Source organism: Candidatus Kurthia intestinigallinarum (assembly GCF_003991225.1).
Classification (GTDB): Bacteria; Bacillota; Bacilli; order Bacillales_A; family Planococcaceae; genus Kurthia; species Kurthia populi.
On record NZ_JTFC01000003.1, the window covers coordinates 1 to 57,671 of the forward strand.

54 protein-coding genes, 1 riboswitch and 1 other annotated feature (1 of these 56 running past the window's edge) are annotated in these 57,671 nt (G+C 37.6%); of the genes, 19 read left to right on the forward strand and 35 right to left on the reverse strand.

Annotation, left to right across the window (positions count from 1 at the left end; genetic code table 11):
- Positions 1 to 142, forward strand: a 142-nt coding sequence (locus tag QI30_RS00375) for a transposase (protein ID WP_148113842.1), incomplete at its 5' end; no start/stop codon positions are given.
- A gap of 111 nt (positions 143 to 253) precedes the next feature.
- Here the strand turns inward: QI30_RS00375 and ccpA are convergent.
- A complete protein-coding gene (gene ccpA, locus QI30_RS00380; protein ID WP_126988987.1) occupies positions 254 to 1,252 on the reverse strand; it encodes a catabolite control protein A in 999 nt (332 codons plus the stop codon).
- 119 nt (positions 1,253 to 1,371) lie between these two features.
- A complete protein-coding gene (locus QI30_RS00385) occupies positions 1,372 to 2,457 on the reverse strand; it encodes a bifunctional 3-deoxy-7-phosphoheptulonate synthase/chorismate mutase (RefSeq protein WP_126988988.1) in 1,086 nt (361 codons plus the stop codon).
- A gap of 200 nt (positions 2,458 to 2,657) precedes the next feature.
- On the opposite strand from QI30_RS00385, the gene QI30_RS00390 reads away from it, so the two are divergent.
- On the forward strand, positions 2,658 to 4,805 hold the full coding sequence (locus QI30_RS00390) for a cell division protein FtsA (protein ID WP_126988989.1): 2,148 nt from the start codon (positions 2,658 to 2,660) through the stop codon (positions 4,803 to 4,805).
- 56 nt (positions 4,806 to 4,861) lie between these two features.
- On the opposite strand, the gene QI30_RS00395 is transcribed toward QI30_RS00390, so the two are convergent.
- The 9 genes from QI30_RS00395 to QI30_RS00435 all read right to left on the reverse strand — a co-directional run bounded on the left by QI30_RS00395 (position 4,862) and on the right by QI30_RS00435 (position 14,361).
- Positions 4,862 to 5,362 (reverse strand): YtxH domain-containing protein, encoded by a 501-nt coding sequence (locus tag QI30_RS00395; protein ID WP_126988990.1) that lies wholly within the window; start codon positions 5,360 to 5,362, stop codon positions 4,862 to 4,864.
- Between the two features lie 20 nt (positions 5,363 to 5,382).
- Entirely contained in the window at positions 5,383 to 5,862 is a 480-nt protein-coding gene (locus QI30_RS00400; protein ID WP_126988991.1) for a DUF948 domain-containing protein, read from the reverse strand.
- A 222-nt stretch (positions 5,863 to 6,084) separates the two neighbouring features.
- Entirely contained in the window at positions 6,085 to 7,386 is a 1,302-nt protein-coding gene (murC, locus tag QI30_RS00405; protein ID WP_126988992.1) for a UDP-N-acetylmuramate--L-alanine ligase, read from the reverse strand.
- Between the two features lie 245 nt (positions 7,387 to 7,631).
- Positions 7,632 to 10,664 carry a DNA translocase FtsK gene (locus tag QI30_RS00410; protein ID WP_233600489.1) on the reverse strand — a complete coding sequence of 1,011 codons (3,033 nt, stop codon included), beginning with the start codon at positions 10,662 to 10,664 and terminating at the stop codon, positions 7,632 to 7,634.
- A gap of 215 nt (positions 10,665 to 10,879) precedes the next feature.
- Entirely contained in the window at positions 10,880 to 11,491 is a 612-nt protein-coding gene (gene ytpR / locus QI30_RS00415; protein ID WP_126988993.1) for a YtpR family tRNA-binding protein, read from the reverse strand.
- Positions 11,488 to 12,297: a DUF1444 family protein gene (locus QI30_RS00420; protein WP_126988994.1), complete on the reverse strand. Its 810-nt coding sequence runs from the start codon at positions 12,295 to 12,297 to the stop codon at positions 11,488 to 11,490. The genes ytpR and QI30_RS00420 overlap by 4 nt, the downstream gene beginning before the upstream one ends.
- A gap of 15 nt (positions 12,298 to 12,312) precedes the next feature.
- Entirely contained in the window at positions 12,313 to 12,624 is a 312-nt protein-coding gene (locus QI30_RS00425) for a thioredoxin family protein (RefSeq protein ID WP_126988995.1), read from the reverse strand.
- A gap of 80 nt (positions 12,625 to 12,704) precedes the next feature.
- The gene (locus QI30_RS00430; protein WP_126988996.1) at positions 12,705 to 13,226 is read right to left on the reverse strand and encodes a DUF84 family protein; all 522 of its coding nucleotides are present in this window, start codon (positions 13,224 to 13,226) and stop codon (positions 12,705 to 12,707) included.
- A gap of 64 nt (positions 13,227 to 13,290) precedes the next feature.
- Positions 13,291 to 14,361 (reverse strand): M42 family metallopeptidase, encoded by a 1,071-nt coding sequence (locus QI30_RS00435; protein ID WP_126988997.1) that lies wholly within the window; start codon positions 14,359 to 14,361, stop codon positions 13,291 to 13,293.
- A 216-nt stretch (positions 14,362 to 14,577) separates the two neighbouring features.
- Here QI30_RS00435 and QI30_RS00440 point away from each other — a divergent pair, with 216 nt between their 5' ends.
- The gene (locus QI30_RS00440) at positions 14,578 to 14,892 is read left to right on the forward strand and encodes a hypothetical protein (protein WP_126988998.1); all 315 of its coding nucleotides are present in this window, start codon (positions 14,578 to 14,580) and stop codon (positions 14,890 to 14,892) included.
- Between the two features lie 51 nt (positions 14,893 to 14,943).
- Here QI30_RS00440 and QI30_RS00445 read toward each other — a convergent pair whose 3' ends face one another.
- The 6 genes from QI30_RS00445 to pepV all read right to left on the reverse strand — a co-directional run bounded on the left by QI30_RS00445 (position 14,944) and on the right by pepV (position 21,072).
- Positions 14,944 to 15,804, reverse strand: coding sequence for a YtnP family quorum-quenching lactonase (locus QI30_RS00445; RefSeq protein WP_126988999.1), 861 nt, complete (start codon positions 15,802 to 15,804; stop codon positions 14,944 to 14,946).
- Between the two features lie 178 nt (positions 15,805 to 15,982).
- The gene (gene trmB, locus QI30_RS00450; RefSeq protein WP_126989000.1) at positions 15,983 to 16,633 is read right to left on the reverse strand and encodes a tRNA (guanosine(46)-N7)-methyltransferase TrmB; all 651 of its coding nucleotides are present in this window, start codon (positions 16,631 to 16,633) and stop codon (positions 15,983 to 15,985) included.
- A gap of 61 nt (positions 16,634 to 16,694) precedes the next feature.
- The gene (locus QI30_RS00455) at positions 16,695 to 17,612 is read right to left on the reverse strand and encodes a diacylglycerol/lipid kinase family protein (RefSeq protein ID WP_126989001.1); all 918 of its coding nucleotides are present in this window, start codon (positions 17,610 to 17,612) and stop codon (positions 16,695 to 16,697) included.
- The gene (locus QI30_RS00460; RefSeq protein WP_126989002.1) at positions 17,609 to 18,616 is read right to left on the reverse strand and encodes a nuclease-related domain-containing protein; all 1,008 of its coding nucleotides are present in this window, start codon (positions 18,614 to 18,616) and stop codon (positions 17,609 to 17,611) included. Before QI30_RS00460 ends, QI30_RS00455 begins: the two co-directional genes overlap by 4 nt.
- A 99-nt stretch (positions 18,617 to 18,715) precedes the next feature.
- On the reverse strand, positions 18,716 to 19,564 hold the full coding sequence (gene dat, locus QI30_RS00465; RefSeq protein WP_126989003.1) for a D-amino-acid transaminase: 849 nt from the start codon (positions 19,562 to 19,564) through the stop codon (positions 18,716 to 18,718).
- A gap of 107 nt (positions 19,565 to 19,671) precedes the next feature.
- On the reverse strand, positions 19,672 to 21,072 hold the full coding sequence (pepV, locus tag QI30_RS00470; RefSeq protein WP_126989004.1) for a dipeptidase PepV: 1,401 nt from the start codon (positions 21,070 to 21,072) through the stop codon (positions 19,672 to 19,674).
- A gap of 316 nt (positions 21,073 to 21,388) precedes the next feature.
- Between pepV and QI30_RS00475 the strand changes: the two genes are divergently transcribed.
- Positions 21,389 to 21,610, forward strand: a complete 222-nt coding sequence (locus tag QI30_RS00475) for a DeoR family transcriptional regulator (RefSeq protein ID WP_010303855.1) — start codon at positions 21,389 to 21,391, stop codon at positions 21,608 to 21,610.
- Positions 21,611 to 21,868: 258 nt separating this feature from the next.
- Here QI30_RS00475 and QI30_RS00480 read toward each other — a convergent pair whose 3' ends face one another.
- A complete protein-coding gene (locus QI30_RS00480; protein WP_126989005.1) occupies positions 21,869 to 22,579 on the reverse strand; it encodes a pseudouridine synthase in 711 nt (236 codons plus the stop codon).
- Positions 22,580 to 22,588: 9 nt separating this feature from the next.
- Positions 22,589 to 24,202: a putative polysaccharide biosynthesis protein gene (locus QI30_RS00485; RefSeq protein ID WP_126989006.1), complete on the reverse strand. Its 1,614-nt coding sequence runs from the start codon at positions 24,200 to 24,202 to the stop codon at positions 22,589 to 22,591.
- A 141-nt stretch (positions 24,203 to 24,343) separates the two neighbouring features.
- Here QI30_RS00485 and QI30_RS00490 point away from each other — a divergent pair, with 141 nt between their 5' ends.
- Both QI30_RS00490 and QI30_RS00495 read left to right on the forward strand, forming a co-directional pair.
- Positions 24,344 to 25,603 (forward strand): NAD(P)/FAD-dependent oxidoreductase, encoded by a 1,260-nt coding sequence (locus QI30_RS00490; RefSeq protein ID WP_126989007.1) that lies wholly within the window; start codon positions 24,344 to 24,346, stop codon positions 25,601 to 25,603.
- Positions 25,604 to 25,646: 43 nt separating this feature from the next.
- A complete protein-coding gene (locus tag QI30_RS00495; RefSeq protein ID WP_126989008.1) occupies positions 25,647 to 26,417 on the forward strand; it encodes a glucosaminidase domain-containing protein in 771 nt (256 codons plus the stop codon).
- 152 nt (positions 26,418 to 26,569) lie between these two features.
- Here the strand turns inward: QI30_RS00495 and QI30_RS00500 are convergent, their stop codons facing one another.
- From QI30_RS00500 to QI30_RS00510, 3 genes are all read right to left on the reverse strand, one after another.
- Entirely contained in the window at positions 26,570 to 27,196 is a 627-nt protein-coding gene (locus tag QI30_RS00500; protein WP_126989009.1) for a Bax inhibitor-1/YccA family protein, read from the reverse strand.
- A gap of 112 nt (positions 27,197 to 27,308) precedes the next feature.
- Entirely contained in the window at positions 27,309 to 29,726 is a 2,418-nt protein-coding gene (gene leuS / locus QI30_RS00505) for a leucine--tRNA ligase (protein ID WP_126989010.1), read from the reverse strand.
- A gap of 53 nt (positions 29,727 to 29,779) precedes the next feature.
- Positions 29,780 to 29,990 (reverse strand) — a binding site (T-box leader).
- Between the two features lie 64 nt (positions 29,991 to 30,054).
- Positions 30,055 to 31,221: an MDR family MFS transporter gene (locus QI30_RS00510; protein WP_126989011.1), complete on the reverse strand. Its 1,167-nt coding sequence runs from the start codon at positions 31,219 to 31,221 to the stop codon at positions 30,055 to 30,057.
- Positions 31,222 to 31,383: 162 nt separating this feature from the next.
- Between QI30_RS00510 and QI30_RS00515 the strand changes: the two genes are divergently transcribed.
- Together QI30_RS00515 and QI30_RS00520 are read left to right on the forward strand one after the other, a co-directional pair.
- On the forward strand, positions 31,384 to 32,355 hold the full coding sequence (locus QI30_RS00515) for a TIGR01212 family radical SAM protein (protein WP_126989012.1): 972 nt from the start codon (positions 31,384 to 31,386) through the stop codon (positions 32,353 to 32,355).
- Positions 32,352 to 32,960 carry a tRNA (mnm(5)s(2)U34)-methyltransferase gene (locus QI30_RS00520; RefSeq protein WP_126989013.1) on the forward strand — a complete coding sequence of 203 codons (609 nt, stop codon included), beginning with the start codon at positions 32,352 to 32,354 and terminating at the stop codon, positions 32,958 to 32,960. Before QI30_RS00515 ends, QI30_RS00520 begins: the two co-directional genes overlap by 4 nt.
- Before the next feature lie 51 nt (positions 32,961 to 33,011).
- On the opposite strand, the gene QI30_RS00525 is transcribed toward QI30_RS00520, so the two are convergent.
- Both QI30_RS00525 and QI30_RS00530 read right to left on the reverse strand, forming a co-directional pair.
- Positions 33,012 to 34,451 carry an alanine/glycine:cation symporter family protein gene (locus QI30_RS00525; RefSeq protein WP_126989014.1) on the reverse strand — a complete coding sequence of 480 codons (1,440 nt, stop codon included), beginning with the start codon at positions 34,449 to 34,451 and terminating at the stop codon, positions 33,012 to 33,014.
- Between the two features lie 348 nt (positions 34,452 to 34,799).
- Positions 34,800 to 35,603 carry an alpha/beta hydrolase gene (locus QI30_RS00530; protein WP_126989015.1) on the reverse strand — a complete coding sequence of 268 codons (804 nt, stop codon included), beginning with the start codon at positions 35,601 to 35,603 and terminating at the stop codon, positions 34,800 to 34,802.
- 123 nt (positions 35,604 to 35,726) lie between these two features.
- Here QI30_RS00530 and QI30_RS00535 point away from each other — a divergent pair, with 123 nt between their 5' ends.
- A complete protein-coding gene (locus tag QI30_RS00535; protein ID WP_126989016.1) occupies positions 35,727 to 36,254 on the forward strand; it encodes a gamma carbonic anhydrase family protein in 528 nt (175 codons plus the stop codon).
- A 118-nt stretch (positions 36,255 to 36,372) separates the two neighbouring features.
- On the opposite strand, the gene qoxD is transcribed toward QI30_RS00535, so the two are convergent.
- The 4 genes from qoxD to qoxA all read right to left on the reverse strand — a co-directional run bounded on the left by qoxD (position 36,373) and on the right by qoxA (position 40,206).
- On the reverse strand, positions 36,373 to 36,654 hold the full coding sequence (qoxD, locus tag QI30_RS00540; protein WP_126989017.1) for a cytochrome aa3 quinol oxidase subunit IV: 282 nt from the start codon (positions 36,652 to 36,654) through the stop codon (positions 36,373 to 36,375).
- A 1-nt stretch (position 36,655) separates the two neighbouring features.
- Complete coding sequence (locus QI30_RS00545; RefSeq protein ID WP_126989018.1) at positions 36,656 to 37,258, reverse strand: cytochrome c oxidase subunit 3; 603 nt, start codon at positions 37,256 to 37,258, stop codon at positions 36,656 to 36,658.
- The gene (gene qoxB / locus QI30_RS00550) at positions 37,258 to 39,216 is read right to left on the reverse strand and encodes a cytochrome aa3 quinol oxidase subunit I (RefSeq protein ID WP_126989048.1); all 1,959 of its coding nucleotides are present in this window, start codon (positions 39,214 to 39,216) and stop codon (positions 37,258 to 37,260) included. The genes QI30_RS00545 and qoxB overlap by 1 nt, the downstream gene beginning before the upstream one ends.
- A 63-nt stretch (positions 39,217 to 39,279) precedes the next feature.
- Positions 39,280 to 40,206 carry a cytochrome aa3 quinol oxidase subunit II gene (qoxA, locus tag QI30_RS00555; RefSeq protein WP_126989019.1) on the reverse strand — a complete coding sequence of 309 codons (927 nt, stop codon included), beginning with the start codon at positions 40,204 to 40,206 and terminating at the stop codon, positions 39,280 to 39,282.
- Between the two features lie 728 nt (positions 40,207 to 40,934).
- Between qoxA and QI30_RS00560 the strand changes: the two genes are divergently transcribed.
- Complete coding sequence (locus QI30_RS00560; protein WP_126989020.1) at positions 40,935 to 41,207, forward strand: phosphocarrier protein HPr; 273 nt, start codon at positions 40,935 to 40,937, stop codon at positions 41,205 to 41,207.
- A 38-nt stretch (positions 41,208 to 41,245) separates the two neighbouring features.
- On the opposite strand, the gene QI30_RS00565 is transcribed toward QI30_RS00560, so the two are convergent.
- Entirely contained in the window at positions 41,246 to 41,635 is a 390-nt protein-coding gene (locus QI30_RS00565) for a GGDEF domain-containing protein (RefSeq protein WP_126989021.1), read from the reverse strand.
- A 444-nt stretch (positions 41,636 to 42,079) separates the two neighbouring features.
- Complete coding sequence (gene metK / locus QI30_RS00570) at positions 42,080 to 43,273, reverse strand: methionine adenosyltransferase (protein WP_126989022.1); 1,194 nt, start codon at positions 43,271 to 43,273, stop codon at positions 42,080 to 42,082.
- Positions 43,274 to 43,511: 238 nt separating this feature from the next.
- A riboswitch (SAM riboswitch) is annotated at positions 43,512 to 43,625 on the reverse strand.
- A gap of 423 nt (positions 43,626 to 44,048) precedes the next feature.
- On the opposite strand from metK, the gene pckA reads away from it, so the two are divergent.
- Complete coding sequence (gene pckA, locus QI30_RS00575; RefSeq protein ID WP_126989023.1) at positions 44,049 to 45,635, forward strand: phosphoenolpyruvate carboxykinase (ATP); 1,587 nt, start codon at positions 44,049 to 44,051, stop codon at positions 45,633 to 45,635.
- Positions 45,636 to 45,722: 87 nt separating this feature from the next.
- Here pckA and QI30_RS00580 read toward each other — a convergent pair whose 3' ends face one another.
- The 4 genes from QI30_RS00580 to QI30_RS00595 all read right to left on the reverse strand — a co-directional run bounded on the left by QI30_RS00580 (position 45,723) and on the right by QI30_RS00595 (position 47,693).
- Positions 45,723 to 46,169 carry a hypothetical protein gene (locus tag QI30_RS00580; RefSeq protein WP_126989024.1) on the reverse strand — a complete coding sequence of 149 codons (447 nt, stop codon included), beginning with the start codon at positions 46,167 to 46,169 and terminating at the stop codon, positions 45,723 to 45,725.
- A gap of 3 nt (positions 46,170 to 46,172) precedes the next feature.
- Positions 46,173 to 46,955, reverse strand: a complete 783-nt coding sequence (locus QI30_RS00585; protein WP_126989025.1) for an alpha/beta hydrolase family protein — start codon at positions 46,953 to 46,955, stop codon at positions 46,173 to 46,175.
- The gene (gene ytkD, locus QI30_RS00590) at positions 46,933 to 47,406 is read right to left on the reverse strand and encodes an RNA deprotection pyrophosphohydrolase (protein ID WP_126989026.1); all 474 of its coding nucleotides are present in this window, start codon (positions 47,404 to 47,406) and stop codon (positions 46,933 to 46,935) included. The genes QI30_RS00585 and ytkD overlap by 23 nt, the downstream gene beginning before the upstream one ends.
- A 101-nt stretch (positions 47,407 to 47,507) precedes the next feature.
- Complete coding sequence (locus tag QI30_RS00595) at positions 47,508 to 47,693, reverse strand: YjfB family protein (protein ID WP_126989027.1); 186 nt, start codon at positions 47,691 to 47,693, stop codon at positions 47,508 to 47,510.
- A 118-nt stretch (positions 47,694 to 47,811) separates the two neighbouring features.
- Here QI30_RS00595 and yidD point away from each other — a divergent pair, with 118 nt between their 5' ends.
- The 6 genes from yidD to glpK all read left to right on the forward strand — a co-directional run bounded on the left by yidD (position 47,812) and on the right by glpK (position 54,062).
- Positions 47,812 to 48,045 (forward strand): membrane protein insertion efficiency factor YidD, encoded by a 234-nt coding sequence (yidD, locus tag QI30_RS00600; RefSeq protein WP_126989028.1) that lies wholly within the window; start codon positions 47,812 to 47,814, stop codon positions 48,043 to 48,045.
- A gap of 126 nt (positions 48,046 to 48,171) precedes the next feature.
- Entirely contained in the window at positions 48,172 to 49,122 is a 951-nt protein-coding gene (locus tag QI30_RS00605; protein ID WP_126989029.1) for a metal ABC transporter solute-binding protein, Zn/Mn family, read from the forward strand.
- A gap of 186 nt (positions 49,123 to 49,308) precedes the next feature.
- The gene (locus QI30_RS00610; RefSeq protein ID WP_126989030.1) at positions 49,309 to 50,952 is read left to right on the forward strand and encodes a glycerol-3-phosphate dehydrogenase/oxidase; all 1,644 of its coding nucleotides are present in this window, start codon (positions 49,309 to 49,311) and stop codon (positions 50,950 to 50,952) included.
- A 75-nt stretch (positions 50,953 to 51,027) separates the two neighbouring features.
- Positions 51,028 to 51,585 (forward strand): glycerol-3-phosphate responsive antiterminator, encoded by a 558-nt coding sequence (locus tag QI30_RS00615; RefSeq protein ID WP_126989031.1) that lies wholly within the window; start codon positions 51,028 to 51,030, stop codon positions 51,583 to 51,585.
- Between the two features lie 154 nt (positions 51,586 to 51,739).
- Positions 51,740 to 52,543, forward strand: a complete 804-nt coding sequence (locus QI30_RS00620; protein WP_126989032.1) for an MIP/aquaporin family protein — start codon at positions 51,740 to 51,742, stop codon at positions 52,541 to 52,543.
- Between the two features lie 22 nt (positions 52,544 to 52,565).
- The gene (gene glpK / locus QI30_RS00625; protein WP_126989033.1) at positions 52,566 to 54,062 is read left to right on the forward strand and encodes a glycerol kinase GlpK; all 1,497 of its coding nucleotides are present in this window, start codon (positions 52,566 to 52,568) and stop codon (positions 54,060 to 54,062) included.
- Between the two features lie 33 nt (positions 54,063 to 54,095).
- Here the strand turns inward: glpK and QI30_RS00630 are convergent, their stop codons facing one another.
- The gene (locus QI30_RS00630; RefSeq protein ID WP_126989034.1) at positions 54,096 to 55,169 is read right to left on the reverse strand and encodes a CdaR family transcriptional regulator; all 1,074 of its coding nucleotides are present in this window, start codon (positions 55,167 to 55,169) and stop codon (positions 54,096 to 54,098) included.
- Positions 55,170 to 55,292: 123 nt separating this feature from the next.
- On the opposite strand from QI30_RS00630, the gene QI30_RS00635 reads away from it, so the two are divergent.
- Both QI30_RS00635 and QI30_RS00640 read left to right on the forward strand, forming a co-directional pair.
- On the forward strand, positions 55,293 to 56,417 hold the full coding sequence (locus QI30_RS00635) for a glycerate kinase (RefSeq protein WP_233600490.1): 1,125 nt from the start codon (positions 55,293 to 55,295) through the stop codon (positions 56,415 to 56,417).
- Between the two features lie 3 nt (positions 56,418 to 56,420).
- Positions 56,421 to 57,671: the 5' portion of a GntP family permease gene (locus QI30_RS00640; RefSeq protein WP_126989036.1), read on the forward strand. 93 nt of this gene lie beyond the right edge of the window; the window shows 1,251 of its 1,344 coding nt (coding positions 1-1,251); it begins with the start codon at positions 56,421 to 56,423; its stop codon lies beyond the right edge, outside the window.

Sequence of the window (57,671 nt, forward strand, 5' to 3'; positions counted from 1 at the left end):
CGTAGAACCAGTTTTTGGATTTCTGAAGGCTAATTTAGGTTTCACTCGATTCTCCGTCCGAGGAAAATCGAAAGTAAAAAATGAAATTGGCCTCGCATTAATGGCGACAAACTTAAGAAAATACGCAATAAGGGAATGGTAATTCCCAATTTGCGCATAAAAATAGAGAAGGTGATGTCAAATTCGACATCACCTTCTCTATTAAAGACTGGAATTTTTACTTATGTCCCAGCCTCTTTTTTTATGCATTTTATTAGCGTGTGGAATTACGAGATTCCATACGATATGGCAACATAACTTGCTTATCTTCAATATCTTCTTTGTTCATAATTTTTGTTAGTAAACGCATTGATACTGCACCAATATCATATAAAGGTAATACAACACTTGAAAGTTGTGGGCGTACCATACGAGCTAATTTAGAATTTTCAAAGCTACATACTTCGATATCTATTGGCACTATTTTTTCATCATCCTGTGCCGCATGAATCACACCAATAGCTGGTTCGTCACTTCCTACAAAATAAGCGGTTGCAGGCTGTGCTAGTTTCGATACATGATTATACACTTTCATACCTTGATCGTATGTTAAAACATCGTCAAAAATCAGCGCCTCATCAATTGGAATTCCCGCTTCTTCTAAAGCTTTCACATAGCCTTGGTATTTATATTTCTTATTAATTGTCGCATTAAACGAACCTGAAATAAATGCAATACGCTCATTGCCATTTTCAATCAATTGTTTTACAGCCTCATAAGTAGCTTCTGTATAATCAATATTAACCGATGGTAAATGATTTGATTCATCAATTGAACCAGCTAATACGATTGGTACTGGCGAATGCCCCATTTTATCAGCTAATGGGTCCGTTACACGTTCTGTCATCATCACAATACCATCAACTTGCTTACCATACATATTATCAAGTAATGTTAATTCTTTCTCTTCATTTAAATCCGAATTCGATAAAATGATATTATAACGATACATTGTTGCAACATCTTCAATCCCACGCGCTAATTCAGCATAGAAAATATTTGAGATGTCTGGAATAATGACCCCAACAGTAGTTGTTTTCTTACTTGCTAATCCTCGCGCTACAGCATTTGGACGATATTCTAAGCGTTCAATGACTTCCAATACTTTTTTACGCGTAGATGGTTTGACGTTTGGATTGCCGTTGACAACTCGAGATACGGTTGCCATTGATACGTTTGCCTCACGTGCTACATCATAAATAGTTACGGTCACAATCATGACCCTCCTTTTAACTTATATACCTTAATAATAAACTATTATGAAAGCGGTTTTCAATAAAAGAAAAGTGACGATTCATCGAAATGAATCGCCACCCCATAAATAGTAGTCTATTATGCTTTTAATTCGTATTGTTTCATGAATACTTGTAATGAATCGTAGAACTTATCAAATGTTGGAATATCCATTTGTTGTTGTGAATCAGAAAGTGCTACTGCTGGATCTGGATGTACTTCTGCCATCACACCATCTGCTCCAATTGCGATTGCTGCTTTTGCACATGGCAACAATAAGTCACGACGACCTGTAGAGTGAACAACGTCTACAAATACAGGTAGATGTGTTTCTTGTTTAAGAATTGGAACAGCTGAAATATCAAGTGTATTACGCGTCGCTTTTTCATACGTACGAATACCACGTTCACAAAGAATGATTTGGTCATTACCTTTAGACATAATGTATTCAGCTGCATGAATGAATTCATCAATTGTTGCTGCAAGACCACGTTTTAATAATACTGGTTTATTTGTTTCACCAGCTGCTTTTAATAATTCGAAGTTTTGCATATTACGTGCACCAATTTGGATAACATCCACGTATTCTAAGGCTTCATCTAAATGAGATGGCGTTACAATTTCAGAGATGATACCTAAACCATGTTTTTGACCAACATCTTTTAAGATTTTTAAGCCTTCAAGACCTAAACCTTGGAAGTCGTATGGTGATGTACGCGGTTTGTAAGCACCGCCTCGCATTAATTTTAAGCCTTTTCCTGCTACAGCTGCTGCTACAGCTTCTGTTTGCTCATAAGACTCTACTGCACAAGGTCCAAATACAAATGATGGAAGACCTTCACCAATTGGTTCACCGTTAACTGTAACAATTGTATCTTCTGGCTTACTTTTACGTGATACCAATAATTTTTTCTTTTGATTGTTTTCTTGTAATTTTAAAGCTGTTTTGAAGATTTCTTTGAACAGGTGGTTCACTGTTCCTTGTGAAAGTGGGCCTTTGTTATTTTCTTTAATAAGATCTAACATGTGGCGTTCGCGTAAAGGATCAAATCGGTTGACACCTTGCTTCTCTTTTACTTGACCAATTTCTTCTACTACCTCTGCACGTTCATTAATTAAACGTAAAATTTCAAGGTTTAGTTCGTCTACACGGTTGCGTAGGCTTTCTAAATTCTGATGACTCATAACCGTTTTTCCCCCTTCTTCCACATATCAGATACTTTCAGCAAACTGAAATGTGTGTTACATTTTTAGATATTATAGTCAGTATAATCAATTCATTTGAAAATGTCACGTATTTTTTCTTTAACGCTTCAACGCAAAAAAGCATTGTAGTTGAAAAATAAGAAATTTTCTGAATATTAGAGAGGATGTTTGCGTAAACGATGAAAAAAATTTTCGCATTAGACATCGGCACTCGTTCTGTTGTTGGTGTTATTTTAGAAAAAAGGGATGATTCTCATTACTCTATTGCCGATTTATTAATTGAAGAACATAAAGAACGTGCAATGGTCGATGGTCAAATACATAATGTATTGCATGTAGCTGAAGTTATTCAACATATTAAAATAAAATTGGAAGAAAGTCATGGACCATTAACTCATGTTAATGTTGCCGCTGCCGGGCGTTCATTAAAAACCGAATCTGGTAGCGCATTATTAAACATTAAAAAACATGCAGCTTTAACGGAAGATGATATTCATCGCCTTGAGCTTGCAGCCGTACAAAATGCGCAAGAACAGTTGATTTATCATCAAGACGGAAAGATAGCATCACATTATTATTGTGTAGGGTATTCGGTACTTCATTATTATATTGACGATCAAGAAATCGGCAGTCTCATTGATCAACAAGGTGAAGAAATCAAAATTGAAGTTATCGCTACATTTTTACCTCGCGTCGTTGTTGAATCACTAATTGCATCATTAAAACGAGCTGACTTAACAATTAATGGTTTAACACTTGAACCAATTGCAGCAATCAATGCCCTTATCCCCGCTACAATGCGTCGTCTTAATGTTGCCCTTGTTGATATTGGCGCAGGAACGTCTGATATCGCCATTACAGACGACAATACGGTTGTAGCCTATGGAATGGTGCCTACCGCTGGTGATGAAATTACAGAGGCATTATGCGATCATTATTTGCTCGATTTTCCTGTCGCTGAAAAAATCAAACGTGAGCTACTAACAAAGGATACTGTAAAAATCGCAGATATTTTAGGGTTTGAGCAAATCATTGCAAGCGCGGAAGCTATCGAACATATTAAACCAGCAATTGAAAACCTTGCAGGAAGCATCACAAATGAAATTTTGCACCTAAATAGCAATAGAGCACCTAAAGCGGTGTTATTAGTTGGGGGAGGCTCTCTTACACCACTTTTAGAAAAAGAACTCGCAGAACGCCTGGAGTTGCCCTTAAATCGTGTTGCTGTACGTGGCATCGATGCAATTCCTTTACTAAATACAGATAACACGACGCGTTCACCTGAACTTGTCACACCAATTGGCATTGCGATTGCAGCAGAACATTCACCAATTAAATATGTAACTGTAATGGTCAATGGACAAACGGTCCGACTATTTGAAGTGAAAGAGATGACTGTAGCAGATGCGCTATTAGCTGCAAATGTACAAGCTAAGAAATTATATGGTAAACCCGGTCTTGGCTTAGCTGTAACAGTTAATGGCCAACAAATTCTTATTCCTGGTGAGCTAGGTAGTCCAACGACGATTTTAGTTAATGGTAAGATTGCTTCGATGAAGCATCCAATTCAAAATGGTGACATATTAGAACTTCGTGAAGGAGAAAACGGTGCAGTGGGCCATGCTTCACTAAATGAATTAATTGAGACTACTCCCCCGCTAACAATTACAGCATTTGATGAAATATACGAACTACAGTCAACGATTCGTGTAAATAACAATATAATGACAAACTTGCACTATAGCGTGCAAGATGGCGATGTGATTACGTGTACACCGCTACAAACGATTGAAGATGCACTAAATACGATTGATAAATCATCCGTTCTAGAACAGGTTCAGCCATTCAAACTTATCATAGATCATCAATCAATTGAATTTCCAGCGTTGTCTGATGAACTACTTTTAAATGGCATTCCTGCGAAAAAACAATATCCGATTCAAGATGGCGATGTGCTAACGCTCAAACCACATACGAATCCAACAGTCGATTTTATTTCACAACATGTCCATCTTACGCTATACAATACGATTCATGTACGTTTTCAAGGAGAAGAGCTAATGCTTTCTAAACCGATTATTGATGTGCTTGTAAATCGAGAGCCAGCCAATGCGCAGACCATTTTAACTTCTGGTGATAGTCTACAATTTATTACACTTGACCAAAGCGGTTGGCATTATAATGATATTTTCCGTTTTTCAGATTGGCAATTACCTATTGCCTTTAAAGGAACTTTCAACATTTTACGCAATGGTGAAGCTGTAAACTTCGATGCCCCTATTTTCGGAGGCGATACATTAGCAATTGAATTGATCCCTACCGTTTAATCATAATAAAAAGCAGGAATCCATTTGGGATTCCTGCTTTTTTAGTATCAAAATAATTATTCTTTTGGTGGCAATTGCTTTTCAGGATTTACAAATACGCTATCCTCAAATGCCTTTTCCTCATCTTCAACTTCCGTCACTGTACGATCTAAAATTTCCTCGATTGGCTCTTCGCCTTCTGAAGAAACCGTTCCATCATCAAGTGGCGGTGTTGCTTGAGATTTTAACGATTTCGCTTTATCTACAACTTTAGCTGATTGCTCTTGAACCTTTTGAGAAAGATCTGTTGCTTTTTCTTTTACAGTTGTTGAGTAATTAGCACTTTTTTCTTTTAAGCTACTTGCTTGTGTAGATACATCTTGACGTAATTCTTTTCCGGCTTTTGGTGCTAACAGTAATGCGGCAGCAGCGCCAAGAATACCACCTACTAAGGCGCCAATAACAAAATCTTTCCCGTTCACACTACTAGAATCTTCATAAAGCTCTCCCGCATTTGCATACGGCTGTGGTAAGTACTGATTTTTTACTTCGTTATAATTCGGCTTTTCTGCTGTCATGCTATGCATCCCCCTTAAAATTACTTACGTTTAAATAATGACTTTTTAGGTTTTGTTGCTGCTGGATATTCATCGACAACAACATTTGCTTGTTTATCTTCTTTTAATTTAGAGCGAATACCCATTAATGCGCTGCTCCATTGTACAACTTGACCAATTTGGTCGCTGTTTTTAGCTACATTATTTTCGATAGAAGAAGTGACCGCTTGAACTGTACTATTTAAACCTTGTACTGAATCACCAAAGCCTTTAACCGCACCAACTAAAGAATTTAATTGTTGCGATTTTCCTTGAACATCTTCCGCTAATGTATTCGTTTTTTCTAATAATAATGTTGTTTCTCTTGTGATACCTTGCATTTGACCTTCGATGCCTTCCATTGTTGTAGAAATGCTTTTCAACGTTGGATTAAGTGCTTTCAATGTCATTGCTAATGAAATACAAAGAATAAGCACGGCAATAGCGAAGATTGCTGCTGCGATGTATAAAATAATAATCACAAAAATCCCTCCTCTGTCTTAACATATTTTCCCACAAATAAATGTAGAATAAACCTGTACTCTTTACATTCTACAAACATTTTGGATTTCCTGCCACTAATATTAGTATTTCAGGAAAACGCTTTTTAAAAATCGTTTGCATTACACAGTTAAAAAAGCACTTGTTTAGATTATTGCCGAAAATAAAAAGGAGCAAACATTAAATAGTTGCTCCTTTCAAAATTATTTTTGTAATAGCTCTTCAAATGCTTTTTGATATTTATTAATATCGCCAGCACCCATGAATAAGAATACTGCTTTTTCATGTTTCGCGAGTTCTTCAATATTATCCATATGCAAGATATGATGTTCGTTCACTAAATCAGCAAGGTCATTAATTGTTAAATTCCCTGCTTTTTCACGTGCAGAACCAAAGATATCACATAGGTATACACAATCTGCAAGATTTAATGCATCTGCAAAATCTTTTAAGAATGCTTGTGTACGTGAAAATGTATGTGGTTGGAATACTGCAAGTAATTCACGATCAGGATATTTTTGACGTGCCGATTGAATTGTTGCTTTAATTTCTGTTGGGTGATGTGCATAGTCATCGACTAAAATTTGATCACCAATTTTTGTTTCTGTGAAGCGACGTTTTACACCTTCATATGTGTGTAAACGTGCTTGAACAGTGTCTGTTGGAATTCCTTCGTAATGACATAAAGAAATAACTGCTAATGTATTTAAGACATGGTGGTCACCAAACATTGGAATCGTAAATGTGCTATAAAATTCATTACGAACGAAAACATCAAATGTTGTGCCTTCTGTTGATTTTTGAACATTACGTGCTTCAAAATCATTATCTGCACCAAATCCATAATAGATAACTGGTACATTCGCTTGAATACGCTGAAGATTTTTATCATCGCCCCATGCAATGATAGCTTTTTTGACTTGCAGTGCCATCTGTTGGAATGCTGAGAATACGTCTTCAATATCTGAATAATAATCAGGATGATCAAAGTCAATATTTGTCATGACTGCGTAATCTGGGTGGTATGCAAGGAAGTGACGACGATATTCACATGCTTCCATAACAAAATTTTGTGCATCTGCTGCACCGCCGCCAGTACCATCACCAATTAAATAAGATGTTGGTTGATCTCCAGCAAGTACATGTGCCATTAAACCTGTTGTAGAGGTTTTACCATGTGCACCTGTGATTGCTACAGACGTATATTTTTCTAAGTATTCACCTAAGAATTTATGATAACGTACAACTTCGACACCTATTTCCCGTGCACGCACAAGTTCAGGGTGTTCGTCAGGAAACGCATTTCCTGCGATAACAGTCATACCTTCTTTAATATTAGCTGCATCAAACGGTAAAATTGTAATACCACGTGCACGCAAAGGATCCTCTGTAAAGAAATGTTTGTCGATATCTGAACCTTGTACTTGTTCACCTGAGTCAAATAAAATTTGAGCTAGTGAACTCATGCCAGATCCTTTAATACCTGTAAAGTGATAAAATGTCATATTTGATTGAAACCTCCCGGAAAAGTTCCCTTCCCCTTCAATTAATAAACTGCTGGCCTATAGTTAGGTCGCTTCCTGCAAAAGTGCAAGCAAGCCCTCTCGTTTGAAAAAGTTGTCATGCATAGTTAGGCCTACATTCATTGCCCGATTCTTTGTCATTCAAAACATTAAATATTATAGCACGAATTAATGTTTTTAAGTACAAAACGTTTTTCAATATAAACTATTTTCATTTTTCATAAAGATTAACCAAATAATTCGAATACCTCGCTCTCTGTCAAGAAGACATCTCGCTTCTTATTACCTTTACGTGATTCCGAAATGTAATTCATTTGCTCAAGCGAATCAATCATACGTGCCGCTCGGTTATAACCGATATTAAAATGACTTTGAATAGATGATGTCGATGTTTGCCCTTGCTCCACAATATGACGACATACCGCTTCAAATAAGTCATCCTGTTTTTCTAAACGATCCGCCTTCTTCACTAATTCTTCTGGTTCAAAAAGGAAGCGTGGTTCGCCTAGAGAACGCACATAATCCGTTACATCTTCAATTTCTTCATCTGTTACGAACGTTCCTTGTAAACGAGTTGGATTGTTTGTACCGCTTGCTAAGTACAGCATGTCACCACGTCCTAATAAACGTTCAGCGCCTTGCGAATCCAAAATAGTTCTCGAATCAATATTTGAAGCAACCGCAAAGGCAATTCGTGTTGGAATATTCGATTTGATTAACCCGGTAATTACATCCACAGATGGACGTTGTGTCGCCACAACTAAATGGATACCACAGGCGCGCGCTTTTTGCGTTAAGCGACAAATGGCATCTTCAACATCTTGTGGCGCTTGCATCATTAAATCGGCTAATTCATCAATAACGATGACAATATACGGCATTTTTTGTGCAAACGCTCGTTTATGTTCCATCATTTCATTATAGCGTGAGATATGGCGAACACGGTGTTCATGGAATAGCTCATAACGGCGTTCCATTTCTTCTACAGCCCAACTTAGCGCTGCAGTCGCTGCCTTCACATCCGTAATTACTGGACTCACTAAATGCGGTATATCTTCATAAACCGCTAGTTCTACCATTTTCGGATCGATTAACATCAATTTTACATCTTGTGGACTAGCTTTCAAGAGTAAACTAATAATAATGGAATTAATACATACAGATTTACCAGATCCGGTTGAACCTGCAATTAATCCATGTGGCATATCTGCTAAATCAAAAGTCACAGGTTGACCAGTTAAATCTAAACCTAATGCAACTTCGAGCGGCGCATTTGATTGTAAGAATTGCTCTGTCTCTGTAATTTCTGATAAGCGTACAGGACGCTTCACTTCATTAGGAATTTCAATCCCTACTAAACTTTTTCCTGGAATCGGTGCTTCGATACGAATATCATGTGCTGCTAATTCTAATTTTAAGTTATCTGCTAAATTTGTAATTTTTGTTAACTTTACACCATGACCAACTTTCAACTGAAATTGCGTAACAGTAGGACCCTGTGTTACATTTTCGATTTCTGCTTCAATTTGGAAATCTTTCAGTGCCTGCACTAATTTTTCGGCCTGCATATCCATCCAAACCTTATCTTCACGTTGTTCAACTGGTGGATTTAAAAAACTCATCGCATGCAATGTATCTGGTTTCACATAAACTTCTGGTTTTTCTTCCATCACAAGTTGAACGGCTCCCATTGAAGGAGCTGTCCCCTTCACATTATTCAAATCTTCAATAATTGTTGAGACCGTTTCTTTCTCGTTTGTAAGTGGTTCTTGTACTGGCTGCTCTGTACAAAGGGTGTCTTCTATTTGCGTGACTGTGGAGGGATACACCTCATTAGTAGAAGTATCTACTTCTTTTTTATATGAATTAAGCGTAACAGTCGGGCGCAACGGAGAAGCTGGAATCAACTTTTCAAGTTCCTTTGCCTTTTCTCCTCGGCGCATTTTTTTCTTTTCAGAAGGTAATAATACAACGTTAAATGGACGAGCCTTTTCTACATGGTTTAAAAAGCTTTCTGGAACGGTTTCATCCGCTTCTTCTAACATAAGTGTTGCCTCTGTTTCTTCAATAACTGCTTCGACCTGTTCACTTGGTGCAATTTCTTCAATTGTTTCAGCTAATTCTTTAATAGCCTCAACCACAGGTAGCTCTTCTACTTCACGCTCTGTTACAGTAAGTTCTTCTTCGATTGCTTGTTCTAAAGATGGTATTTGACCACCTGTTACAGGTTGTTCAATGCCTTGCTCCATTAATTCCATTGCCTGTTCTAATGTTTGTTGAGGCGCCTCTAGAATTTCTTCAACGACTTCTTCAGGTTCAACAATAACTGGTGATTGTTGTTCTGTAATCGTAGGCTCCTTTTCTATCATTACTTCATCTACTTTTTTTGGTTCATTATACTCATTTTGTTGCTCTGAAATCGGTGTTGAAACAATCTTGATATTTTCTACATCTTTACTAATCGGCTCTGCAATATCCATAACTGTTTTTTCTTCTGCATGACGAAGTTCTACCTGATTCAAAATATCTTCAGAAGATTTTATTTCAACTGGCTTTTTATCGTTAATCGTACGTACCAATTCACGTTGCGCTTCAATATGCTCAACTGTCACAATTGGACGTTTTGGTGGCTCTTGGAAACCATAAATAGGTGACGGTACATCCATTGGCTCGAATTTTTTCTTCACAGGTTCTTCTTCGCTAAATGTTTGTTTCGGTGCTACATACAATTCACGTGGAGGTGTCTGTTCCTGTTGACGTACTTGTGGTTGTTGCTGCACAGGGTGCGGACGAGATTTTGGTTTTTGTTCTATATGAGCGACATGTTGTACTCTGGGCTTTCTCACTTCCGGCGCTACCCCTGTTTCTGTAAATGGGTTATATCGCTCTCTACTAATACGTTTCACAGTTCTTATTAATCCTTGCGGTTGTTGACCAAATGGTGAAAAATCTGCAGGTGGCTTTTGATAAACAGGCTCCTGAACTGGCATTGCTTGCTCTTGGAAAAATGGGCTTTGTGTTTCCGGCATATCATACACATCTGCATAGACATCCTCTAACGGTGGGTGTTGCTGTGATTTTTTTTCCTTCTGGAAATCTACAGCTGTTTCCGGCATATCATATGTTTGATAAGCTTGTTCTACTTGTGGCTCTTCATAATACTCATAGGGTTGCTCATCTATATAGTCACGACGATCCTCGTAATATTCTTGCTGTTCTTCACTATCATCTTTCTTAAAGAGTTTTTTAAAGAAACTCATGTCAATCACTCACTTCCAATTGAATTCCCTTCATTTTACCAATAATAAATACACAGGTGCAATGAACACCCTAATATTCAGCGTAAAATGGCTATTTTCACAATATGTATTTAGCCCCTAGGACTTATTTATTTTAATCTACTTTGTCAAAATTTAAAAAAACCGTGCACAAGGCACGGTTTCATTACTTTATAAGTCCACTGCATCTTACGTTTTTATGCGTGGAAAGGTGCGCCCACTTCTGCATTATCATCTAAAACAAGAATACCACGTACTTGTGGAGCATTCGGAATGGCTAATTCACGTGCCGAACACATCATACCGTAAGATTCAACTCCACGTAATTTTGATTCAACAATAACTGTACCAGAAGGCATAACAGCACCAATTTTTGCGACAACAACTTTTTGACCTTGTGCAACGTTTGGTGCGCCACAAACAATTTGTAGTGGAGCTTCTTCATCAACTTGCACTTGGCAAATGTGTAATTTGTCTGCATCTGGATGGTCTGCGATTTCTAACACATGGCCCACAATAAATTTTGGTGTTAAATCAACATCTAAATCAAGTGTTGCACCGCATTTTGTAAGTGCTGCTTTTAAAGTGTCAACAAATTCCTCTGATAACTCTACGTTGCCGCTCACACCATCTAAATTCATATATGCTGAAGCATTAAATAAGTTAAATGCTTTTACTTCTCCTGTAGCACCTTCTTTTACAAAAACAACATCTTCGTGACGTTCAAGTTCAACTTGTACGACTGGTTCTGTTGTTAATTGTACTAATAAAGTGTCGCCAACATGTGGCTTATTGTAAGATACGATCATTTTTTATCCTCTTCCTGTTTTCGATTCTTTGCCATAATGAAGATTGGCTCTAATTTTCCGTCCTCATAAATAAATGATAATGACGTAATTGGTACTGTTCCAATCGAGAAGAAATGCATCGTCATTTGAGCGAGCACATCATAACCCGTTGGATTTTGAATATCAGCAATAATTAAAACGTCTTGATGGGGTACTGCTACCGCCATCTCCCCTTTTATTTTACCACGCATTTCACGTAAAAAGGATTCATTTAATAAACGACTTGCATCATAACCATCATTTTCATTCAAAAAATAGAATGTATTGCCAGCTACTTCATCTTTTTTGACCTTTGTAGAAAGTTCACGAGCTTTAAAACGTGCTGCTTCTTTCATCTGTGCCTCATCTAAATGAAGTTTTTTGAGCATATCCGTATCAATTAAACGATAGGTACGGCCTAAATCTAACGCATAATAAACAGTTGTTTCTGCTGTATGCTCCGATGTAATAAAATCAAAACCTTCTTTTGATTTTTTCGGAAATGAGCCAGAACGAATTACTGGATAAATCGCCGCGGTATTTTGAAAACCTTGTTGTTCCTGTGCCATCGCTTTAAATGTTTCATCGATTGTATAAACAACCTCATCAACAGCTTTATTTCCGCGCTCTTCATACTTTGCTAACGTGTCACCAAGCGTCATATCTAGGCCCTTGCCCAATACTTTATGCTCGATGCGTAACTTATTTGTTTTTTCATCTAACGACCAAGTGTACCTCTCTTCACCTAAGCGTTGTTTTAAAATTTGGATGAGTTCGTTTGCTTTCACGTCATCAGTCCTTTTCTATTGTTTCGTTAAAAATGCTTCAATTTCAGATTGCGTTTTGCGGTCTTTTGAGACAAAACGACCTGTCTCTGCACCATGGTCAAATGCTAAAAAGCTTGGAATACCGAAAATATCATTGTCTACACATAAATCAATATAGTCATCGCGGTCAACATAGACGAATTGAATTGTTGAAAATTTTGATTCTACTTCAGGCATAAATGGTTCGATAAAGCGACAGTCTGGACACCAATTTGCCGAAAAGACGAACACAACTTTTTCATTGTTTTTTAATTGTTCAAATTGCTCAATTGACTGTAATTTTTCCATTTCTCATTCTCCTTTAAATGCGTGCAGTTATTTACCTTTTCTAGTTTAATCGTAACATTAATCATTCGCAAAGAAAGTGCTTAGTTCTTTTCAAAATACAGATATTGACCAAGTAATAATGTTAAGATATGTTCAAACATCGCCTGGCGGTCGACATAGCCATTTGTAAATACACCGATGGCACCAGAATGTTCTCTTGTATTTACTTGCTGCGCATAGTCGTCCATAACAGGTCCTAGTTCGCGACCTTTTTGAATTTCTAGTGCAATTTCTTTTGGTAACGGGATTTGTGCGCCAGCAGCAGTGTACACTTGGCCTGTTTTCGTTGCTAGTGCTGCCCAGTTGCATAAATACATTACGCCATCTAACATCTTGACGCCACCCTCTAAGCCAAAACCAAATTGCGCATCTGTTACCGTTAGTGTTGCTTTTGCACGATTCATAGCACCTTGACGTGTTTCCTCATCAGACATTGGTTGCTCGGAAACATCCGAATTTACACTTACCGCTTCAAATACGATTGCTTTCTTTATGTACATTTTCACAACTTTTTGTACTGCCTGTGTTTTTGCACGATTTTTCGTTCCAATTGCAATTTTCACTGTCATTCCTCCACATAAAAATACCGACTTTATCCTAGAACAAAGTCGGAATGTATTTAAACGTTTATTTACCTAAAATTGTTTTTAATGTTGATGCATCTGCTGCGCGTACTAAGGCAACAATTAACTCTTTTGCTGCATCAATATCATCTGTATTAATAATCGATGCATGTGAGTGAATGTAACGTGAGCAAATCCCGATAACGGAACTTGGAACACCATCATTTGAAATGTGTACATTCCCTGCATCCGTACCACCTGGTGATACAAAGTATTGATATGGAATATTATTAGATTCAGCTGTATCTAAAATGAATTCACGCATTCCTTTATGTGTTACCATTGTGCGGTCAAAAATGCGTAATAATGGTCCTTTACCTAGCTGACCAAATTGCGTTTTATCTCCTGTTGCATCATTTGCCGGACTCGCATCTAATGCAAAGAATAAATCTGGTTTAATCATATTTGCCGAAACTTTCGCACCGCGAAGTCCTACTTCTTCCATCACGTTTGCTCCAGCGTATAATGTATTCGGTAATTTTTCACCGTGTACTTCTTTCATTAATTCTAATGCTAAGCCACAACCATAACGATTATCCCAAGCTTTTGCCATGACTTTTTTTGGGTTCGCCATCACTTGGAATTTACTATCTGGAATAATGGATTGTCCTGGAATAATTCCCATCGACAAGGCATCTTCACGATCATCTGCACCAATATCAATTAACATATTTTTAATTTCCATCGGTTTATTACGTTGTTCTGCTGATAATAAATGGGGTGGAACAGAGGCGATAACGCCTGGAATTGGTCCATTATTTGTGTAGACAAGCACACGTTGTGCAAGCATCACCTGGTTTGACCAGCCACCTAATGTTTGAAAACGAATCATGCCGTTCTCTGTAATTTGTGTCACCATAAAGGCTACTTCATCCATATGGCCTGCGACTAAAATTTTAGGCGCACCCTCTTCACCATGTTTTACCCCAAAAATACCGCCTAGATTATCTTGAACAATTTCATCTGAATATTGTTCAAGATATGTACGCATGTAAGCACGTACCGCATGTTCATTTCCTGGAGCCCCCGGTAATTCAGTTAATGTTTTAAACATCTCTAATGTTTGTTGATTCAACGGAAATTCCTCCCCTTTATATGTGAAATTCGCTATCATACATTTCTATTGTAGCTTTCTATGACTTGAATTGCTACATTACTATTTCGTTTCTCGTGATAATTCCAAACTTTTCTAAAAATGAATTATAATTCACCACTCTCCCTGTTTTCTATTTACACTTCTTTTCATTCGTGTGATACACTATACATATAGTTAAATTAAGGGGGAAAACCAATGAAATTACGTGACTTTTTAATCGGCGTTGCAACTGGTGTTGCCGCTGCATACGTGCTTAAAGAAGCTTCTACACGTGTAAATCCAAATCGCAATCCTAACTCTGTTCTTGAAGATATTAAAAATCAATTCAAGCAAGAAGGTCCAATTGACGGTTCTTGGATTTACATGCAACCAGAAACGTTCAAAAAAGAAAACATTTCAATCCCTGTTTACAAAGGCGGCATCTCTCGCGTAGAAGATGGCGAACAAGTAAACTTCGAATTCGCTGCTGATGCAAAAAGCGGTGCAATCGTTGACCTAGTACGCGTTTAATCGCTACATAAAAAGGAATCGTGCTGTTCGCACGATTCCTTTTTTTATTTACTAAATTCCATAGTCACTATGTGTTACCGGCACTTCTTCTAACACTTCTTTCCCTGTCGTATCCCATTTGATGACACGATGGAAGTTATCATGATAGAACGATACATAGTAACCACGTTCTAAAATTTCTTTTGTTAAGCGTTCTTTTGCAAAAACAGATGTCATTGGATAATCATCATACGCCATTACCCATAATGGATTTTGGTGAGCAGTCGTTGCTAAAATATCACCCATATGAATTAACGTATCACCTTGTTGTTCAAAGCGAATCACAGCATGTCCATCACTATGACCACCTGTATGCTCCATTGTAATGCCTGGTACTACTTCAAATGAATCCTTAAATGTCTTCACCTGGTTTTGAATCGGCTCCCAATTTTCGCGCCAATAGGTTGCTTTCGAACGAATATTAGGACTACGAAGCTCATTCCATTCTACATCTGACACATAAATGGTGGCATTTTCAAATACAGGGACAAGCACGTCACCCTCATAGCGCGTTAAACCACTTGCATGGTCAAAATGCATATGTGTCATCAAAATAACATCAATATCAGCCGTCGTCAATCCAAGCATATGTAAACTTTCTTCAATATGCGATTCACGTGTTACACCATAATTACGCTTTTGCTTATCATTTAATTTTCCACTACCGATACCCGAATCAACTAAATAGTTCGTATCCCCATACTGTACTAAAATTGGATGTGTTGGTAACGGAATTTGATTATGATCATTTACTTCATATTTCCGTGTCCATAATGGTTTAGGAACAACCCCAAACATTGCTCCCCCATCAAGCCATGTCATTCCTCCATCAAGCCATGTAAAGCGCATATCGTGAAATTGAAATTTATCCATCTCTATGTCCCCCTTTGTCAAAAATACAGTTTAATCGTAACATATCCGTTCATAAAATAGAATATATTTACATTTCTTTTAAAACAAAAAAACTACCTAATATATCTTTTTTTCATCAACAAAAAAAAGCAGATGATGCGACATTTTGCACACCACCTGCTTTTTGTGAAGAACTCACTTATTTTTCTGTCATAAATTGTGCTTCTAAACGATAAATCGGTTGACCTTTTGAAGAGAATTTTTCTTCATATTCAGTCATGATATTATCTTCAACATCATCATTGTGTAAATCTAATGACACTAATTTTAGTTTCATACCATAATCCGTTAAGCTCATTAATGAGAATTCAAATAAGCCACGGTTATCTGTTTTGAAGTGAATTTCACCGTTATCAATTAATACTTTTTCGTATAAGCTTAAGAAGTTTGCATGTGTTAAACGACGTTTTGCATGGCGTGTTTTTGGCCATGGATCAGAAAAGTTTAAATAAACTTGGCTCACATCACCTTTTGCAAAATATTCTTCTAACTTAGAACCATTCACATTTAATAAGCGTAAATTTTCAGGTTGTCCAGCTTCTACTGCTTTTTTTGCAGCGATTACAATGACACTATCAAATAATTCAATTCCGATATAATTAATGTTTGGATTTGCTTTCGCCATTCCAGTAATAAATTGTCCTTTACCCGTACCTACTTCAATGTGTAATGGGTTATCATTACCGAATAATTCATTCCAACGACCCTTATAATCTTCTGGATTTGACACGACTAAATCTGGATGTTCATTTAAATAGTCTTCTGCCCAAGGTTTGTTACGTAATCTCAACGTTCTTTCCTCATTTCTATAAGTTGCATTTCAACAATTCATTATTCAAGAAATTCAGCAATTAGTCAAGCGGGTTACGTGCCAAACGAAATGATTTGGGCTGCATTTTGATTGTAATGACTTCTTTTGAAAGGCCAATATCTTCACCATCGGCATGGCCTTGTATAGATTCGCTATAGTGAATAGTAAATGCTTCTGCACTTATTTGTGACACATGTTTTTTAAAATTTACATGCTTTCCTTTAAAAATAGTCGCGAACAAAAATAATAATTTTAGTCGCGATAAATTTTCAACGATTGTTAATTCAAAGCGACCATCATCCGTTCGTGAATAAGGTGAAATTTTCATTCCTCCACCAATAAATGGTTGATTACTTATTGTCGTAATCCACACATTTTTATAAATCTTACGTTTCATTTCGTACTCTACTACGACATCAAATGGTTTGAATGTCATAACTTCTTTAATTAGAATAATGATATAGGTTAGTCGCCCTAAGTTCATGCGATTTAACCAATTTTTTAGAGGTGTTTTATTTACTTCATAAACAATTTTCGCATCCACTCCATAGCCAATATTATTCATAAATATATGCTGACTATCCGTAAACAATACACCTGTATCTTCTTCAGTAATAACAGGATTGCTAAAAAACGCCTCAATTTCTGCAGCTGTTTTAAACGCGCTGAATCCACGACCAAAATCATTCCCAGAACCCCCATTCATCACACCAATTATAATATTTGAATGATGAACAGCACCTTGAATTGCCTCATGAATAGTGCCATCGCCACCAATGACGATACAAAGCTGGTCTCCTTCATTCTGTGAAATTTTATCAATGAGCGCTGTCGCATGACATGGTCCTGTTGTTTGATGCAATTCATATGGACTTTTTAGTGTTGCAATAACACTGGCTACAACTTGCTTCGCACGACCATTTCCTGCTCGTTCATTAACAATAATATGAAGCATCATAAATCAAACTTTTCGACATCATCTTTCGTTTTGTACCAATCTGCACGGTTAAATGATGTCGTTTGTGAATGTTCTAAAAGTGCCTCTGCTGCTTTAAATTGTAAATGTTTCATTGGAGATGCATTGCGTTTTAATTCCTCAAACCATGCGTCATAATGACGACGGTCGACAATTTTAATACCATAAATCGACCCAGGATAATCGATGTAGCCATTACGTGATAATAAAATACGGTGAATATCAAGAGATACATCTGCCTCTTCAAAAATTTGGTGTACAACCTTTTCCATGCGTTTAAGACCGATTAATGGATTTAATACACGTTTATCTTGTTCACCGATTTTCTTTGTCCAAAAACGCTCCTTACTGTCTCCTGTAAAAGCTGCAACATCCTCTTCCTCAACTAGTTGAATCACATAACATTCCGTTGGTGCTAAAACAATAACACCTATTTCAATCGGCGCTTTCTTTAATTGTAAAATTGGATCATACAACACAAAATATGTATCAGGTAATTTTTGTACGAGCGTGCGAAGCCATGTATCTCGCTGGTATTTTGGATCAAGGTGTGATTTTTCACGCAATGTTGAGCTTGCCCATTTTAATTGAAAATGAAAGAGTTGATCTAAGTACATTCGTTTTAATTCCTCTTCATTTTGTGGATTGTACAATAAAGTCGGATTAAAATTAAGTGTGCTCACTTCATCAGGAATCAAATCGTCTGCCCTATCATCAATTTCTAATGCGCTAGAACCTTGCTCCCATGGATTATCCCAAGATTCTTTTTCTTTACGTTTAAATAAACGTTTGAATAAATTTGGCTTCTTATTCTGTTCGTCAATCATTATTTCTTCTAATTCTAGAGCTGCATGATTGTTTGCGCGCCATTCCTCATTCATTCGTTTCCACTGTACATGCTTTAACCGTACATATTGCGTTGGGTAACGTTTGAGGTCAATTTGATAACGTGATACATAATCTTGTAGCTTAATTAATTGTGCCATCTCTATCACTCCATTCTTTCGAACAAAAAGAAGCGATATTTTTATACAGAATATCGCTTCTTGCTATGTGTATACATTGTAGTATATCGGAATTAATTGTTAAATTGTAATGCTTTCTTGCACTTTAGCTTCGAAAGCTTGTTGAAGTTTTCGCGTTGTTTCTCCTGGTTCCCCGTCGCCAATAATCGTATCGTTAATTTGGATAATCGGTGAAACCTCTGCTCCTGTAGATGTAAAGAACACTTCATCCATTGTAAGTAATTCTTCTACTGTCATAGCCTCTTCAACAATTTCAATACCTTGTTCTTTTGCACAGCGGAATACAACATCTCGTGTAATGCCTTTTAAAATCAAATTATTTGCTGGATGTGTATAAACTATTCCATTTTTTACACCATAGACATTCGAAGAAGAACCCTCTGTTACGATGTCTTCACGATGTAAAATGGCTTCAGCACAATCAGCCTCGTGTGCAGCTTGTTTTGCTAATACAGCCCCCAATAAATTTAAGCTCTTAATATCACAACGTAACCAGCGAATATCATCATATAATACTGTTTTTACCCCTTGTTCAAACTGTTCAACTGGACGATCACTTACTTGTGTATAAGCTGTAAATGTCGCACTCGCTTCATCTGGGAAATAATGCTGACGTTCAGCAACGCCACGTGTTACCTGCATATAAACATGTCCTGTATTTAATTGATCTGCTTCTACTAAATCGTAGACCATTTTATGCAGCACATCTTTTGTATAAGGAATGATAATGCGTAACTCATCTGCTGAACGATAGAAACGATTAATATGCGCTTCCATTTCAAATAAATTACCTTTATACACTTTAATTACTTCATAAACGCCATCACCAAATTGATAACCTCGGTCCTCAGCGTCAATTTTCGCTTCATTACGGTTCATTAATTGATCATTTACCCAAATATGTGTCATTACGCCACACTCCCTTTACGTTCAATAATTGCTCGTTTATTATTACAAAAAAATAGTAGAATAGCAAAAATAAGCTTGTATTGAAAAAATTTAATACGCGTCCCCTGTTATGCTTTAATCGTTGCTAATTCAACGATTGCATCTGCATAAATTGCTGCTGCCTTAACTAAATTTTCGATAATAACATATTCGTCATGTTGGTGTGCAATATCAGGCTCCCCAGGAAATAGCATGCCGAATGCGACGCCATTTGGCAATTCACGTGCATAGGTGCCGCCGCCAATAGCTAGCAGTTCCGCTTTTTCTCCTGTATTTCGTTCATAGACAGCTGATAATTTTTGAATTAATTCTTCTTCTGGGGCCACATAATGTGGCTCTGAGTTGTCATCGATAATTAATTCAAAACCCGTTCCTTCAAGCGCTTGTTTTCCCTGTTCAATTGATTTTTCAAAATCATACGATACAGAGTAGCGCATAGATACGCGCACTTCACCAATACGACCCGCTTCATATTCCACAACACCTGCATTTAGCGTTGTATCGCCTGACATTTCATCATTGTATGCAAGACCAAGCGCATGACCTCTTGTTTCTGTCCCAAAACCTTTAACAATAAAGTCAACAAATTGTTTCGATACAGGTGTTTCCAAATGATTGACTAAAAATGTTGCTAGTTTAATTGCGGCATTCACACCATTGTTTGGCTCCATTGCATGTGCGGATACACCTTTTATTGTTAACGTAAATGTATTTGAGTTATCGTTCGTGATTTCGCCTATCACATTTTCATTTACTAAATACGCTTCAAATTGTTCTTTGATTTGTGATGAAACATTTTTAACAATTGCTGTTGCAAAATCAGGCACCATATTAATACGATGTCCTGCATGGAAAGAACGCAATTGTTCATCATTATCCGTCACATTCATTTGACGATATGTTGTTTCCGCAATGCCTTTTTCCGCATTAATAATTGGAAAATCTGCGTCAGGAGCAAATCCTAATGTTGGAATTTCTTCATTAGCCATATAGTGATTGACACAACGGAAACCAGTTTCTTCATCTGAACCAACAATTAAACGTACACGACGTGATAATGTAATTCCTGCATCTTGAACCATTTTCATTGCTAGCCACGCTGCCATTGTTGGTCCCTTGTCATCAATTGCACCGCGACCAAAAAGCTTGCCATCCTCAATCTCTGCACCAAATGGCTCATGTACCCAATCACTTCCTGCAGGTACAACATCGACATGACAAAGTATGCCAACCATTTCTTCGCCCTGCCCCATTTCAATATAGCCAACTTTATTCGCCATATTTACTACGTTCATCTTCTGAATTTTTCCTTGTTCAAGCATCCAATTTAATGCTTTTAGTGGTCCTTCACCAAACGGTACTTGCTCTGTTGCTGTCGATTCATCTAAAACACTATTAATGCGTACTAATGCTTGTAAATCTTTAATCATTTCCTGCTGACGTTCTTGCGCTTTTTCTAACCAATTCATGAATCAAAACCTCCTAAGCTAATCTAACCTCAGTGTACACCTTACATCATATTATTGGATAGTGATTTCAAAAATACGAACAATATAAACATTAAAATTGTAAAAAGTTCGTTTATTAACCGTAAATTTTTGGTACTGTCTTATTTTTTTAAGTTAAATGTATGGAAGAAAATTTGTTTTTCAGCTATAATGGTGGTGTCAGAAACAATCTGACCAACAAAACCGAAAAGGGGATGTCTAAGGCAGCCAATTTAGCCTATGAAACTTCGTATCGTCCGCTAGTCTTGAGAAAAAAGATGAAGGAGTGGTTCACCTTATGAAACCAACAACTGATCGGATGCTTACTCGCATTAAAGATGTGTATATGTATATCCATGAAAATGGCACTGTTACTACGCAAGATTTAGTCGATGAATTTGGCATCACTCCTCGCACCATTCAGAGAGATTTGAATGTGTTAGCCTATAACGACTTGGTAGAAAGTCCAAGCAGAGGTAAATGGACAACGACGCGTAAAAAAGTGAAGATGACATCTTAGAAAGGTTCAACGATTTAGCTCACGGCTTTCGTTGAATGAGAAGTGTTAGCTCTAAGAATATAAAACATGCTGATGGCCACCTTCTCACACTCATATTCAGTGACGTAATAAAAATAATGACCATGCTGCGTCGCTTGGTCATTATTTTTGCCAACAGAATTTAATTGCTTTTACATAGGAGAGAAGAATGCGGGGCATTCTTCTCTTTTTCTATTTACAATAAAAAACAGAAATCGCAAAGATGCGATTTCTGTTTTTTTAACGGTCTTTCAATTGTAGTACTTCTTCTTCTGTCAATTCACGATATTCACCAAGTGCTAGGTCATCACCTAATTGCAATGGGCCCATTGATAAGCGTTTTAAATACGTTACTTCTGTATCAATCGCTTTAAACATTCGTTTTACTTGATGAAATTTACCTTCTGAAATTTCAAGTTCAATTTCAGATTCTACTCCGCTGTTTAAAATCGTCAGTTTTGCTGGTTTTGTTTGATAGCCATCATCAATGATAATGCCTTGTTGAAACATCTCAATATGTTCTGGCTTCACTTCCCCAGCGATTTTGGCATAATACACTTTTGGTACATGCTTTTTGGGAGATAATAAATTATGTGTTAATTGACCATCATTTGTAATTAATAAAAAGCCCTCCGTATCCTTGTCTAAACGTCCTACTGGGAACGGTTCAAAATGACGGTGATACGGTTCTAATAAATCAATAACAGTTTGGTCATAATTATCTTCTGTTGCGGAGATGACGCCTGCTGGTTTATTCATTAATAAATAAAGCATTGGCTCATACGTAACGCGTTCGCCAAAAATAACAACTGCTTGTTTCTCTGGGTCTACTTGTAAGCCAACATCTTTCACGACAACCTCATCAACAGTGACTGCTTTTTGTTTAATGAGCTTTTTCACATCTTTACGTGTACCAAAGCCCATATTTGCTAATAGTTTATCTAAACGCATGTATTTCTCCTAATGAATGTGTAATTTTTTTGCTAAACGTTCAAAACGTGAACCGAGTAGTTTTTGTGCTAATCCTAATTTTAGTGATAAGAAACCATAGACTACTACCCCTACACCACCGCAGATAAATAAATAAACCATCGCAATCCAGCGGGTATTTGGTTCTGGCAAAATGAAGCCAAGTAATGAACGTACAACCATCACGACTGCAACCATAACTGCTGTTAAAATCGCAATTAATAAAATACGGCGCATTAAACGTTTTGGTTTATAATTTAAAACTTTTACGATAACAGCAATGTTAATACCGATTGTGAAGATATAACCAATTGTTGTTGCGTAAATAGCACCTGATGCTTCAAATGCTTCAATCATTGGAATATTAATTGATAATTTAATCAAAATCCCTACTAATAAGCTGAAAATAATCCATTTTTGATGATCGATACCTTGTAATAATGCAGCAGTTACAGAGAATAATGCAAACAAAATCGCAACTGGTGCATAAAGCGCTAAAACATGTGCGCCCATATCACTTGGTGAATATAAGAAAGCATAAATTTCATATGATAATACGGAAATCCCAATAACAGCTGGTAACGTCACAAATAATAAGATTTGGAATGTCTTATCCATTGTTTCAATTACATCACTATGTTTACGCTGTGTGTAAAAACGTGTAATTGCTGGTACAAGTGCCATCGAGAAACCTGTTGCCAACATCACTGGAATCATAACAATTTTTTGTGTTGTAAAGTTCAACATACTTAAATATAAGTCGGATACTTTTGCCAGGCCGATTTCTGCCATTGCTGTATTAAATGTTAGCATATCAATTAATTGGAATAATGTTGATGCAATCCCTACGAATACGTACGGAATTGAATACGTTAATACTTCTTTATAAATTTTCACATAGGAGAAATCGCCTGAATCGACGCTTTCTCTTAATTTCAAATCAAACTCAGGCTTTGTCTTTTTCCAATAATAGCCCATGACAAGTAGCCCGCCAAGTGCCCCAATAAATGACGCGAATAACGCGAATGAAATGGCTGATTCTGGTGTTCCATTGAATAAGCGCATCATAATAAATGCACCGACTAAAACGACAATGATACGCACAATTTGTTCAATTAATTGTGATACGGCTGTTGGTGTCATATGGCCGTATCCTTGGAAGAATCCTCGTGTAATACTCATAAAAGGTACTACAAGTAATGCAAAACTTACCCAGCGAATAACGCCGGCAATCTGATTTGTTGTAAAAATCTGTTCATCGTCTTTAATCACCATTCCCGCAATAGGGTCTGCTAATAAATAAAGTGCCGCAAAACAGACAACTCCCGAACCAATCATAATGAAGACACCGGACTTCATTAACTTACGGCCTGCTGCATAATCTCCTCGACTATTATACTTCGAGACAAATTTCGAAACGGCAACAGGTGCACCCGATATCGCAATCGATAGCATAATTGAGTATGGAATAAAACCGTAAGAATAAAGTGCCACATTTTCCTCACCAATGATGGCATAGAATGGGAATACATAAATCAAGCCAAGTACTTTCGATAAAAACATACCGATCGTTAAAATGGCTGTCCCTTTCATAAATGATGACATACTAACCTTCCATTCTTTTTCAAAAAATAAAAATCACTAAATTTTAGTTTACAACTCGAACGGCAATTACTCAAATAGTTTCTTCACATCGTGTATAATAAATTGAACTGACATTCCAATTTAGAAAGTGAGCGTTTTAATATGTATGATGTAATCGTCATCGGTGGTGGCCCTTCTGGATTAATGGCCTCAATCGCCGCTGGTACGAACAATAAAAAGGTGTTATTACTCGAAAAGGGTAAAAAACTTGGACAAAAATTAGCAATTTCCGGAGGTGGCCGTTGTAATGTAACGAACCGTTTGCCTGTCGATGAAATTGTTAAACACATCCCAGGGAATGGTCGCTTCCTTTATAGCCCCTTCACAGTTTACAACAATGAAGACATTATTGCCTTCTTTGAGGAGTTAGGTGTTGCCTTAAAAGAAGAAGATCATGGCCGTATGTTCCCTGTATCGAACCGTGCACAAGACGTGGTAGATGCGCTATTAAAAGAAATGGCTCGCTTAGACGTTGAAATCCGTAAACAAACAACCGTTGCCAAGTTATTAATGGACGACGAAAAAATCTTAGGTGTACGCTTAGAATCGGGTGAAGAAATTAAAGCAAATGCTGTGGTTGTTGCAGTGGGTGGTAAAGCTGTTCCACAAACTGGTTCTACAGGAGATGGCTATCCTTGGGCTGAGCGCGCAGGTCACACTGTGACAGATTTATACCCAACGGAAGTTCCCTTGTTGTCAAATGAGACGTTTATTCAGTCAAAAGAGTTGCAAGGTTTAGCACTTCGCGATGCAGCCGTTTCTGTATTAAAGAAAAATGGTAAAGCCATTATCACACATCAAATGGACATGCTCTTCACACACTTTGGACTAAGTGGTCCAGCGATTTTACGTTGTAGCCAATTTGTTGTAAAAGAATTAAAGAAAAATGGCGGCAAGCCGGTTACAATACAAATTCAAGCGCTTGTTGACTACAATGCAGAATCTGCTTTCCAATTACTAATGAAGCAAGCAAAAGCAGATCCAAAGAAAGCCTTAAAAAATATTTGGAAAGGTATTGTTCCAGAGCGTTGGTTATTATTTTTAATGCAGCGCGCTGCTATTTCTGAAGCTGCAACAGGTGCTGATTTATCAAACGAACAAGCACGTCATTTAGCGAAAGAGCTAACAGGATTTGAAATGACTGTTTATGGCACACAACCTTTAGCAAAAGCTTTTGTTACAGGCGGCGGTGTATCTGTCAAAGAAATCGAACCTAAAACAATGGCCTCTAAGAAAAAGCCAGGTCTTTATTTCTGTGGTGAAATTTTAGATATTCATGGCTATACAGGTGGCTATAATATTACATCTGCTCTTGTTACAGGGCGTATTGCTGGTGACAGTGCCGCGAACTTTTCTTTTTGATACACGTTCCTATTAGGTATTCAATGCAAAGGGAGGCTGGGAAGTGAAAAAACGCAAGTCATGGATAAAATGGATAATCGGATTGATTATTGCATCTATCCTATTAGCAACTTGTGCAGTTATTGCTATTATTCAAATTTTCGATGCTGCCAAAACAACATTGCCAGACCCTACTAACCAACAACAAGTACGTGAAAAATTTATTGGAGAAATTGGTGAGGTTGCACGGGAAGTTGCTGCAGAGCATGATCTTTATGCCTCAGTGATGATTGCCCAGGCCTCGCTTGAAAGTCATTTTGGTACAAGTGGTCTTGGAAGTGAGCCAAACTATAACCTTTATGGGATTAAAGGTAAATACGATAATCAATCCGTCAAAATGAAAACACAAGAAGACGATGGAAAAGGCAATATGTCGACCATCAAAGCTGATTTCCGTAAATACCCTGATTACCATGCTTCTATGGAGGATTACGCTGCATTATTAGCAAAAGGTACTTCATGGAATAAAGATATTTATGCTGATACGTTTAAGACAAATGCACGAACGTATCAAGAAGCAACAGAGGCATTAACCGGTAGCTATGCTACTGACTCAAACTACGCTGAAAAGTTAAATGCCTTAATTGAGCAATATGATTTAGAAGCATACGATACTTCTGCTACGAAAAAAATTGTACGAGCAAAATTTTTCGATAATGTAGAGGATATTGCAAAAGAATATAATATTTCAGAAACGCTTATTCGTCAGTGGAATCACTTGACGACAAATGAGTTAAAAAAAGAAGATAAAGTTATTTTATATATTTCTCAATAACGATAAAATAGACTGGGGCAGAACTTATCTCCTATCGATTATCGGTCCGCAATAATAAAAGAAGGAATCGCAAAAGCGATTCCTTCTTTTATCATGCTTACTTTTTCGACTGAAATATTTTTTAGATCAGTCTCTTTTTTAGTCCATTTAATTTAACGGGAAAAAATATTTCTCAAATAATACACAAGGCTTAATAACTCGCGGAATAAGTTAATAAAATCTAAATATAGATCCAGTGCAACAAGTGGCACATCTTCATCAGTAATCGTTTGATGACGAATTTGGTTCATATCATATAGTGTATAAGTGACAAATAATAGAACGCCAATAGCACTTGCGATTACCATAATAATATCACTAAAGCCTACAAAAATTGAAAGAATTGAGAAAATAATAACCCCTATTAAAATGATGAATAAAAACTTACCCCATCCAGCTAAATTTGCTTTCAAATTATAACCAATGAAACCTACGATAATAAAAATAGCAGCTGTCGTACCAAAGATGACTAACACTAATCCGCCACCTAAAGCGCCCATATAAAAGTTTAATAAACTATATAATGTAATCCCTGTTAGTAACGCAAAAATTGACGATAACCACTTACTCATACGACGAGCTGTACGACTGAACATAAAGATAATCAAAATAATAATTGTCGAAATTGAAATCGGCAATACAAGTGCTGGTGGAATAAATACGCCAATGAATAGGCCTACTGCAGTTAGTACCCATAAGATTGTAAAGAACCGTAGTACTTTACCAAATTGTGAATCCATCTAAATCTCTCCTAATAAAATGTCTTTGTTTATTATACGTTCGATTACTTAAATAGTTTCATTTCATACAAAAAGAGCTTAAGGCATGTATGTCTTAAGCTCTTTTTATTATTTATTTTGCTACGATGTTCACTAATTTACCTGGAACAGCAATAACTTTTTTCACATCTTTACCGTCAATTTGTTCTTTAACCGTTTCATCTGCAAGTGCGATTTGTTCTAAATCTTCACGAGTCGCATCTTTCGCTACCATTAATTTTGCACGAACTTTACCATTAACTTGAACAACGATTTCAACTTCATCATCTACAAGTTTTGATTCGTCAAATGTTGGCCACGCTGCATACGTAATTGTTTCCGTATGACCTAGTTTTGTCCAAAGTTCTTCTGCTATGTGTGGCGCGATTGGTGATAACATTTTTACGAAGCCTTCTGCGTAAGCAGTTGGTACAACGTCTGCTTTATAACAATCGTTAATAAATACCATCATTTGAGAAATTGATGTATTGAAACGGATATGTTCATTGTTATCTGTTACTTTTTGAACCGTTTGGTTATAAACTTTTTCTAATGTTGTATCTGTAGAATCTTGAACTTTTGAAGATAATTCGCCTGTTTCTTCATTAACGAATAAACGCCATACGCGGTCTAAGAAGCGACGTGCGCCATCTAAGCCGTTTTCAGACCAAGGAATTGATGCTTCAAGTGGTCCCATGAACATTTCGTATAAACGAAGTGTATCAGCACCATGTGACTCGATGATATCATCAGGATTTACAACATTACCTTTTGATTTCGACATTTTTTCATTACCTTCACCAAGAATCATTCCTTGGTTAAATAATTTTTGGAATGGCTCTTTTGTTGGTACAACGCCTAGGTCATAAAGCACTTTATGCCAGAAACGAGCATATAATAAGTGAAGAACAGCATGTTCTTGACCACCGATATAAATATCAACTGGTAACCAACGTTTTAGGAGCTCTGGATCTGCGATTGCTTCTGTATTATGTGGATCAATATAGCGTAAGAAGTACCATGAAGAACCTGCCCATTGTGGCATTGTATTTGTTTCACGGCGACCTTTCATACCTGTTTCAGGGTCTACAACATTTACCCAATCTGCAACGTTTGCAAGTGGTGATTCACCTGTACCTGATGGATGGATATTATCTATTTTTGGAAGTTCAAGTGGTAATTGGTCTTCTGGAACAGTTGAGATTGAGCCATCTTCCCAGTGAATCACAGGGATTGGTTCGCCCCAGTAACGTTGACGAGAGAATAACCAGTCACGTAGACGATAAGATACTTTTTTCTCGCCGACTTTATTTTCTTCAAGCCATGCGATTGCTTTTGAAATTCCCTCTTCTTTACCTAGACCATCTAAGAAATCCGAGTTGATGTGCTGACCATCTTCAGTGAATGCTGCTTCTTCTACATTGCCGCCTTCAAGTACTGGGATGATTGGTAATTCGAATTTTTTAGCAAACTCATAGTCACGTTCATCATGCGCTGGAACGGCCATAATAGCACCTGTACCGTAAGTAGCTAATACATAGTCAGCAATCCAGATTGGCACTTCTTTGCCGTTAATTGGATTAATTGCATAAGCACCTGTGAATACGCCTGATTTTGTTTTCGCTAAATCTGTACGTTCTAGGTCTGATTTCATTTTCACTTCATCTAAATAAGCGGTAACAGCTGCTTGTTGTTCAACTGTTGTAATTTTTGATACTAGTTCATGTTCTGGTGCTAATACTGTATATGTTGCACCGAATAATGTATCAGGACGTGTTGTAAACACTGTGAATTTATCGCCTGTAGAAGAAACTGTGAAATCAACTTCAGCACCTTCGGAACGACCAATCCAGTGACGTTGCATATCTTTAATATTTTCTGGCCAATCAACATCTTCAAGGTCATCGATTAAACGATCTGCATAAGCTGTAATTTTAAGCATCCATTGTTTCATTGGGCGGCGTTCTACTGGGTGACCACCACGCTCTGATTTACCATCGATCACTTCTTCATTAGCAAGTACTGTGCCAAGTGCCGGGCACCAGTTTACAGCTACTTCATCAATATAAGCTAAGCCTTTATTGTAAAGTTGGATGAAAATCCATTGTGTCCATTTGTAGTAAGAAGGGTCTGTTGTATTGATTTCGCGATCCCAGTCATAGCTAAAACCAAGTTCTTGGATTTGACGCTTGAATGTCGCGATATTTTTTAATGTAAATTCGGCTGGGTCATTCCCAGTATCAAGTGCATATTGTTCCGCTGGAAGACCAAATGCATCCCATCCCATTGGGTGAAGTACATTGTATCCTTGCATACGTTTGAAGCGAGATAAAATATCTGTCGCTGTATAGCCTTCAGGGTGTCCTACATGAAGACCTGCACCTGATGGATACGGGAACATATCTAATGCATAGAATTTTGGTTTTTCTGGTTCATTTGTTGTTTTGAATGTTTTATTATCATCCCAAACTTTTTGCCATTTCTTTTCAATTTCTTTATGGTTGAAACTCAAAGTAATTGCCTCCTTTTATGTTTTAAACGTAAAAAAAGCTGCCATCCCTCATAGAAAGGGACGACAGCATAACGCTACCGCGGTACCACCCAAATTAGTGTACTCACTCAACTTGAACCCTTAACGCGGACAGACGACGCTGGTTAATTTACGTTCACCAATGTGACTCCAAGGCGAGTTCTGTTAATTCATCTACTAGTTTCCACCAACCACTAGCTCTCTATTAGTAATCCTTAACGTACTATTCCTCTTCAATGTCATATCATATTGCACTCATTGTACTTGAATTGTTGTACATTGACAAGAGATTACGCTATTTTTAGAATTTTTATATCTTTTTCTTTAGCGGCAAATGATACAGTGAATAAGGAATAATCGACACAGCCAAAATAATCATTAAGAAGTAAAATGTGAACTGCATCCCATAAATTTCTGCCAATAAACCACCGGCTACTGGTCCAATCATTTTTCCAAGTGTATTAAAGGAGTTGATAAGACCTTGGTAAAACCCATCTCGTCCAGGTGGCGCTAATGTACTAACAATCGTTGGCACAGTTGGCCAGACGAACATTTCACCAAACGTTAAAATAATCATTGCAACTAAAAACATTCTAAAATTTTCTGCAAAGGTCAATACATAGAAAGATAAGATAAAGATTAAAACACCTGTCACAATCATTATTTGATAGCGGTCACCTAGTCGTTTAATTAATGGATTAATAAGCGGCTGTCCCGCTACAATTAACAATCCATTTACCGTCCAGAGCAAGCTATATTGATTTAACGAAATGCCTATTTCTTGTGTGTATGCTGAAATCGTTGTTGTCCATTGTGTGTAAACTGCCCACCCAAGCATATATCCAATCCCTAAAATACATAGCGCATAAAGACTCGATTTATCTTTAATTTGTTTCCCTTCGCTAATGACATTAGATGGTGCAATACCATAGCCTTGTGGAATTGTTTTATATGAGAAAGCAATTGCAAAAAAGACAATGTACATCATTAAATTCGCAATGAAAATATAATCAAAACTATAATTTGCAATGACGCCAGCTAACGCAGGACCAAATGCCACACCTAAATTTTGCGCTAAATATATCGCATTAAATCCTCGACGTCCTCCCTCAGGCCAAGCTGTACCAACCATCGCGAACATACACGGAAAAATCATTCCCCCGGTAAAACCAATCAATGCTAAAAACCAAATATAATGCGGCCAGCCATGCCAAATCGTTAAGCCCGCTAAGCCGATAATTGTTAAAATTGACGCCACCATAATTGTCCGAAAGCCACCTAAGCGGTCAAATAAAAAACCCCCGAGTAAATTCCCAACAACACCCGCCGCAGCGTTTGCCATTAAGACAAGCCCTGCAGTAGACAATGATTGCCCAAGCTCCTCATGCATATAAATTGTATTTAACGGCCATAGAAACGAATTGCCGACCGTATTGACAACCATACCGATTATAAGGAACCATACGCTTTTTGGCATATGAAACCCTCCTATAAACAAATTAAATCCTCGCAATCATAACAAAAGTCTATATAAATTGACAATGCATGTTTTTGAAACTCCTACTTTCGTCCGAGTAGAAAGTGGTCGTCTGACATCGCCTCACATGATACAATGAGTTGTTGAGGAGTGAAATAAGAAATGACAGAAACAAATCCAACAGAATTTCCTTTCCCTTCGGATGGAAAACGTTATTATACATGGAATCGCTACTTACGCGATGAATTCGGCTGTAAAGTTTATAAAGTCGCGCTAGATGCCGGCTTTGATTGTCCAAACCGTGACGGCACCGTAGCATTTGGTGGCTGTACGTTTTGTTCAGCAGCGGGTTCAGGTGACTTTGCGGGTGACCGTGTTGACCCAATTCCTGTTCAATTTGCTACAATTAAAGAACGTATGCAGCATAAATGGAAAGATGGTAAAACAATGGCCTACTTCCAAGCTTACACAAATACGCATGCCCCGCTTCCTGTATTGAAAGAAAAATTTGAAGCGGCTCTTGCTTGTGAAGGTGTAATGGGCTTAAGCATTGCTACACGTCCAGACTGTTTACCTGATGACGTTGTGGAATATTTAGCTGAACTAAATGAGCGCACATACTTATGGGTAGAACTAGGCCTACAAACGATTCATGAAAAAACAGCTAATTTAATTAACCGTGCACATGACTTCCAGACATATGTAGAAGGCGTGGAAAAACTGCGTAAACATGGTGTTCGTGTATGTACACATATTATTAACGGTCTTCCACTAGAGGACTATGACATGATGCTTGAGACAGCACGCGTAGCTGGGCAGCTTGATGTACAAGCCATTAAAATTCATTTACTTCATTTATTAAAAGGCACACCACTTGTAAAACAATACGAAAAAGGGCAACTTGAATTAATGGAAAAAGATGCATATATTCAATTAGTAGCAGACCAATTAGAGTTAATCCCACCAGAAATGGTCGTACAACGTATTACTGGTGATGGCCCGATTGATTTAATGGTCGGTCCAATGTGGTCAGTGAATAAATGGGAAGTTTTAAATGGAATTGATGCTGAGTTAGCTAATCGTAATAGCTGGCAAGGTAAATTATATAAGAAAGAAGAAGTGACAACTCGATGAAGCTAGAACGCGTATTGGACTACGCGAAAACATTGCTACGTAAATCTATTGATTTTGGAGATGTCGCGATTGATGCGACAGCTGGAAACGGCCATGACACACTATATTTAACAGAGCTTGTTGGTGACACAGGTCACGTCTTTGCATTTGATGTGCAACAACAGGCACTAGATGCAACAGCAGATCGCCTGAAAGAACATGGTGTATTTGAACGCACAACACTTATTTTAGATGGCCATGAAAATATCGCAACCTATGTAGATGAACGAATTGGTGGCGCTATTTTCAATTTAGGCTATTTACCTGGTGCTGATCATACTGTAACAACACATGGTCAAACTACAATTCAAGCCATTGATGAAATGCTTGAAATGATGAAAATAGGCGGCATCATTGTACTTGTTGTCTATCATGGGCATGAAGGCGGTAAAGAAGAACGTGATGACGTGTTAACATATGTTGAATCTTTATCTCAAAAACAAGTTCATGTATTACGTTATGATTTTTTAAATCAAAAAAATGACCCACCATTTATTTTGGCGTTAGAAAAAGTAAAACCGTACACAAAAATGAACGCTACTGAAAAACAAAGCGTTATACAATAGTATAGTATAGAAAAAAGAGGCTAGGATTTAATCCCAGCCTCTTTTTATTCATTATTTCTTTTTCATCCAGAAATCTGCATTTTTAATGCCTAATTCCTCAGGATTAAAGACAGGATTTTTTCCGGCTTTCTTTTGTCGTTCATAGTCTTTTAGTGCAATTAATGCTGGTTTCACTAAAAATAGTAAGCCAATCACATTGACCCAAACCATGATACCTAAGCCGATATCACCTAGCGTCCAAGCAGATTCAGATGGACGAACAGCACCAAAGTAAGTAGCAAATAAAATAACAATTTGTACGAATCGAATACCTAATTTTAATTTCTTACCATCAAAAATATACGCCATATTTGTTTCTGCAATGTAGTAATACGCCATCGTTGTTGTAAAAGCAAAGAAGAATAAAGCGAATGCAACGAAAATTGTACCAAAGCCTGCAATCGGGAAAGCTGCATCTACAGCATATTGTGTAAAGGCTGTTCCTGCTTCAACACCCGGTAAATTTTGAACGATAAATGCGCCTGTTCCTTCTCCTTCTTGCACATTGTACATACCTGTAAATAAAATCATAAATGCTGTTGCTGTACAAACGAGGAACGTATCTAAGTAAACAGAAGCCGCTTGTACTAAACCTTGTTTTACTGGATGTGATACTTCTGCAGCAGCTGCTGGGTGAGGACCTGTACCTTGCCCGGCTTCATTCGCATAGATTCCTCGTTTAACCCCCCATGCGATTGCCGCACCTAAAATACCACCAAACATTTCATCTGCACCAAATGCGCTACGAAAAATCAAACTGAATATTGATGGCACTTGATCAATATTTAAAATAATAATAATAACCGCAACTAAAATATAAGCAATAGCCATAAATGGTACGATAAACGATGCTGCTGCTGCAATACGTTTAACACCACCAATAATAATAAGTCCTAAAATCAAACAAACTGCTAATCCTGAAACCCAATGTGGTAACTCAAAAGCATTATACATCGCATCTGCAATCGCATTTGCTTGTACAGTTGGTTGTAGAAATGACATCGCTACTAAAGCTGCAATAGCAAAAATCATACCTAACCATCGCTTCCCGGTAAATTTATGTATATAGAATGCTGGGCCCCCTCGGTAAACACCATTTTTTTCTTCTTTATAAATTTGAGCAAGTGTTGATTCTACATATGCTGTTGCCGCACCAAAAAATGCAATTACCCACATCCAGAAAATTGCGCCTGGACCACCAAAGGCAATGGCTGTCGCTGTACCAGCAATATTCCCTGTTCCAATACGGCCAGATAGTGCCATCGACATCGCTTGGAATGAAGAAACGCCTGCATCTGACTTTTTACCATGAAAAATTTGACCAAACATATCTTTTAAAAATCGAACTTGTACACCTTTTGTTAAAATCGTAAAAACAACACCGACTAGCATGATGCCGTAAATCATCCACGGTCCCCATAAGAGATCGTAAAGTTTATTAATAAATTCCATTATGACTTTCCTTTCTCGTTGTACCTATGAAAAATTCTTTTGCTATAACAATAAACTCATTATATAAGACAAGCATTTGAAAATAAATATCCCCGAACAATTTAAAACGCTTTCATACAAAAAAAGTACTTATTGTCTATTTTCTGTTCTTCTGAGAAGAACAGAAAATAAATATTTATGTTTTAAAAACCTTTTAATATCAAGCTTTTTACTTTTTATAGAAGTATTAATTAAAAAATGTCCTCCTTAAAAACACTTTACGTCTTATCCTATATATGACATCTGACTACCGTACAATCAAAAATAGCAAACAAAAAACCACCCTCTTTTTGTTTGAGGGTAGTTTTATTATTCTACAATATAACCAATATTTTTCAACGAATTAAAGAGAAAACTTTCTACATAACTAAACACTAATTCTCGCTCAGGCTCTAAATATAAGTCATGATGACATTTAGGCCATTCTTTATATATGAAATCTGAAATCGGCTGCTTCAAAAGCCATTTTTTTGCATAATTTGTATCAACAACTTTATCTGCACCTGCATTCATCATTAACACAGGAATATCCGGAATACCTTTTTCAGACTGGTATAAGGCCTTCATAAAATTATGCAATTCATTATACCATTTTACCGTCACATTAGAATTATACATAATATCATCTTTCATTTCTAAATACGCATCGTAACTTCGTGTTAGTTGCTTCACTGTAATATCATGATGGATTTTAAATCCACCTGCAATTTTGCTTAAACCTGGTACTGCATTCGACACACGTGATGGTTGATGCTGTAAATGAAACCATGCAGAAGTCAAAATTAAACCTGCTACTTCATAGCGGTATTTTTGTACAGCATATATTCCAAAAATCGCGCCCATTCCATGACCAAATAAAAATACCGGTAAGTTATAATCAAAAGCTGTCTCTATCATCAATTTCACATACCGTTCATAGTCCTTTAACGCTTCGTCATGCACTTTTTTATGTTTGCTGTCTTCTCCATGCCCTGGAAGATCTCCAGCAATCACATGGAAGCCTCTTGAGCGTAATTCCTCAATCAGCCACGCATAACGTCTATGATGCTCATAAGCACTATGTATGACGACCGCAACACCTCGCGCTTGTCCATCAGCTTCCCATTTCCACATAAGATAAAATCGCTCCTTCTGTTTACTCTCTCTATTGTAACGCATAAACGCATTTAACTGTTCCAATAATACACGTAGTTTGGTACGATTAGATTAAATTTTTACGAAATGAGGAGATTTTATATGCTATACCCATTTAAAGATAAAGAGCCAACTATCGACCCTTCCGTCTTTCTAGGTGATGGTGTTGTTATCACAGGTGATGTAACAATCGGAAAAGATTCATCTGTTTTCTATCATACTGTTATTCGCGGTGATGTTTCTCCAACAATTATTGGTGAGCGCGTAAATATTCAAGATTTAAGTTGTCTTCATCAAAGTCCTGCACACCCATTAATTTTAGAAGATGACGTCACTATTGGGCATCAAGCTACGTTACATAGCTGTCATGTAAAAAAAGGTGCATTAATTGGCATGGCTTCAATCGTTTTAGATGGTGCTGAGATTGGGGAAGGTGCTTTTATTGGCGCAGGCAGTCTTGTCACGCAGGGTACGAAAATTCCACCTAATATGCTTGCATTTGGCCGTCCTGCTAAAGTCGTACGCGAATTAACAGAAGAAGATAAAAAAGATATGACACGCATTTTAAATGAGTACTGTGAAAAAGGCCAATACTATAAAGCTGTACAACAAACTCCACTTTTACGTTAATAACCGTTTCACTAACGAAAAACAGGCGTCGCAAATTTGCGACGCCTGTTTTTTATAATAAAAAAGGTTGTGAGATTTCTCTCACAACCTTCTTTCGGGGAACTCAATCTTTATGGGATTAGTAACCCCAAACCATGGCTAATAATGAACCAATGATTGTTACGATACCAATACCGAATGCGAATAATGTTGCAACCCAGATATCGACTTTATCATCAGTTTCACCAATGTGCATGAATAACATTAATTGGACAGCTGCTTGAATTAAAGCTGTAACAAGCAGAATAATCATACCAACGACCATAGATACGTCTAACCACACAACGGACAGTGCAGCAAAAGTTAAAACTAATGAGCCAATAAAGCCCACGACGTGTTCTTTAGGAAATAGTTCTGCCATATTACATCAATCCTCTCAAGTAGATAAAGCTGAAGATGAAAATCCATACAACATCAAGGAAATGCCAGTATAGCGAGAAGATAAATGCTTTGTTCGCTGTACGAGCATTGATGCCATTACGAATAACTTGGATGATAATCGCTGTACCCCAGAATAAACCGAATGTTACGTGAGCACCGTGAGTACCAATAGTAGTCATTAATGAAGATACAAATGCACTTGTAGTAATTGTTGCACCCTCATGTACGTAAGTGAAGAATTCATCAATTTCAACAATTAAGAAGCCTAAACCTAGAATTAGCGTTAAGATGTAGAATACAACCATTGGTGTTTTACGACCAAGACGCATTGCATGTACACCTAAACCAATTAGGAATGAACTTGTTAATAATAAGAATGTTTCAATTAAAACTGGCCCTAATTCGAAAATTTCTTCTCCAGTTGGACCTGTACCTGTACGATCAGATAACGTAAAGTACACTGTAAATAATGTGGCGAATAACACGATCTCCGCACCTAGGAAAATCCAGAAACCGTAAATATTTAAGCGGTTTTGCGTAGTCGAGTATTCTAATGGTTGACTGTGATCAACGTGATGAGCCATTATTTAGCACCTCGCAATCCGCCATTTTCGTCATAGCGACGTTCTGTTTCTTCGATTTCAGCAACATGAATATGATAACCGTCATCTTTTTGGAATGAACGGTAAAGCATGAATGCTAAAGTAATTACTAAGAAGATAGCAGCTGGAATCCACTCTGCCCATACGAAGAAGAATCCCCATGCAGTCATAGCGATACCTTGCCAGAACGCACTTTGTGAGTTGTTTGGCATATGAATATCTTCAATTTTACCAGCTTGAAGGTCGCGGCCTTCTTTTTTCGCAAACCAAAACTCATCAAGACGAGTAACTGTAGGAATAACTGCGAAGTTGTAGTTTGGAGCTGGGGTGTGAACACACCATTCAAGTGAACGCGCATCCCAAGGATCTGAGCCCTCGCGTTTTGCGTAACGGAATGAATAGTAGATGTTGTAAGCAACTAAGATGAATGATACGGCTAAACCTAATGCACCAATGAATGATACCATTGATAATGGACCGTAACCTGTCGCTGCTGAATACGTGTACATACGACGAGCATAACCATCTAAACCAAGAATAAACATTGGGAAGAATGCTACGTTAAAGCTGATTGCCATAACCCAGAATGCTGCTTTACCAAGTTTTTCGTTAAGACGGAAGCCCCAGATAAGTGGCCACCAGTAGTGGTAACCCGCGAATAATGCGAATACTGTACCTGGAATTAATACATAGTGGAAGTGAGCAACTAAGAATAATGTGTTGTGATATTGATAGTCCGCACTTGCCATTGCAAGCATTACACCAGTAACCCCACCGATAGTGAAGATTGGAATAAAGCCTAAAGCGTAAAGCATTGGAGTTGTGAATGAGATTTTACCGTGGCGCATAGTTAATAACCAGTTGAAAATCTTAACCCCTGTTGGTACAGCAATTAACATTGTAGTGATTGAGAATACACCATTTGTTAATACACCGTGACCCATTGTATAGAAGTGGTGAGCCCATACTAAGAATGCAAGTGTAGAAATAACTACCATTGCTGCTACCATTGAGCCGTAACCAAATAAGTTTTTACGTGAGAACGTAGCGATAACTTCTGAGAAGATACCGAATGCTGGAAGGATTACGATGTAAACCTCAGGGTGACCCCATACCCAGAATAAGTTAGCGTAAAGCATGTCCATACCACCGTCAGACATAGCGAAGAATTTAGTACCGAATTGACGATCTAAAGTCATCATAGCCATTGTTACAGTGATAACTGGGAACGCACAAGTGATGATTAAGCTAGTGATTAAAATAGACCAAGTAAACATTGGCATTTTCATTAGTGTCATACCAGGTGCGCGCATTTTCATGATTGTCGTAATGAAGTTAATACCTGTCATTAATGTACCGAAACCAGAAATTTGGATTGACCAAGCGTAGTAGTTATTACCAACACCTGGGTTGTACTCAGGACCAGACAATGGGAAGTACCCTGTCCAACCTGCGTTTGGTGATCCACCAAAAATGAACGAAACGTTGATTAAGATGGCACCAGCTACTGTTAACCAGAAGCTTAGTAAGTTTAAGCGTGGGAACGCTACGTCACGTGCACCAATTTGAAGCGGTACAGCAACGTTCATAAGACCAATAACGAACGGCATCGCAACGAACAAAATCATTAAAAGACCGTGTGTTGTGAAGATTTCGTTATAGTGAGCAGAGTTTAATAGGCCATTCTCAGGAATCGCAGTTTGCGCACGCATTAATAATGCGTCGACGCCACCACGGAATAGCATAATAATAGCTACAAAGATATACATTACACCGATACGTTTGTGGTCAACTGTAGTTAGCCATTCACTGTATAACCAACCCCATTTTTTGAAGTAAGTTAAACCAATTACAACAGCAAGTGATGCTACTACGATACCGATGAAGGTACCAAAGACCATAGGCTCGCTTAACGGTGCAAAGATTGCGTCAAAACTCATCAATTTAGTGTGACTCCTTTCTTGCTTCTACTTTTGAGAAGATTATTATTCAGATTTTAAACCTTAGTGACTGTCTGTATGACGGTGAATGTTAAGTTTACCGTTACCAGTTTGATCAGCTTTAGATTTGTTGTAAGACTCTGCATTCATCATATCGTGGTGAGATGCTGGAGCTGGGCTGAATGATAAGTGAGTAGAAGAGAAGCTTTCGCGGCCAACGTGGGCTGCGTTAAGTAATTCGTTGAACTTTTGTTCTGTTAATTCAGGCTCAGTAGATTTTACATCTTGAGTCCATTCGTCGAATTTAGCTTGTTCCATAGCTTGTACTTCGAATTGTTGTGCTTCGAAGCCAGGACCGTTGAATAAGCTGTTACGTCCGAAGTATTCACCTGCTTCATCTGCAGCTAGGTGAATTGTTGTAGTCATGTCACTCATAGCATATTTTTGACCTGCTAATTGTGGTACCCAGAAACTTGTCATCATACCGTAAGAGTATAGACGGAATTCGATTGGGCGATCTGTTGGAATGTTCACATAGTTAACTGTTTCAATATTTTGTTCAGGATAACTGAAGTGCCATTTCCATTCAGAAGAAGATGCATAAATTACTAATGGTTCAGTATTTGCGTAATCTTCTGTTTGTGGATTTTCAACCTTTTCTAATGACCAAATTGTTACAACTGATAAGAAAGCTACGATAACGATTGGAATAGCTGTCCAAACGAATTCTAGTTTACGGTTACCTTCTTCAAAAGGAGGTTCGTAATCAGCTGGTAATTTGCTTGCGCGGTATTTTACTAATACTACTGCAAGGATAATGTACACAGCTAAAAGAATAATTACCATTGTAGCGATCGAAATTAAGATGGTAGTCGAAAGTGTACGAGCGTTCGGACCTTTCGCGTCAAATACCATCAATGGTTCACAGCCAGATAAAACTAGAGCCATAAACGCCATAACAATCGGCAAGATTAGTACTTTTTTTCTCATGTTGTACTCCCTTCTAAAACAACTATTCTACATATGTAGAATGCTGAATGGATATTGAAGTGTGTCCCCCGATATTTAGTTTGTAAGGTACAAAATAAATATGTGTGAATGCGCAGGATGATCGAATTTGTGTCCTAAATCCCCCCCAAAGCCAGTGCCTATACCTCGATTCCCTTATAATTGCAGTTCAATCAAAAAACATAGAATCAGATAGTATGTACCCTGAAATCAGGAAGTTTTAGGAAACCCAAGCTCACAAACCCTTCGCGTAGAAGTTATCAACCTCCATTACAATTCATTTTGAATTATAAACCTAAGTATACGGTAAAAAAATAGAAATATTGTCATTTTCACATTTTCTTTAAATGTTTTTGAACGTTCTGTGTACACGTTTTCAAAAAACCATTCTTTTTACACTTTTTGTGATACTTTATATTCGTTTTATATCCTTTATTTTCTTTTATTTGATAAGTTCAAATACTTTGACTTTAACTTATTCGTTAGTTCTTTTATAAGGTCAGATCGGACTTTATAAAAGAACGTAGTTTATTGCTATAAAATGAGATGCTATCTTAATAAACTGCCACAAATGTTACTAACATAGCATTAACACTCTAAAAGCTTAATATGGTATTCTTTAAAAGACCACTACATAATTTAAAAAGTGGTGATATTTGAACGGTTGTCCTTTATAGCAACTATTTAAAATCCACTAAGGAGGAATTTATATGATTTCTAAACAATTTACAATTACAGCACCCGAAGGTTTACACGCACGTCCAGCAGCAGAGTTAGTAAAAGCTGCTTCAAAATTCCAAGCAGACACGACACTTGTGTTTGATGGCAAAAACGTTAACTTAAAATCAATTCTTGGTGTTATGTCACTTGGCGTCCCAACTGGCTCTGAAATCTCAATCAATGTTGATGGCTCTGATGAAGAACTTGCTCTTCAAAAGCTAGAAGAAACATTCACAACATCTGGCCTTGGTGTAGCGAAGTAATAATTCACACTATTATAATAGAAGAAACCTTAAAAACGTTATAACCTTTTTAAGGTTTCTTTTTTATATTCTTGAACATATAATCGGTTACGGCCATTTTCTTTTGCTTGATATAAAGCCACATCTGCTTGCTTAAATAATTGTTCTAGCGTACACATCTCCTCATTTGTATAGCAAGCACCGATACTAATTGTCATATGAATGCTCTCCCCTGTTTCTCGAATAATAAATTCTTTACTCATCACAAACTTCCTTAAAACCTCTAAATCCTCTTGAATAACCTCTAAGCGATGCGGTATTAATAAAATAAACTCATCTCCCCCGTATCGAATGACATCAATATTTTGCTTTAGCTTCCATTGTACTGCTAATGAAGTTAGCCATTTGATTGCCTGGTCACCTACTAGATGACTATATGTATCATTCACTTTTTTAAATCAATATCAAAAATGACGAAAATATAATTTGTAACTTGCCATTTTTCATCTAATTACTCTTCATAAATAGACGATTTTTTATATCTATTAAACGGTCCTTATGCAATTTTCATTCGAATGCGGTGGTTGTGTCATTTGAGAAACCTTAAGTGCCTTATTCAAGCGGTCTTCATTCATAATTTGTTTAGTTAATGAATCAATTAATAATATTTGATAATAAACAAGATTTTGTTCATAACAAAACTTTTTAATTAAGACAATATATTGAGTCAAAATATCTATAATATAATACTTATTATCGGGAGAATAATACATATTATTCAAATAAAATATTTAGCTGTATCATAAAAGTCTGATAATAAGGCGTAGTACGCTTTTGCTGACTATATTTATCCATAAAAAAAAAGGCTAGTTTCCTAGCCTCATAAAAAGAAATTAGTTAAAACGAGCTTTTAATGCTTCTGCTTTATTTGTTTCTTCCCAAGGAACATTTAAATCTGTACGACCAAAGTGACCGTAAGCAGCTGTTTGTTTATAAATTGGACGACGTAAATCAAGCATTTTAATAATGCCTGCTGGACGTAGATCAAATAATTCGCGAACAGCTTCTACTAATTCAGCTTCTGAAACCGTACCTGTACCGAATGTATCAATTGAAATTGATACCGGTTGTGCAACACCAATTGCGTAAGCAAGTTGTACTTCTGCACGGTCCGCAAGACCTGAAGCAACAATATTTTTCGCAACGTAGCGAGCAGCATAAGCGCCTGAACGGTCAACTTTTGTTGCATCTTTACCAGAGAATGCACCGCCACCATGACGTGCATAACCACCGTAAGTATCTACAATGATTTTACGTCCTGTAAGACCTGCATCCCCTTTAGGTCCACCGATGACAAAACGGCCTGTTGGATTGATAAAGTATTTTGTTTGTTCATCTAATAATTCAGCAGGAACAACTTGTTTAATAACATGCTCTTTCATATCTGCTTGAATTTGCTCTAATGTTGTTTCTTCATCATGTTGTGTAGAAATAACGATTGTATCCACGCGTACTGCATGTTGTTCTTCATCATATTCTACTGTTACTTGCGTTTTACCATCTGGACGTAAATAAGCTAACTCGCCTGATTTACGAACTTCTGTTAGACGACGAGATAATTTATGTGCTAAAGAAATTGGTAGTGGCATAAGTTCCGGTGTTTCATTACAAGCGTAACCAAACATTAAACCTTGGTCACCCGCACCGATTGCTTCAATTTCTTCATCTGACATAGAACCTTCACGTGCTTCTAATGCTTGGTCTACACCTTGGGCAATGTCAGGTGATTGTTCACCTACTGCAACAAGTACAGCAAGATTTTCCGCATCGAAACCATATTTACCGCGAGTATAGCCGATTTCAGCTACTGTATCGCGAACGATGCCTTTCATATCTACATAAGTAGATGTTGTTAATTCACCTGTTACTAGTACTAAACCTGTTGTAACAGTTGTTTCACATGCAACACGTGCATTTGGATCTTTTTCTAAAACTGCATCTAAAATTGCATCTGAGATTTGGTCACAGATTTTATCTGGATGTCCTTCTGTAACACTTTCTGAAGTAAATAGTCGACGTTGAGCCATTGTATGGGTTCCTCCTATACGAGTTCGATAGATACGGTACTCATTATCCGTGTAGCACCTATTATATAGAAGAAACTTAAAAAATGAGCTGTTCTCCTACGATGCCAGCCAGCCGAAGCTGCTTTTACACGAGTATTATAGAAAGTGCCATTGGCGATTGCAATGACAATCGAAAATAAAAAAACCCTTTTCTCATAGTGTTTAATGAGGAAAGGGGTAATTTCGTAAGCACCTTTCACTCTTATCGTTCAAGGAAAATCCTTGCATCAGATTAGCACCAACGCATGCTGTGAAATACATGCAGGTTGCCGGGTTTCATTGGGCCTGACCCTCCACCAGCTCGGGATAAGAGTATCCGTTCAATTTCCAATACTAATAGATTCTATTATGAAAGTCAATCATTTAATAGCTCTGTTAAATACATGACCTATGCTATCTCTAAAATTATAAAATATTGGTCATACACAATCGTATATATGATATTTTTTATGGATAAGTATAACCTAATAAAATTATTTAATACCTGTTGTAATACAGAGCCTTAAAAAACTTATTTACAACAACTGTTATATACAATAAAACAGAATAATGCTGGTTCGAAACACCTTTTACTTCCTTTAACCATTTTGTCATATTTAAATAATTTTTATAAAAAATGATGTATTAATGTAGACTATTGATTTTAATGTGTTATACTAATTCCATAATTAATTAAAAAAAAGCCAATAAGGCATACTAAATAACATATAAATTTTAAAAAAGGATGGTACGACACATGAATTCAGTAGAAACTGCGAATGAATTAACAGAACTATTAGCTGGTCAAAATATTAAGGAACAATTATCAGTAGCACAATTAGTAGAAAAAGCGACATCTCGTAATGAAGCAATTTTAACTGCTGACGGTGCTGTTCGTGCTTTAACTGGTAAATACACTGGTCGTTCTCCTCGCGATAAATTCTTCGTTGAAGAAGATTGCTCAAAAGATAAAATTGACTGGGGGAAAGTAAACCAATCAATTTCATCAGAAGTATTTGATAACTTATATAAAAAAGTAGTAGATTACTTAAAAGCAAAAGAGGAAGTATTTGTATTCAAAGGTTTTGCTGGCGCTGATGAAGATTCTCGCTTATCAATTCGCGTTGTAAATGAATATGCTTGGCATAACCTATTCGCTCACCAATTATTCATTCGTCCTTCTCAAGAAGAGCTTGCTAACCATGTAGCAGACTTTACAATCGTTTCTGCTCCAACATTTAAAGCAGATCCTGCAGTAGATGGTACAACTTCAGAAACATTCATCATCGTATCTCTTGAAAAGAAAATTGTTTTAATCGGTGGTACTGAGTACGCTGGCGAAATGAAAAAATCAATCTTCGGTATCATGAACTACTTATTACCAGAACAAGGTATCTTCCCAATGCACTGCTCTGCTAACGTTGGTGCTGAAGGTGATGTTACATTATTCTTCGGTTTATCTGGTACTGGTAAAACAACTTTATCTGCAGATGCAGATCGTAAATTAGTTGGTGATGACGAACACGGTTGGTCTGATAAAGGTATCTTCAATATTGAAGGTGGCTGCTACGCAAAAACATTAAACTTATCAGCTGAAAAAGAACCTGAAATTTTCAATGCCATCCAATTCGGTACAGTACTTGAAAACGTTGTAGTTGATGAAGCAACTCGTATTCCTAACTATGATGATGCACAATATACACAAAACACACGTGTAGCATACCCAATTCAAAATATCGATAATATCGTTGATCCATCAGTTGCAGGTCATCCAAAAACAATCATCTTCTTAACTGCAGATGCATTTGGCGTATTACCTCCAATCTCTAAATTAACGAAAGACCAAGCAATGTACCACTTCTTATCAGGTTTCACTTCTAAAATTCCTGGTACAGAACGTGGTGTAGTAGAACCTGAACCAGCATTTTCTACATGCTTCGGTGCTCCATTCATGCCACTACATGCTACAAAATATGCTGAAATGTTAGGCCAAAAAATTGACGAGCATGAAGCAAATGTATTCTTAGTAAACACTGGCTGGTCTGGTGGTCAATATGGCGAAGGTAGCCGCATGAAACTTTCTTACACGCGTACAATGGTACGCGCTGCAATCAATGGTAAATTAGATAATGCATTCAAAAAAGAAGATAAATTCTTCGGTCTACAAATTCCATCAGAAATCGATGGCGTACCATCAAATATCTTAGATCCTCGTAACGTATGGGAAGACAAAGATAAATATGATGCAACAGCTAAAAAATTAGCTGGTATGTTCCACGAAAACTTCAAGAAATTTGGTACTGTCGCTGAAGGCATCCTAAAAAATGGTGCACCTCGCGTCTAATTTCTTGAAGAAAAACTTCGATTGACAATCAAAAAAATCATCTAAAAAAGAGCCAGAGAGTAATTACTCTCTGGCTCTTTTTATTTGTTAGTCTTGCTCATCCGGTACAAATTTCACGTCCGCTTGATGCTGATTAAAAAATTCAACGATATCTTCTGCATCACCGCGTGTTAATCGGTTAAAAGATATTTCACGACCATAATCATGAAGCTCTAAGCCTTCTTTACCCGCAACTTCATGAAAGAAAAGATTAAACCATTTTAACTTACTATCAAACGCCGCTTCTTCTGCAAAAAATTGACGTGTACGTTCATTTAAATCAATTTTAAACTCCTTTACAAGTCCTTCTGAACGCATTAAATTCGTATAGTTTTTTAATTCAGCAATTGCTGTTGTTTCTTCATTCCAACATTGGATTGTGACATACGAAAACTTATCGGTGAAATATAGCCATAAGTGATGCCAATACCAATAATTTGTATCAAAATCTTTTGTACGGTCAACGGGTGGTAATTGAATATGCACATAGCCCATCTGTTATCCCTCCTGTTGTTTCATCCAATCACAGGCATCCGCAACTACTTGACGGTTTGCTGCAACCGGAAAATAATGTGTATACTGCTCTTTATACCATGTTTCATATGATTTATGAGCTACTTTTAATGCCGCTTCTAATCGCTTCGCATGTACAATCGGTACATTATCGTCTTGTGCTCCGTGAATGATTAATACTGGACAGCTAATCTCATTGACACGAAAAAGCGGTGTACGCGCATGATATGCTTCTGGCATCTTCGTTGGTGTACCACCTACAACACGTTTTAGCATACGACGCATATCAACACGTTCCTGATAGGTGAGCGTCATATCTGAAACACCACCCCAGGTAACAACTGACGTGATATCGTGTCGTAAAATCGCTGTCCACAGTGCCATGATGCCTCCTCGAGAAAAAGCAAATACATGAACGCGTGTCGTTGAAAATTGCTTTAAAACCTCTACACCATGCACGGCATCAAAGCGGTCAACACCGCCAAATTCATCGCGTCCTTCCCCACCTCGATTTCCTCGGTAATACGGTGCAAATACAACTAACCCCTGTGCAGCAAATTCTGCGATACGCGCAGGACGCACCATACCAACTCCTTGAATGCCACCTCGTAGATACAGCATCCCATCATATTGTCCTGCTTGGTTTGGACATGCGAGCATTCCTTTTACACGAATCCCTTCAGACCAATATGTAATTTCCCGCAGTCGAATGTCAGGATTTGGCGAAGGATAGTCTCTACTGGACTCAATAGTGCCACTTATCCTCAAGTTCGCTCACCTTCTCAAGAATTTTTTTCATGCCCCCATCACGCATATGAAAGCTTAATTGCTCACAGCCTAATAATTCTTCATCTGTCATTAAAACAGCACCTTCTGTTTCATGCTTTTTATAGTTCGTATCTAAGGACGTTACATTGGCAATATATACGGCTTTACCAAATGGTGCTTTCTGTTGTACTACATACGTCGCAAGCCACATCACATCGTTAATATGTGCTCCTGTTTCTTCATATACTTCGCGTATAGCCGCTTCAATTAATGTCTCCCCTGCTTCTTGCTTACCTCCTGGAAATTCATAACCTCGTTGTGGATGCTTTGTTAATAACCAGCGTCCTTCAAATTTCGCTAGTACAAGTACATGTGTTGGATCAAATGAAAATGCGTCTTTTTTGAATGATAGGTCTACGCCATGACCATTTAAATCGGTATAGGAAAACATCTATTACCACTCCTTCATACTGTCAGTGTATCAATACTTCGCAAATAAAAAAACGGGTAAATGCCCTATTTCGCATTTACCCGTTTTTTTATACATTTAGCTTAGATTGACACATCAAAATTTTGACCAACATTTGGGTCAAGTGATGGTGTAGCAATTTGTGGCATTTGTTCGACCATTTGCGCAACAGCTGACGTTTCCATATTCATTGCCTTTTGCATAACACTCATTTGTACGGTTTGTTGGAGCTCCATTAACTGCATCGACATAATTGAACTTACATCCATGTTTCTCCCTCCCTTCACTCTTATGTTATATCGGCTTTTTAAAGCAATCGTACACAATGCTTTTTTAAAGGCTTTTCGGTATACTAACATGGACAACTATTTAGAAAGAAGAATGACGATGAAAAAACTACTTGTTGCGATCTTTCGCTTATACCAGAAAATCATTTCTCCCCTCTTCCCACCAAGCTGTCGCTTCCATCCAACCTGTTCAAATTATGGCATTGAAGCTGTCTCTCGTTTTGGTGCGATAAAAGGTGGTTACTTAACAATGAAACGAATTTTACGCTGTCAGCCATTATGTAAAGGTGGCTATGACCCCGTACCACTTGAATGGCCATCGAAAAAGAAATAATTTCGATGGTTTTTTCTTTTTCTCTTGTCAAATCGTAATCAATACGATATAGTTATTTTTGTTATTACATTCAAATCGTAATTATTACTATTTAAAAATTCAAACTATATAGGTCGGGGTGACAATATGAAAAAAACACTTTCATTTATCGTTTTAGCACTAACTGCTATCCTTTTAGCAGCTTGTGGCAATGACGATTCTAAATCTACAAATTCATCGGATAAAGTTTCGATTTATACAACCGTCTATCCACTACAATATTTCGCAGAGCAAATCGGTGGTAAACATGTTGAGGTATCATCTATTTATCCACCAGGAACGAATGAACATACATTTGAACCAACACAGCAAGACATGATGAAATTAGCAGATAGCGATTTATTTTTCTATATCGGCTTAGGTCTTGAAGGCTTTGTCGACAATGCGAAAAAAACATTAGCTAATGAAAATGTATCAATGATTGAAACAACACATGGTATTGATGAAGAGAAGCTACATGCTAGTACTGCAACACATGAACATGAACATGAAGAGGATGATCATCATCACGGCGATGTCGATCCCCATGTTTGGCTATCACCTGTTATTAGCCAAGATTTAGCATTATCAATCAAAAATGAACTTGTAAAAAAAGATACAAAGCATAAAGCAGATTACGAAAAAAATTATGATGCACTTGTTAAAAAACTACAACAATTAGATAATGATTATAAAACAATGGCAAAAGATGCAGAGACAAAAGAGTTTTACGTATCACATGCTGCATTTGGTTATATTGCTGGCACATATGGCTTAAAACAAGTATCTGTTGCTGGTTTGAACTCACAAGATGAACCATCACAAAAAGAATTAACACAAATTGTCGCACAAGCGAAAAAAGATAATATTCAGTACATTTTATTTGAGCAAAATGTTTCGTCAAAATTAGCAGCTGTTATTCAAAATGATATTGGTGCTAAAGATTTGACCGCACATAATTTAAGTGTTTTAACAAAAGAAGACATTGCAGTGAAACGCGATTACTTCTCTATTATGGAAGATAATTTAGAAACATTTAAAACAGCCTTATCAAAATAATGAACCAGAGAGCATACGAAAGTATAGGCTCTCTTTTCTTTTGACTTGAATTTATAAACGCTATCCTTTACAATGAAGGCAAGTTAAGATTAGGTTTGAGCGATTGAGAGACCATTAAAAACATATGCATTTTTGCATGTGCTTTTAATGGTCTCTTTTTTCGTATCTAAAAGGAGGAAATACGTTATGAGTACAGCTTCATCATTACAACGTTATGCAACAATTGAGGAATTACAAAACAAAGAATATGATTTGCTCGTGATTGGTGGCGGAATTACAGGATGCGGGATTGCATTAGATGCGATTTCACGTGGTTTATCTGTTGCGCTAGTAGAAATGCAGGATTTCGCTGCAGGTACATCAAGCCGTTCAACAAAATTAGTACATGGCGGTCTTCGCTACTTAAAACAATTTGAATTTAAAGAAGTAGCAGAATTAGGAAAAGAACGTGCTGTTGTTTATGAAAATGGCCCACATGTAACGACTCCTGTTTGGATGCTTTTACCATTCCATAAAGGCGGGACATTCGGTAAATTATCAACAAATGTCGGCTTACGCACGTATGATTTCCTAGCGGGCGTTAAACGCTCAGAACGTCGTTCAATGTTGTCTGCAGCTGAAACACAAGCGAAGGAGCCATTAGTGAAAACAGAAGATCTTCGCGGTGGCGGTGTCTATGTTGAATACCGTACGGATGATGCCCGCTTAACAATCGAAGTAGCGAAAGCAGCCATTCAAAGAGGAGCTGTGCTAAACAACTATACAAAAGCCGTGAACTTCACATACAATGATGCAAAACGTATTACAGGTATTATTGCAGAAGATTTAATTGGCAATAAACGCTTTACAATTCGTGCAAAAAAAGTCGTTAATGCCGCAGGACCTTGGGTTGATGATGTACGCTCAATTGAAGGAAAACAAGCTGGTAAACATTTAATTTTATCAAAAGGTGTGCATATTGTTTTTGACGAATCAAAATTCCCGCTTCACCAAGCTGTGTATTTTGATACACCAGATGGCCGTATGGTGTTTGCGATTCCGCGTAATGGGAAAACGTATGTAGGGACGACTGATACATTTTATGAAGGTGACCCACGTGATATGGATATTAAGCAAGAGGACCGCGACTATATTATGAAAGCCATTCACTATATGTTCCCTACTGTTCAAGTAACAGATGCAGATATTGAATCAAGCTGGGCTGGTGTGCGCCCACTAATCCATGAAGACGGTAAAAATCCTTCTGAAATTTCACGTAAAGATGAAGTATGGGAATCAAAATCAGGTCTTGTGACAATTGCTGGTGGTAAATTAACAGGTTATCGTAAAATGGCTGAAACAGTATTAAATACGATTGCGAAAGAATTAAAAGCAGAGTTTGGTATCGATTCTAAGCCATGTTCTACAAAACATATTCACGTATCAGGTGGCGATATTGGGGGCTCTCAAAATTTAGAAGCCTTCGTCGCACGTCGTACGGAAAAAGGTATGGAGCTTGGCTTATCAGCAGCAGAAGCAAGTCATCTTGCCCATCATTATGGTGCAAATGTTGATATGGTGTTTAGCTATGCACAAAAACGTCATGAAACCATCCCACAAGGCTTATATGCACAACTTTTATATGGCATTCATCACGAAATGGTCGTGCACCCAAATGATTTTCTGATTCGTCGAACAGCGAATATGTTCTTTAATATCGCAGACGTCAAAGCTCATAAGGACGCGATTTTAGACGAAATGACCTCTTTATTGAACTGGTCTGTTGAACAACGCGAATGTTTCACAGCTGATTTAACAAAAGAAATTACTCGCGCCACTACTGCGTTATAATAAAACTAGTAGCTAATGAGAGAATCACGTCATTGCGTGGTTCTCTTTTTTACTAGATAGAAAAGAGGGTTTCCTATGCACTTTAATAACCAACAAATTATACCGGCAGCACGAACAGTCAAACAATTTGATCAAGTCCTTAAAAGTCCATTTGAATACATTGTGCTACTTGAAGTTCATATTAGTCATTTATTGTCGCTCAAACGAGAAGCAGAACGACATCATAAAAAATTAATTATTCATGCTGATTTAATTCATGGTTTAAAAACGGATAATTTTGCGGCCGATTTTTTATGTAATGATATACGCCCTGCTGGCATTATCTCAACGCGTTCAAATATGCTAATCAAAGCAAAAGCACGCGGCATTATCGCTATCCAACGCGTATTTTTAATTGATACCATTGCACTTGAAAAAAGCTATTCCATGATAGATACAGCGAAGCCCGATTATATCGAACTGCTTCCTGGCATTATTCCATCGATGATTTCTGAAATTCATCAGCATACAAAAATCCCAGTTATTACGGGTGGATTAATCCGTGAAAAAGCAAATGTAGAGGAAGCGCTTACAGCTGGAGCTGTTGCTGTAACAACATCCAACAAGGAATTATGGCAAACTTTCGTAAAATAGTTGACTGTGTACCATTTTTTCTCTAAAATGTAATTAAGTTCATAAGTACGTGATTAGGTTTAGGAGTTCACATGTAGATAGCCGTGCACATTTGCGGTCTGTTTAATGTGAACTCCTTTTTCTATTTCATGGCGATTACAAAGGGGGAACTTTTATGTCAACATTCACAGCCGAATTAGTCGGCACGATGCTCTTAATTTTATTTGGGGGCGGCGTCGTAGCAGGTGTATCTCTACATAAATCTAAGGGTCTTGGCGGTGGCTGGATGGTCATCACATTTGCATGGGGTCTTGCAGTAGCCATGGCTGCTTATGCAGTTGGTGGTATTAGTGGTGCACATTTAAATCCGGCACTAACACTTGGTCTTGCAGCAATCGGTAACTTCCCGTGGGCTGATGTCCCAATGTACATTTTAGCACAGCTTATTGGTGCCATTTTAGGTGCCATTTTAGTATACTTCATGTACTTGCCCCATTGGAAAGGTACAACGGATCCAGAAGCAAAACTTGGTGTCTTCGCAACAATGCCAGCTATCAATCACCCGCTATCTAATTTAATTGCTGAAATGATTGGTACATTCGCACTTGTACTTGGCATTTTAGCGCTCGGTACAAATGAAATTGTCGATGGTTTAAATCCATTTTTAGTTGGGATGTTAATTGTCGTAATTGGGATGGCACTTGGTGGGCCAACGGGTTATGCGATTAACCCTGCTCGTGATTTAGGACCGCGTATTGCACATGCGATTTTACCGATTCCAGGAAAACGCGACTCAGGCTGGTCTTACGCATGGGTACCGATTGTTGGTCCAATTGTTGGTGGTGTATTCGGTGCACTATTTTTCCAACAAATCTTTGAAGGAAAAAATTCAATCGCATTTTGGATTTTCGCCATTATTGTATTAGCCATTTTCATCGGTGCACAAATGACCATTAAAAACGTAAAAGACGAAGACTAACGTATATTCGGAGGGATTTATAATGACAGAAAAAAAATACATTTTAGCAATTGATCAAGGAACAACAAGCTCTCGTGCTATTTTATTTAATCATGACGGAACGATTTTCCATACGTATCAACAAGAATTTCCGCAATACTTCCCACAATCTGGCTGGGTAGAACATAATGCAGAGGAAATTTGGTCATCTGTTCTTTCGTGTATTGCTACTGTATTATCAGATAAGCATGTTTCTGCTACACAAATTGCTGGTATCGGTATTACGAACCAACGTGAGACAACGGTTGTATGGGACAAACATACAGGGAAGCCAATATACAATGCGATTGTCTGGCAATCACGTCAAACAGCAGATATTTGTGATGATTTAAAAGAAAACGGTTACAATGAGTTATTCCGTGATAAAACAGGTTTATTAATTGATGCCTACTTCTCAGGTACAAAGGTAAAATGGATTTTAGATAATGTCGAAGGCGCTCGTGAAAAAGCTGAAGCTGGTGATTTATTATTCGGTACGATGGATACATGGATCATTTGGAAACTCACAAATGGTGCTGTTCACGTTACCGATTATTCAAATGCCTCTCGTACGTTAATGTACAATATTTATGATTTAACATGGGATCAAGAATTACTTGATATCTTAGGTGTTCCCGCTTCCATGCTTCCAGATGTCCGCCCTTCTTCTGAAGTATATGGCCATACAGCTGATGCACAGTTCTTCGGACAAAATGTACCAATTGCTGGTGCTGCTGGTGACCAACAAGCTGCCCTATTTGGACAAGCTTGCTTTGATGAAGGTATGGTGAAAAACACATATGGTACAGGCTGCTTTATGTTAATGAATACGGGTGAAAAAGCGGTAAAATCAACAAATGGCTTATTAACAACGCTTGCTTGGGGTCTAGATGGCAAAGTAACTTATGCATTAGAAGGTAGTATTTTTGTTGCGGGCTCTGCCATTCAATGGCTACGTGATGGCTTGCGTATGTTCCGACACGCAAAAGATTCAGAAGCGTATGCAGCACGTGTCGATTCAACAGAGGGCGTTTATGTCGTTCCTGCCTTTGTAGGATTAGGCACACCATACTGGGATTCTGACGTACGTGGCGCTGTATTTGGTTTAACACGTGGTACATCAAAAGAGCATTTTGTACGCGCAACAATTGAATCACTCGCTTATCAAACGAAGGATGTTTTAGACGCGATGGAAGCAGATTCAGGCATTCCATTAACAAAACTTCGTGTAGATGGTGGCGCAGTAGAAAATAACTTCTTAATGCAGTTCCAATCAGACTTATTAAATGTACCAGTTGACCGTCCTGTAATTAATGAAACGACAGCTCTTGGCGCCGCATACTTAGCGGGTCTTGCAGTTGGCTTCTGGAATTCAACAGATGACATTGCAAAATACTGGAACTTAAACAAACAATTCACCCCAGCAATGGCTGTTGATAAACGCGACAAATTATATGACGGCTGGAAAAAAGCTGTACACGCTGCACAAGCATTTAAATAATTCATCTAAGGGTGGCCATGTGCCGCTCTTTTTTTATGCGCGAAACCATAGAGCAATTTGAAAATAAAGTGCATCGCGGAATACAGTTGGATCGAGTCCCGTTTGCTCTTTAATTTTTTCTAAACGGTAACTAAGTGTATGCCGATGAATTTGTAAAGCTTCAGCTGTTTTAATCAATTGTAAATCATTTGCTAAAAATACTTCGATTGTTTCAAGAAATTTTTGCGATAACATTCCAATAGTATTTTGTGTATAACGAAGCATTTCTTTTGATTGTGGTGCTTTAAATAGTGAATAAATCTCTACATCATCAAACACATTAAAAATAGTTGCAGGATCCCCGTATTGTAAAGCAATTGATGCAGTATCTGCCGCATAGCGAAGTTCTTCAATTTGTTCAACTTCTTGCCCAATGCCTATACGAAGCTGAAAATAACGACTTAATGTTGGTTGAATTTGACGCAATATATGCATCACTGCTTCCTTGTTGTAGCCCACCATAATACAAACATACACTTCTTTTTCAAGTGCTCCATAAACTACATTGTCTGGTAATACATCATCCAAAAAATGAATAAATGTTTGATAAGCTAGTTGCTTCTGAATCGTTGACATTTTAACAACAACATACGGTGCTTTTTTTTGAATATGTAATTTATCAAAACGCTTTAACAATTGCGCATCTTCTACTTGCCCTGATAAAAGTTGTTCTAACGTTACTTGATGCATTTTTTCATGCCATGCACTTTGCTCTGTTAAAAAAGCTTGATGTACCATCATCTCTGTGGTCAATTGAACAAGTGTAGCAATTTCTTCTAATTCTTCGACGATACCTGTAATACCAACAACACAAACTACCTCTTCATTATAAAAAATAGGGAGGTTAATTCCCTCTTTTGCGTAGGCAAAGCAGTGTTCATTCTCCGCTGTAATACGTAGTACTTCACCTGTTTGCGCCACATATTTGGCCCCTTCATGAATATGATCAATACGTAGTTTATCTCCTGATGCCAAAATAAATCCATCTGTATGCATCACATTAATATTACGGTGTAAACGATTCATCGTCTGTTCAACAATATGAATCGCTAATTGCTTTGAAATCATGTTATCACTCCACTATGTATAAAATAATAGCTGTTATATAGCATTAAATTTAGACGCTATGTATAATGTTTTATCACATTAATGTCATTATAATACATGTAAGCGTTTTAATTAAGGAGGTTAATGATGAAAATTATTGTGAGTCCGGATTCATTTAAAGGTTCACTTGATGCTGAAACGGTTGCCGAAACCATTTGTTCAACGATTAAACAGGTACATCCAACATTTAATGTTACCGCACTACCAGTTGCTGATGGTGGTGAAGGTACACTGGAATCGTTAGTTAAAGCAACAAATGGACACTTCATTCATACAACTGCACAAAATCCATTACAGCAAAATATCGAGACCTATTATGGGGTTTTAGGTCTTGAACAACGCTATATGATTGAAATGGCAAAAGTATCTGGTTTACCACTCATCCACCAACATGAACGAAATCCTTTATTAACTACCACTTATGGTACGGGTGAATTAATTCGTCATGCGCTCGACCAAGGAGCACGTGACTTCATTATTGGCATTGGGGGTAGTGCCACAAATGATGGTGGACTCGGCATGCTACGAGCACTTGGTATGAAGTTTTATGATGCCATGCAGCATGAAATTACAGTGCCACGCGATTTACATTTGCTTTCTAGTATTGATGACCGTGCATTTGATACACGAATTGCCGAATGTCACTTTACGATTGCCTGTGATGTGGACAATCCATTTGTCGGCCCAAATGGTGCAAGCGCAGTATTTGGGCCACAAAAAGGCGCTACAGAAGAAATGGTCAAACAATTAGATGCCAATTTAACACATTTTGCAGATGTCATTGCTGCAAGTGGCCGCATCAAACTACATACAGTGGCAGGCGCAGGTGCTGCGGGTGGATTAGGTGGCGCATTCCTTGCTTTCTTCCCTGCTACGTTACAATCTGGCATTGATGTCGTACTTGATGCGATTCATTTTGATGACATCATTAGCGATGCCGATATGGTCATTACGGGGGAAGGAAAATCCGACATTCAAACATTGGCAGGTAAAGCAGCGATGGGGATTTTAAAACGTGCGAAGAAGCATGATGTACGAACAATCTTATTATCTGCCATCATTGAGGACCGGAAAGAATTGGCACAGCATTTTTCTGAGATATACGCGATTGTAGAAGGGGATGTCACAGCAACGATGTCACTGAATCATCCAGTAGAGCATTTATCAAATAAAGTACGTGAAATTATGGAGATTTTTAAGGGGGAATAACGCATGATTTTTGCGATTATTATTATTGGGGTTTTGTTCATTGTTATTTCATCAGCTAAATTTAAATTACATCCTTTTTTAGGATTAATTATTGCCGCTTTACTCGTTGGCATTGCCTCGGGTATGCCATTAGCAGATGTCGTCACAAATATTAATGAAGGCTTTGGCGGCTTGATGACGAGTATTGGGATTATTATTGTGGCCGGGACAATTATTGGGACCATTTTAGAACGCTCGGGTGCAGCATATCGTATGGCAGAAGTCGTATTGCGTATTGTCGGACCAAAGCATCCACAACTAGCTATGTCACTTATCGGTTATGTTGTATCCATTCCTGTATTTTGCGATTCTGGCTATATTATTTTATCAAGTTTACAAAAATCTTTAGCGAAGCGTGCAGCTGTACCACTTGCCACAATGGCAGTCGCACTTTCAACTGGCTTGTTTGCAACACATACACTTGTACCGCCAACACCTGGACCGATTGCTGCCGCTGGTAATATCGGCGCAACCAATTATTTAGGTACGATTATTGTAATTGGTTTATTAGTAGCCATCCCTGTGACCCTTGTTGGTTATTTATGGGCGGTTTATGCAGGAAGAAAAGTAGTTGTTCGAGCGGATAATGAGCCTGCACTTGATTATGAAGAGGTGATTAAATCTTTTGGTAAAATGCCTTCTACATTCAAATCATTTTTACCGATTGTTTTACCGATTGTTTTAATTGCGATTGGTTCAATTGCTACGATGACAATGTCAGCGGATTCATCTCTAACAACGCTACTTGTATTTTTTGGTTCTCCTACAATTGCACTCTTATGTGGTGTAGCTGCAGCCTTTTTATTACTACCTGAAATGAACGAAACTACATTAAATGACTGGATTGCAGACAGTTTAAAAGATGCTGCACCAATTCTTCTTGTGACAGGGGCTGGTGGCGCATTCGGTACTGTTATTAAAAATACGTCTATCTCTGATACGTTGCAAAATATGGATTTCAGTTCATTAACGGGCGCATTATTTTTACTCGTGCCATTCTTAATTGCTGCTGCTTTAAAAACGGCACAAGGTTCTTCTACCGCTTCACTTGTTATTACTTCTTCCCTTGTTGCGCCAATGCTCGTTACAATGGGAATTGAAGGTGCTGTACCACTTGCATTGGTCGTAATGGCTTTAGGTGCTGGTGCGATGACCGTTTCTCATGTTAATGATAGCTTTTTCTGGGTCGTAACACAGTTTAGCGGTATGGATGTA

Bases quoted from the DNA above. Each gene is read 5' to 3' on its own strand.
- QI30_RS00395 (WP_126988990.1), bottom strand. From the start codon at position 5,362: ATGACAGCAGAAAAGCCGAATTATAACGAAGTAAAAAATCAGTACTTA.
- QI30_RS00545 (WP_126989018.1), bottom strand. From the start codon at position 37,258: ATGGCTCATCACGTTGATCACAGTCAACCATTAGAATACTCGACTACG.
- QI30_RS00485 (WP_126989006.1), bottom strand. From the start codon at position 24,202: ATGTCATCATTTATGAAAGGGACAGCCATTTTAACGATCGGTATGTTT.
- QI30_RS00520 (WP_126989013.1), top strand. From the start codon at position 32,352: ATGAAGCTAGAACGCGTATTGGACTACGCGAAAACATTGCTACGTAAA.
- QI30_RS00455 (WP_126989001.1), bottom strand. From the start codon at position 17,612: ATGATGCTTCATATTATTGTTAATGAACGAGCAGGAAATGGTCGTGCG.
- QI30_RS00635 (WP_233600490.1), top strand. From the start codon at position 55,293: ATGATGAAAATTATTGTGAGTCCGGATTCATTTAAAGGTTCACTTGAT.
- QI30_RS00630 (WP_126989034.1), bottom strand. From the start codon at position 55,169: ATGATTTCAAAGCAATTAGCGATTCATATTGTTGAACAGACGATGAAT.
- QI30_RS00605 (WP_126989029.1), top strand. From the start codon at position 48,172: ATGAAAAAAACACTTTCATTTATCGTTTTAGCACTAACTGCTATCCTT.
- pckA (WP_126989023.1), top strand. From the start codon at position 44,049: ATGAATTCAGTAGAAACTGCGAATGAATTAACAGAACTATTAGCTGGT.
- QI30_RS00620 (WP_126989032.1), top strand. From the start codon at position 51,740: ATGTCAACATTCACAGCCGAATTAGTCGGCACGATGCTCTTAATTTTA.
- QI30_RS00510 (WP_126989011.1), bottom strand. From the start codon at position 31,221: ATGCCAAAAAGCGTATGGTTCCTTATAATCGGTATGGTTGTCAATACG.
- QI30_RS00440 (WP_126988998.1), top strand. From the start codon at position 14,578: ATGAAATTACGTGACTTTTTAATCGGCGTTGCAACTGGTGTTGCCGCT.
- QI30_RS00425 (WP_126988995.1), bottom strand. From the start codon at position 12,624: ATGGAAAAATTACAGTCAATTGAGCAATTTGAACAATTAAAAAACAAT.
- QI30_RS00490 (WP_126989007.1), top strand. From the start codon at position 24,344: ATGTATGATGTAATCGTCATCGGTGGTGGCCCTTCTGGATTAATGGCC.
- QI30_RS00500 (WP_126989009.1), bottom strand. From the start codon at position 27,196: ATGGATTCACAATTTGGTAAAGTACTACGGTTCTTTACAATCTTATGG.
- yidD (WP_126989028.1), top strand. From the start codon at position 47,812: ATGAAAAAACTACTTGTTGCGATCTTTCGCTTATACCAGAAAATCATT.
- QI30_RS00595 (WP_126989027.1), bottom strand. From the start codon at position 47,693: ATGGATGTAAGTTCAATTATGTCGATGCAGTTAATGGAGCTCCAACAA.
- QI30_RS00515 (WP_126989012.1), top strand. From the start codon at position 31,384: ATGACAGAAACAAATCCAACAGAATTTCCTTTCCCTTCGGATGGAAAA.
- pepV (WP_126989004.1), bottom strand. From the start codon at position 21,072: ATGAATTGGTTAGAAAAAGCGCAAGAACGTCAGCAGGAAATGATTAAA.
- QI30_RS00580 (WP_126989024.1), bottom strand. From the start codon at position 46,169: ATGGGCTATGTGCATATTCAATTACCACCCGTTGACCGTACAAAAGAT.
- glpK (WP_126989033.1), top strand. From the start codon at position 52,566: ATGACAGAAAAAAAATACATTTTAGCAATTGATCAAGGAACAACAAGC.
- QI30_RS00560 (WP_126989020.1), top strand. From the start codon at position 40,935: ATGATTTCTAAACAATTTACAATTACAGCACCCGAAGGTTTACACGCA.
- QI30_RS00390 (WP_126988989.1), top strand. From the start codon at position 2,658: ATGAAAAAAATTTTCGCATTAGACATCGGCACTCGTTCTGTTGTTGGT.
- QI30_RS00385 (WP_126988988.1), bottom strand. From the start codon at position 2,457: ATGAGTCATCAGAATTTAGAAAGCCTACGCAACCGTGTAGACGAACTA.
- dat (WP_126989003.1), bottom strand. From the start codon at position 19,564: ATGACACATATTTGGGTAAATGATCAATTAATGAACCGTAATGAAGCG.
- QI30_RS00535 (WP_126989016.1), top strand. From the start codon at position 35,727: ATGCTATACCCATTTAAAGATAAAGAGCCAACTATCGACCCTTCCGTC.
- QI30_RS00530 (WP_126989015.1), bottom strand. From the start codon at position 35,603: ATGTGGAAATGGGAAGCTGATGGACAAGCGCGAGGTGTTGCGGTCGTC.
- QI30_RS00460 (WP_126989002.1), bottom strand. From the start codon at position 18,616: ATGGCACAATTAATTAAGCTACAAGATTATGTATCACGTTATCAAATT.
- QI30_RS00475 (WP_010303855.1), top strand. From the start codon at position 21,389: ATGAAACCAACAACTGATCGGATGCTTACTCGCATTAAAGATGTGTAT.
- QI30_RS00480 (WP_126989005.1), bottom strand. From the start codon at position 22,579: ATGCGTTTAGATAAACTATTAGCAAATATGGGCTTTGGTACACGTAAA.
- ytpR (WP_126988993.1), bottom strand. From the start codon at position 11,491: ATGATCGTATCTTACAATAAGCCACATGTTGGCGACACTTTATTAGTA.
- QI30_RS00615 (WP_126989031.1), top strand. From the start codon at position 51,028: ATGCACTTTAATAACCAACAAATTATACCGGCAGCACGAACAGTCAAA.
- qoxD (WP_126989017.1), bottom strand. From the start codon at position 36,654: ATGGCAGAACTATTTCCTAAAGAACACGTCGTGGGCTTTATTGGCTCA.
- qoxA (WP_126989019.1), bottom strand. From the start codon at position 40,206: ATGAGAAAAAAAGTACTAATCTTGCCGATTGTTATGGCGTTTATGGCT.
- metK (WP_126989022.1), bottom strand. From the start codon at position 43,273: ATGGCTCAACGTCGACTATTTACTTCAGAAAGTGTTACAGAAGGACAT.
- qoxB (WP_126989048.1), bottom strand. From the start codon at position 39,216: ATGAGTTTTGACGCAATCTTTGCACCGTTAAGCGAGCCTATGGTCTTT.
- QI30_RS00410 (WP_233600489.1), bottom strand. From the start codon at position 10,664: ATGAGTTTCTTTAAAAAACTCTTTAAGAAAGATGATAGTGAAGAACAG.
- QI30_RS00610 (WP_126989030.1), top strand. From the start codon at position 49,309: ATGAGTACAGCTTCATCATTACAACGTTATGCAACAATTGAGGAATTA.
- murC (WP_126988992.1), bottom strand. From the start codon at position 7,386: ATGACATTTTATCACTTTACAGGTATTAAAGGATCTGGCATGAGTTCA.
- QI30_RS00525 (WP_126989014.1), bottom strand. From the start codon at position 34,451: ATGGAATTTATTAATAAACTTTACGATCTCTTATGGGGACCGTGGATG.
- ytkD (WP_126989026.1), bottom strand. From the start codon at position 47,406: ATGTTTTCCTATACCGATTTAAATGGTCATGGCGTAGACCTATCATTC.
- QI30_RS00445 (WP_126988999.1), bottom strand. From the start codon at position 15,804: ATGGATAAATTTCAATTTCACGATATGCGCTTTACATGGCTTGATGGA.